45 protein-coding genes and 7 pseudogenes (2 of these 52 cut by a window edge) are annotated in these 57671 nt (G+C 61.9%); 26 read left to right on the top strand and 26 right to left on the bottom strand.

Going from position 1 to position 57671, the window contains the following annotated elements; genetic code table 11:
• Positions 1-4 carry the 3' portion of an IucA/IucC family protein gene (locus CP557_RS20050; RefSeq protein ID WP_097381801.1) on the top strand. Its footprint begins 1796 nt before the window's first position, so 4 of the gene's 1800 nt are visible here — the last part of the coding sequence; its start codon lies beyond the left edge, outside the window; its stop codon occupies positions 2-4.
• Complete coding sequence (locus CP557_RS20045; RefSeq protein ID WP_097381800.1) at positions 1-630, top strand: GNAT family N-acetyltransferase; 630 nt, start codon at positions 1-3, stop codon at positions 628-630. Before CP557_RS20050 ends, CP557_RS20045 begins: the two co-directional genes overlap by 4 nt.
• The gene (locus CP557_RS20040; RefSeq protein WP_097381799.1) at positions 623-2068 is read left to right on the top strand and encodes a lysine N(6)-hydroxylase/L-ornithine N(5)-oxygenase family protein; all 1446 of its coding nucleotides are present in this window, start codon (positions 623-625) and stop codon (positions 2066-2068) included. The genes CP557_RS20045 and CP557_RS20040 overlap by 8 nt, the downstream gene beginning before the upstream one ends.
• Positions 2065-3396 carry a sulfatase-like hydrolase/transferase gene (locus tag CP557_RS20035; protein ID WP_097381798.1) on the top strand — a complete coding sequence of 444 codons (1332 nt, stop codon included), beginning with the start codon at positions 2065-2067 and terminating at the stop codon, positions 3394-3396. The genes CP557_RS20040 and CP557_RS20035 overlap by 4 nt, the downstream gene beginning before the upstream one ends.
• A 14-nt stretch (positions 3397-3410) precedes the next feature.
• Here the strand turns inward: CP557_RS20035 and glnA2 are convergent, their stop codons facing one another.
• Positions 3411-4748, bottom strand: a complete 1338-nt coding sequence (gene glnA2, locus CP557_RS20030) for a gamma-glutamylputrescine synthetase (protein ID WP_097381797.1) — start codon at positions 4746-4748, stop codon at positions 3411-3413.
• Positions 4749-4892: 144 nt separating this feature from the next.
• On the opposite strand from glnA2, the gene CP557_RS20025 reads away from it, so the two are divergent.
• Positions 4893-6182 carry an MFS transporter gene (locus CP557_RS20025; protein WP_097381796.1) on the top strand — a complete coding sequence of 430 codons (1290 nt, stop codon included), beginning with the start codon at positions 4893-4895 and terminating at the stop codon, positions 6180-6182.
• Positions 6183-6313: 131 nt separating this feature from the next.
• Positions 6314-7129: an HpcH/HpaI aldolase family protein gene (locus CP557_RS20020; RefSeq protein ID WP_097381795.1), complete on the top strand. Its 816-nt coding sequence runs from the start codon at positions 6314-6316 to the stop codon at positions 7127-7129.
• 62 nt (positions 7130-7191) lie between these two features.
• Here CP557_RS20020 and CP557_RS23515 read toward each other — a convergent pair.
• Positions 7192-7897 (bottom strand): annotated as a pseudogene (locus CP557_RS23515) (site-specific integrase); the annotation flags it as partial.
• A gap of 138 nt (positions 7898-8035) precedes the next feature.
• Between CP557_RS23515 and CP557_RS20010 the strand changes: the two are divergent.
• The 3 genes and pseudogenes from CP557_RS20010 to CP557_RS23165 form a co-directional block, all read left to right on the top strand.
• Positions 8036-8167, top strand: a pseudogene (locus CP557_RS20010) (IS6 family transposase); the annotation flags it as partial.
• A gap of 79 nt (positions 8168-8246) precedes the next feature.
• The gene (locus CP557_RS20005) at positions 8247-9077 is read left to right on the top strand and encodes an IS5 family transposase (RefSeq protein WP_097379168.1); all 831 of its coding nucleotides are present in this window, start codon (positions 8247-8249) and stop codon (positions 9075-9077) included.
• A 29-nt stretch (positions 9078-9106) separates the two neighbouring features.
• Positions 9107-9402 (top strand): annotated as a pseudogene (locus CP557_RS23165) (IS6 family transposase); the annotation flags it as partial.
• 66 nt (positions 9403-9468) lie between these two features.
• Here CP557_RS23165 and CP557_RS23510 read toward each other — a convergent pair.
• The 3 genes and pseudogenes from CP557_RS23510 to CP557_RS19990 form a co-directional block, all read right to left on the bottom strand.
• Positions 9469-9878, bottom strand: a pseudogene (locus CP557_RS23510) (IS6 family transposase); the annotation flags it as partial.
• A gap of 108 nt (positions 9879-9986) precedes the next feature.
• A pseudogene (locus tag CP557_RS23505) lies at positions 9987-10111 on the bottom strand (IS6 family transposase); the annotation flags it as partial.
• Between the two features lie 354 nt (positions 10112-10465).
• A complete protein-coding gene (locus CP557_RS19990; RefSeq protein WP_097381794.1) occupies positions 10466-12166 on the bottom strand; it encodes an acyl-CoA mutase large subunit family protein in 1701 nt (566 codons plus the stop codon).
• Between the two features lie 232 nt (positions 12167-12398).
• Here CP557_RS19990 and CP557_RS19985 point away from each other — a divergent pair, with 232 nt between their 5' ends.
• Entirely contained in the window at positions 12399-14033 is a 1635-nt protein-coding gene (locus CP557_RS19985) for an acyl-CoA synthetase (RefSeq protein ID WP_097381793.1), read from the top strand.
• 315 nt (positions 14034-14348) lie between these two features.
• Here the strand turns inward: CP557_RS19985 and CP557_RS19975 are convergent, their stop codons facing one another.
• Positions 14349-14747, bottom strand: coding sequence for a Zn-ribbon domain-containing OB-fold protein (locus CP557_RS19975; RefSeq protein WP_097382058.1), 399 nt, complete (start codon positions 14745-14747; stop codon positions 14349-14351).
• A 55-nt stretch (positions 14748-14802) separates the two neighbouring features.
• Positions 14803-15969, bottom strand: coding sequence for a thiolase C-terminal domain-containing protein (locus CP557_RS19970; RefSeq protein WP_097381791.1), 1167 nt, complete (start codon positions 15967-15969; stop codon positions 14803-14805).
• 116 nt (positions 15970-16085) lie between these two features.
• Between CP557_RS19970 and CP557_RS19965 the strand changes: the two genes are divergently transcribed.
• Positions 16086-16940 carry a 3-hydroxyacyl-CoA dehydrogenase family protein gene (locus CP557_RS19965; protein ID WP_097381790.1) on the top strand — a complete coding sequence of 285 codons (855 nt, stop codon included), beginning with the start codon at positions 16086-16088 and terminating at the stop codon, positions 16938-16940.
• 154 nt (positions 16941-17094) lie between these two features.
• Here the strand turns inward: CP557_RS19965 and CP557_RS19960 are convergent, their stop codons facing one another.
• Positions 17095-18219, bottom strand: coding sequence for an acyl-CoA dehydrogenase family protein (locus tag CP557_RS19960; RefSeq protein WP_097381789.1), 1125 nt, complete (start codon positions 18217-18219; stop codon positions 17095-17097).
• 88 nt (positions 18220-18307) lie between these two features.
• On the opposite strand from CP557_RS19960, the gene CP557_RS19955 reads away from it, so the two are divergent.
• The 3 genes from CP557_RS19955 (at position 18308) to CP557_RS19945 (ending at position 21798) form a co-directional block, all read left to right on the top strand.
• On the top strand, positions 18308-19882 hold the full coding sequence (locus tag CP557_RS19955; RefSeq protein ID WP_097381788.1) for an acyl CoA:acetate/3-ketoacid CoA transferase: 1575 nt from the start codon (positions 18308-18310) through the stop codon (positions 19880-19882).
• Positions 19883-19930: 48 nt separating this feature from the next.
• Positions 19931-20719, top strand: coding sequence for an enoyl-CoA hydratase/isomerase family protein (locus tag CP557_RS19950; protein WP_097381787.1), 789 nt, complete (start codon positions 19931-19933; stop codon positions 20717-20719).
• A 95-nt stretch (positions 20720-20814) separates the two neighbouring features.
• Positions 20815-21798, top strand: a complete 984-nt coding sequence (locus tag CP557_RS19945) for an LLM class flavin-dependent oxidoreductase (RefSeq protein ID WP_097381786.1) — start codon at positions 20815-20817, stop codon at positions 21796-21798.
• 25 nt (positions 21799-21823) lie between these two features.
• On the opposite strand, the gene CP557_RS19940 is transcribed toward CP557_RS19945, so the two are convergent.
• Positions 21824-22576 carry an IclR family transcriptional regulator gene (locus CP557_RS19940; RefSeq protein WP_097381785.1) on the bottom strand — a complete coding sequence of 251 codons (753 nt, stop codon included), beginning with the start codon at positions 22574-22576 and terminating at the stop codon, positions 21824-21826.
• A 977-nt stretch (positions 22577-23553) separates the two neighbouring features.
• On the opposite strand from CP557_RS19940, the gene CP557_RS19935 reads away from it, so the two are divergent.
• Positions 23554-24303, top strand: a complete 750-nt coding sequence (locus tag CP557_RS19935; RefSeq protein ID WP_342746482.1) for a transposase — start codon at positions 23554-23556, stop codon at positions 24301-24303.
• On the opposite strand, the gene CP557_RS22305 is transcribed toward CP557_RS19935, so the two are convergent.
• Positions 24267-24821, bottom strand: a complete 555-nt coding sequence (locus CP557_RS22305; RefSeq protein WP_143825106.1) for a hypothetical protein — start codon at positions 24819-24821, stop codon at positions 24267-24269. The two genes, CP557_RS19935 and CP557_RS22305, sit on opposite strands and share 37 nt — an antisense overlap.
• A gap of 1049 nt (positions 24822-25870) precedes the next feature.
• Between CP557_RS22305 and CP557_RS19925 the strand changes: the two genes are divergently transcribed.
• Positions 25871-26197: a TRAM domain-containing protein gene (locus CP557_RS19925; RefSeq protein WP_097381784.1), complete on the top strand. Its 327-nt coding sequence runs from the start codon at positions 25871-25873 to the stop codon at positions 26195-26197.
• 318 nt (positions 26198-26515) lie between these two features.
• Here CP557_RS19925 and CP557_RS22300 read toward each other — a convergent pair whose 3' ends face one another.
• Complete coding sequence (locus CP557_RS22300; protein WP_143825105.1) at positions 26516-27235, bottom strand: hypothetical protein; 720 nt, start codon at positions 27233-27235, stop codon at positions 26516-26518.
• Positions 27236-27368: 133 nt separating this feature from the next.
• Positions 27369-30614, bottom strand: a complete 3246-nt coding sequence (locus CP557_RS19920) for a nitric-oxide reductase large subunit (protein WP_097381783.1) — start codon at positions 30612-30614, stop codon at positions 27369-27371.
• A 272-nt stretch (positions 30615-30886) separates the two neighbouring features.
• On the opposite strand from CP557_RS19920, the gene CP557_RS19915 reads away from it, so the two are divergent.
• Complete coding sequence (locus tag CP557_RS19915; protein WP_097381782.1) at positions 30887-31081, top strand: hypothetical protein; 195 nt, start codon at positions 30887-30889, stop codon at positions 31079-31081.
• Positions 31082-31469: 388 nt separating this feature from the next.
• A complete protein-coding gene (locus tag CP557_RS19910) occupies positions 31470-31679 on the top strand; it encodes a CbaC protein (protein WP_097381781.1) in 210 nt (69 codons plus the stop codon).
• A 140-nt stretch (positions 31680-31819) separates the two neighbouring features.
• Here CP557_RS19910 and CP557_RS19905 read toward each other — a convergent pair whose 3' ends face one another.
• Positions 31820-32323, bottom strand: coding sequence for a metal-dependent transcriptional regulator (locus tag CP557_RS19905; RefSeq protein ID WP_245853121.1), 504 nt, complete (start codon positions 32321-32323; stop codon positions 31820-31822).
• Between the two features lie 184 nt (positions 32324-32507).
• On the opposite strand from CP557_RS19905, the gene CP557_RS19900 reads away from it, so the two are divergent.
• Positions 32508-32771, top strand: a complete 264-nt coding sequence (locus CP557_RS19900) for a hypothetical protein (protein ID WP_097381780.1) — start codon at positions 32508-32510, stop codon at positions 32769-32771.
• Positions 32772-32981: 210 nt separating this feature from the next.
• The gene (locus CP557_RS19895; RefSeq protein ID WP_097381779.1) at positions 32982-33779 is read left to right on the top strand and encodes a GNAT family N-acetyltransferase; all 798 of its coding nucleotides are present in this window, start codon (positions 32982-32984) and stop codon (positions 33777-33779) included.
• A 119-nt stretch (positions 33780-33898) separates the two neighbouring features.
• Here CP557_RS19895 and CP557_RS19890 read toward each other — a convergent pair whose 3' ends face one another.
• Entirely contained in the window at positions 33899-36859 is a 2961-nt protein-coding gene (locus CP557_RS19890) for a PAS domain S-box protein (RefSeq protein ID WP_097381778.1), read from the bottom strand.
• Between the two features lie 170 nt (positions 36860-37029).
• Between CP557_RS19890 and CP557_RS19885 the strand changes: the two genes are divergently transcribed.
• Positions 37030-37227: a hypothetical protein gene (locus CP557_RS19885; RefSeq protein ID WP_097381777.1), complete on the top strand. Its 198-nt coding sequence runs from the start codon at positions 37030-37032 to the stop codon at positions 37225-37227.
• Between the two features lie 119 nt (positions 37228-37346).
• Here the strand turns inward: CP557_RS19885 and fdhF are convergent, their stop codons facing one another.
• The 3 genes from fdhF to CP557_RS19870 form a co-directional block, all read right to left on the bottom strand.
• Positions 37347-40652, bottom strand: a complete 3306-nt coding sequence (gene fdhF / locus CP557_RS19880) for a formate dehydrogenase subunit alpha (protein ID WP_097381776.1) — start codon at positions 40650-40652, stop codon at positions 37347-37349.
• Positions 40649-42172 (bottom strand): NADH-ubiquinone oxidoreductase-F iron-sulfur binding region domain-containing protein, encoded by a 1524-nt coding sequence (locus CP557_RS19875; RefSeq protein ID WP_097382056.1) that lies wholly within the window; start codon positions 42170-42172, stop codon positions 40649-40651. The genes fdhF and CP557_RS19875 overlap by 4 nt, the downstream gene beginning before the upstream one ends.
• 484 nt (positions 42173-42656) lie before the next feature.
• On the bottom strand, positions 42657-43421 hold the full coding sequence (locus CP557_RS19870; protein WP_097381775.1) for a pirin family protein: 765 nt from the start codon (positions 43419-43421) through the stop codon (positions 42657-42659).
• Between the two features lie 155 nt (positions 43422-43576).
• On the opposite strand from CP557_RS19870, the gene CP557_RS19865 reads away from it, so the two are divergent.
• Positions 43577-44068, top strand: a complete 492-nt coding sequence (locus tag CP557_RS19865) for an MOSC domain-containing protein (protein ID WP_097381774.1) — start codon at positions 43577-43579, stop codon at positions 44066-44068.
• 425 nt (positions 44069-44493) lie between these two features.
• Here the strand turns inward: CP557_RS19865 and CP557_RS19860 are convergent, their stop codons facing one another.
• Positions 44494-45234: a DUF2270 domain-containing protein gene (locus tag CP557_RS19860; RefSeq protein ID WP_097381773.1), complete on the bottom strand. Its 741-nt coding sequence runs from the start codon at positions 45232-45234 to the stop codon at positions 44494-44496.
• A 184-nt stretch (positions 45235-45418) separates the two neighbouring features.
• Positions 45419-45717 (bottom strand): annotated as a pseudogene (locus tag CP557_RS23160) (AI-2E family transporter); the annotation flags it as partial.
• Between the two features lie 399 nt (positions 45718-46116).
• On the opposite strand from CP557_RS23160, the gene CP557_RS19850 reads away from it, so the two are divergent.
• Complete coding sequence (locus CP557_RS19850; RefSeq protein ID WP_097381772.1) at positions 46117-47094, top strand: M48 family metalloprotease; 978 nt, start codon at positions 46117-46119, stop codon at positions 47092-47094.
• A gap of 689 nt (positions 47095-47783) precedes the next feature.
• Here CP557_RS19850 and CP557_RS19845 read toward each other — a convergent pair.
• The 5 genes from CP557_RS19845 to CP557_RS19825 all read right to left on the bottom strand — a co-directional run bounded on the left by CP557_RS19845 (position 47784) and on the right by CP557_RS19825 (position 53231).
• Positions 47784-48590, bottom strand: coding sequence for an alpha/beta fold hydrolase (locus CP557_RS19845; RefSeq protein WP_097381771.1), 807 nt, complete (start codon positions 48588-48590; stop codon positions 47784-47786).
• Between the two features lie 204 nt (positions 48591-48794).
• The gene (locus CP557_RS19840; protein WP_097381770.1) at positions 48795-49712 is read right to left on the bottom strand and encodes an ABC transporter permease; all 918 of its coding nucleotides are present in this window, start codon (positions 49710-49712) and stop codon (positions 48795-48797) included.
• Positions 49709-50767, bottom strand: a complete 1059-nt coding sequence (locus tag CP557_RS19835; protein ID WP_097381769.1) for an ATP-binding cassette domain-containing protein — start codon at positions 50765-50767, stop codon at positions 49709-49711. Before CP557_RS19835 ends, CP557_RS19840 begins: the two co-directional genes overlap by 4 nt.
• Before the next feature lie 98 nt (positions 50768-50865).
• Positions 50866-51552, bottom strand: coding sequence for a helix-turn-helix domain-containing protein (locus CP557_RS19830; protein WP_097381768.1), 687 nt, complete (start codon positions 51550-51552; stop codon positions 50866-50868).
• A gap of 1379 nt (positions 51553-52931) precedes the next feature.
• Positions 52932-53231, bottom strand: coding sequence for a hypothetical protein (locus CP557_RS19825; protein ID WP_097381767.1), 300 nt, complete (start codon positions 53229-53231; stop codon positions 52932-52934).
• 499 nt (positions 53232-53730) lie between these two features.
• Here CP557_RS19825 and CP557_RS19820 point away from each other — a divergent pair, with 499 nt between their 5' ends.
• Complete coding sequence (locus CP557_RS19820; RefSeq protein WP_097381766.1) at positions 53731-54738, top strand: DMT family transporter; 1008 nt, start codon at positions 53731-53733, stop codon at positions 54736-54738.
• 859 nt (positions 54739-55597) lie between these two features.
• Positions 55598-56425 (top strand): HpcH/HpaI aldolase/citrate lyase family protein, encoded by an 828-nt coding sequence (locus CP557_RS19810; protein ID WP_097381764.1) that lies wholly within the window; start codon positions 55598-55600, stop codon positions 56423-56425.
• Between the two features lie 87 nt (positions 56426-56512).
• Here the strand turns inward: CP557_RS19810 and CP557_RS23335 are convergent, their stop codons facing one another.
• Positions 56513-56635 carry a hypothetical protein gene (locus tag CP557_RS23335; protein WP_281255582.1) on the bottom strand — a complete coding sequence of 41 codons (123 nt, stop codon included), beginning with the start codon at positions 56633-56635 and terminating at the stop codon, positions 56513-56515.
• Between the two features lie 93 nt (positions 56636-56728).
• A pseudogene (locus CP557_RS23420) lies at positions 56729-57222 on the bottom strand (RNA-guided endonuclease TnpB family protein); the annotation flags it as partial.
• A 351-nt stretch (positions 57223-57573) separates the two neighbouring features.
• Between CP557_RS23420 and CP557_RS19800 the strand changes: the two are divergent.
• Positions 57574-57671 carry the start of a class I SAM-dependent DNA methyltransferase gene (locus tag CP557_RS19800; RefSeq protein ID WP_097381763.1) on the top strand. Its footprint extends 625 nt past the window's final position, so the window shows 98 of its 723 coding nt (coding positions 1-98); its start codon is at positions 57574-57576; the stop codon falls past the right edge of the window.

The raw sequence follows: 57671 nt of genomic DNA, 5'->3' as shown, positions 1-57671 counted from the left end.
ATGACGGCGCCTGCGACGTCGGTGTCTCACGACTACGGTTTCCACGTCGACGACGAGACGATCGACCGGACGATCGCGTACCGGCCAGTCTCGCTGGCGGACGATCTCGGGCGGCTGCACGCGTGGTTCAACGCCGAGCACGTCCAGCCGTTCTGGGACATCGCCGAGCCGCTGTCGGTGGTCCGTGAGACGATCGCGGAGAAGTTGGCGACCGAGGAACTGGGCTGTTACGTCGGCTCGCTCGACCACGTCCCGATGAGTTACTGGGAGTGTTACTGGGCCGCGGACGACGAGGTCGGTGAGCACTTCGACGCGGTCCCAACCGACCAGGGGCTGCACCTCCTCATCGGCCCGCCGGAGTTCCTCGGGAACGGTTTGGCCGTCCCGCTCGTCAGGGCAATGCTCCGGTTCCAGTTCACACACGCCGAGACGGACCGGGTCGTCGTCGAACCGGACGTCCGAAACGACGTCGTCAGGCGTGTATTCAGACGCTGCGGGTTCGAACCGGTCCGTGAGATCGCCATGGACGAAAAAGACGCGATGCTCATGCTCTGCCACCGCGAGACCTTCGAAGAAACGATCTGGCCTGACGGTCGCGCGGACCTCGGGGAGGTGACAGCGAATGACTGACGGCGACGATCACCGAGTGTCCGGCGCGGCCGAAACCGGCCCGACGCACGCGGGAGATTCCGATGCCGGCACCGATCCGGTGGACTGTGGCCACGTCGACGTCCTCGGTGTGGGCCTCGGGCCGTTCAATCTCGGGCTGGCGGCTCTGCTCGCGGAGACGGACGTCGAGGCGGCGTTCCTAGAACAGGCGTCGACGTTTGCCTGGCACGAGGGGATGCTCATCGAGGGGGCAACCCTGGAGGTACCGTTCCTCGCGGACTTAGTTACGCTCGCCGATCCTACCAGTGAGTACAGCTACCTCAACTACCTGCGCGAGACCGACCGCATCTACGAGTTTTACTTCTACGAGACCTTCCAGGTGCCCCGACGGGAGTACGACGCCTACCTCGGGTGGGTCGCCGATCGACTCGAGAGTTGTCGGTTCAGCCGACGCGTCACGAGCGTCGCTGAGACCGACACGGGGTTCCGCGTCGAAGCTGTCGACCCGGAAACGGGCGACCGGTACGTGTTCACTGCCGACGACCTCGTCGTCGGCGTCGGATCGCGCCCCTACGTCCCCGACCAGTTCCGCAACTCCCTCGGCGAGTCTATCTTTCACACCGCCCGGTACCGGGACCGTCGCGACGGCGTCCTCGATAGCGACGCCATCGCTGTCGTCGGTTCCGGCCAGAGCGCCGCCGAGGTTGTGCTGGACCTGCTCGAACGACAGTCCGATCACGGCTACCGCCTCGACTGGCTCACTCGCTCGGACGGGTTCTTCTCGATGGAGTACTCGAAGCTCGGCCTGCAACATTTCACGCCGGAGTATACCCGGTACTTCTACGACCTCGATCGAGACACCAGAGACGAGGCCCTCTCCGGGCAGGACCTCCTGTACAAGGGGATCGACGTCCAGACGAGCGCGCGTATCTATGACACGCTGTATGAACGGTCCATCGGTTCGCGCGACCCCGACTTCGGCATGCTCGCGATGACTGCCGTCGAAGATATCGAGCCCGCCGGCGACGGGTATCGCTTGGCGTGTCACCAGACCCAGCAGGACGAGCGGTTCGTCCACGAAGCAGATGCGGTCGTTCTCGGGACCGGATATCACCGCCCGACCCCGTCGTTTCTGGGGCCGCTGGAAGCGGCGCTCGATCGTGATTCGAAGGAGCGACTCCGTATCACGGCGGATTACCGTGTCAAAAGCGACTGTGAGGGCCGGATATTCGTCCAGAACGCCGGAGTCTACACTCACGGCGTCGGAACCCCGGATCTCGGTCTCGGGTGTTACCGGAACGCTGTCGTCGTTGAGCAACTCGCCAGTCGCGAGGTGTATCCGATCGACAAAGACACCGTGTTCCAGGATTTCGACGTCGAGCAGTTCGTCACGACGGGCCAGCGAGACGGGGCCGCGAGCCCGCTCGCTTCGACGACTGACCGGAGTGATCTGACGTGACCAGGATCGCTCTGATCGTCCTCGACACGCTCCGGAAAGACACCTTCGGGCGACACTTCGATTGGGTGCCGGGCCGGACGTTCACGAACGCGTGGTCGACGAGTCACTGGACAGTCCCGGCCCACGCGTCGCTGTTCACCGGTCGGTACCCGTCGACCGTCGGCGTCCACGCCCGCTCAATCGCGCTCGATTGCGAACAGCCGGTTCTGGCCGAACGGCTCCGCGGTGCCGGCTACGAGACTGTCGCCTTCAGCGCGAACGGAAACGTCGTCCCGTCGTTCGACTACAACCGTGGTTTCGACGTCTTCGAACGGCACTCGCGGACGCGAGGGACTGACTGTGACGTGTTCCCGTGGGGGGATCACGCGGCCGAGCGCGATTTGTCACTCCCCCTCGCAGTGACGTCCGGACTCGTCGAGACCGTCCGTGGCTCCTACGACGTACGACCGTCGCTTCGGGCGGGGATCCGCCGTCTCCGACGCCGTCACGGGATCGGCCCCGGCGTCGTCGACGATGGAGCCAGTGACGCACTGTCGCTGCTGAGAGAGCGGTCCTTCGACGACGACGCGTTCGTCTTCCTCAACCTCATGGAGGCGCACACGCCGTACGTTCCGCCCGGTGGCTACGCGTCTCGATCCTACGACGCCGAGGAGACCGACCTGGACCTCGCGATGACACTCGGCGACGGCCCTGCCGATCCGGCACCCTACGAGCAGGCCTACGAGGACTGCGCACGTTATCTCGCCGACGTCTATCGGGACATCCACGACGAACTCGCCGATTTCGACTACGTGATCACGATGTCGGACCACGGCGAGGTGTTCGGAACTGACGGCGTCTGGGGGCACCCGCACGGACTGTATCCCGATCTCGTCGAAGTTCCAATCGTCGTCAGGGGCCCCGACGCTGACGACGGACACTGTGATGCCCTCGTCAGCGTCGCCGACGTCTACCGGACGGTCCTCGACGCGGCCGGGGTCGACGCCGACGGGCCGGGACAGTCGCTGCTGGGCGAGGTCGATGGCCGCGATCACTGTCGGACCGAGTATCACGGGCTCACGCACGCCGAGCAACGCTCGAGTCTGCTGGATCAGGGGTTCGACGAGACACTCGTCGAACGCTACGACTCCCCGCTCCGTGGCATGGTTTCCGCGGACAGCTACGGGTACGAGACCCGCGACGGGTTCACTTGCCGGGGTACGGACTGCGCAGAAACGCTACGACGCCGTCTTGAACGGGAGGGACCCTCCCTAGACGACCTCGACCGTGACGGGACGGATATCGACGATGCCGTCGAAAAAAGGCTCGAACATCTGGGATACGTGTGACGGTGGCGTTTAGATCAGAACGTGTCGCGGAGCCGTTCGCGTTCCCACGTCGCCGCGCTATCGGTAAATGCGTCCCACTCGCTGCGTTTGACCGTGAGATACGACTCGGTCAGTTCCTCTCCCAGCGCCGATCGCAGGACGTCGTCGTCGGCCAGCGCATCGAGGGCCTCCCCGAGCGTCGTCGGGAGTCGATCGATGTCGCGGTCGGTCAGCGTCGCCTCGTCGCAGTTGGCCGGGTCCGCTTCCAGCGGGGGGCCGGGATCGATTTCGTTCCGGATGCCGTCCAGGCCGGCTGCGAGCAGCCCGAGCACCGACAGGTACGGGTTGGCCGTGTTGTCCGCCGGGCGGTACTCGACGCGCGTCGCCGTGTCTCGCTCGCCGGGAGCGGCCGTCGGAATCCGCACGGCCGCCTCTCGGTTCTCCACACCCCAGCAGCCGTACGCGGCCGCTCCGGCCTGTGGCCTCAGCCGAGCATAGGAGTTGACAGTGGGCGAGGTGAGTGCGAGCAACGCCGGTACATGTGCCAGGATTCCACCGACGAAGTGCCGTCCCATCGGGCTCAGTGCCCGATCCCCGTCCGACGGCGCGAACCGGTTGTCCCCGTCCCACAGGGAGAGGTGGACGTGACAGCCGTTCGTCGCACCGTCGAACGGGTACGGAAGGAACGTGGTTCCGAGGCCGTGGGATTCGGCGACTGCGGCCACCGTCTCCCGGAGGAAGACGTAGTCGTCGACGGCCCCAATCCCGCGGCCGTACTTGGTCACGATCTCGTGTTTGCCGGCGGCGTACTCGGGATAGTACTTGTGGACGTTGATCCCCTGGGCCTGCAGTGCGTCGACGACGTCGAGGATCACGTCGTGTCCGTTGCGCATGCTTGCCGTCGAGTAGACGCCCTGATCGCCGTGTGGGGACGGTTCCTCCCCGTCGGTGACGAGGTGGAACTCGCTCTCGAGCGCGAGGGCCGCCTCGAGTCCCTCGTCCGCGAGGTCGGCGAGCTGTCGCGACAGCGCCGAGCGCGGGTCGGCGCTCCAGGGATGCCCCGACTCGCTGTCTCGGAGCGAGCACAGCACCGCCGCGACCCGGTCCTCGTGGTCGAGCACCCTGAACGACGAACAGTCGGGGAGGAGACGCACCTCGCCGACGGCATCGAATTGGGCGTCCTTGACGCGGTGGCCCAGCGCGTTGAACGACTGGACCAGTTCCGGCAGCGGGACCCCAGACTCGAGCGCGTCCGGTACGTGGTCCTGTTCGACCGCGTGGCCGCGGACGACGCCGTCGTTGCCGACGTACAGGAGTCGGATCAGTTCGACGTCTGCTTGTTCGCATCTATCCGCAATCGCCTGACTGTTCATGGAACGGTTTCGTATCGAACCCTCTCCCACATAGTTTTTAGGTCTACCTAAAATGTCGAAACACATGGGACCCGTGACGCTGAATCGCCCGCCAGTGGAGATCCTCCGCGAGCGTGACGACTGCCCGATCGAGGGGACACATCCGTGAGTGGGACGCTCGAAGTCGTCCGGCGTCGGCTCGCTGCTGCCGGCCTGTCCCGCAGCGTCGCGGGTCTGGGGATCGGTCAGGGGCTCTCGGCGGCCGGTGCGTCGATGGTCGTCCCGCTCATGGCGTCGCTGATCACCGGGTTGCACTCCCCACTCGTTCCGGCGACCGTCGTTGGCATCGCCGTCTCGAACGAACTCCTCGTCGGCGTCTTCTTCTCGACGCTTGGGGCCGTCCGGTCGATCTGTCAGATCCCCTTCGGACGGCTTTCGGACCGATTCGGCGTCCGGAACTCCCTGCTCGAGATCGGGTTCGCAGTCAGTAGCGCCACTGTCCTCGGGTACGGTTTCGTCGGCACTGTCGGGGGATTACTGTCCCTGCGTGTACTCCAAGGAATCGCACTGGCGGCAGCAACACCGGCGTTGATGGCGTTGGTCGATTCGCTCACGACGACAGACAACCGGGGCGGCGGGATGAGCGCGATCTCGACGCTCCGGACGCTGGGCTGGGGCGTCGGGCCAGTACTGGGCGGCGCACTGGCCGACCAGTTCGGGCTCAGGTCGGCGTTCGCCTGCGGCGCGCTCTTGGTTGGCGGCAGCGTTCTCCTGATCCGATTGGCCGTTCCAACAGTCAACCCCGGTCGAAGCAGCGGCAAGTCCGAGTCCGACGACGGCGGATTGCGCCCCCAGTTCACGAGCAGTCGGCAAGCGCGGACGCTCATCGGAGTTGCGGTCGCGGTCTCCGTACTCATGATGGGTATCTCGGCTATCGTCTCCCTCGAAGAGACAATCGTCGGTCGGCTCGGGGGCTCGAAGACCGGGTTCGGGATCGTGTTCGCGATTCCCACCATCACTCGACTCCTAGTCCAGTTCCCCGTCGGACGCTGGACCGATCGGTACAGTCGCCCGCCGATGATCCTGGGCGGCCTGCTGGCGAGCGTCCCGCTCGTGGCAGCGACCGGTCTCGTCCACACGCTTGGCGCGTTCGTCCTCGTCCGAGGACTCCAGGGTGCGACAGTCGCCGCCGTCGTCGCACCCGGCTACGCGCTCGCGGCAGACGTCGCGGACGAGGCACACTCCGGCGAACAGCTGGCGTTCGTGACGACAGCGTCGAGCGTCGGGTTCGCCCTCGGCCCGCTCGTATCCGGTGTGCTGGCGCCTGCCGGGTTCTTCGCCCCCTTCCTCGCCATCGCAGCGCTCTCCCTCGCCTCCGTCGTCGTGGTGTGGCGTCTCGTCGGAGCCGGTTCCATCCCGTCGTTGCGCGACTGCGTCGAGTTGCTCCATGGGTGACCATCCTCCCACGGAACCCACGTTCCGTGACGAACCACACCTATCTTTAGGCTTGCCTAAATACTGGGACACATGTCGACAAACGATCCTCGCAGCGCTTTCGGCCACTGGGACGAATCGGGGGAGCCGACGTGAGCGGAGCCGGTCCTCGAGAGAACCGTCTCTCAAGTCTGGGCGACAGTGAGACGGTATACGTCGGGGCGGCCGTCGAGACGGCGGCTGAGTCGTTGATCGAACTGTACGGGCTGGTCGGCCTCGACTGGGTCTGGATCGATCTCGAACACAAGAACGCCAGCCCGTTGGACGGAACCAATCTGGAGCGACTGAGCCGGGCCGGAGAGTGTGGAAACGTCGAACTCGTCGTCAGGCTCCCCGATAGTAACCCTGCGACGGTCAGGAAGGTACTGGACGCAGGCGTACGAAACGTCGTGATTCCGCGTATCGAGACGGCAACCGACCTCAGGCGCGCGGCCGAAGCCTGTTATTTCGAGTACGGCGACGAATCCGGCGCGCGTGGGCTCTCCCAAGGTCGTTCGAGCGGCTACGGCACAGCGTTCCTCGAGGATAGTGCATCATACTACCGGACCGAAGACGACGCCGTTCAGTTGGGAGCCCTCATCGAGGAAGAGCAGGCAGTCGAGAACCTCCCTGCAATCCTCGACGTGCCGGGATTGGACTTCGTGTTTCCCGGGCCCGGCGACCTCGGTGTATCGATGGGCCATCCGCTGGAGTACGACCACCCCGCGGTCAGTGATCGGATCGAGTACGTCGAGGAGACCTGCCGCGACCGGGGAATCCCCATGCTCGGGATGTATCACAGCAACTTCACCGGACGAGGGGGCATTCAGCAGGCTATCGAGCGAGGGTATCGACTGTTGAGCGTCGGGAACGAGTACGATTTCGCCGCCGAGATCCTCCGCGAACGTCTGTCGTGGTTCGCGGAGTGAGCGCGTAGAGCGGATCGGTCGCCCCAGAACGGACGTACGGGGCGGCAGTCGACCACCGACGGGTACGGGGCAGCAACGGTGTCGCCGGAGGCCCGAGCCAGGACCTCGCCTGTCCCGCGGCGACTGCCGTGGGGCGCGAGATAGTCATTTCGGATGGGCGATATCGATCGCCACGTCGTCCGAGTGCCATTTGCGGACCGTGCGGGCGCCGTCCATCGTAATCGATTGCGGCCGGATGCCCACCTCGAGGGCGAACAGGAGGTCTCTGACGTACGAGTTACGTCGCTCGTCGACTCTCTCCGGGCGTTCCCCTCGGTCGGCCAGTTCGTTCTGCACGAGCGTCGCGAACGCCCGTTGATCGAACGTCGGGAGCACTGGCCAGCGCTCGAGTAGTGGATCCATCAGCTTTCGATAGCTTCGAATCCCGTCGGCGAGCGAGATTCCCTCCAACCGGACCCCGCGCCGGCGCGGGTCGTTCCGGGTTCCAAAGGAGGTCGCCAACCCGGACAGCCGTGTACGCGAGGACGAACACGAGGGCACGGTCACGAGTTGCTTTCAGCGCCGTGTACGTGCTCGCTGCCTCTCGAGGGGAATCAGAATCCGCCGGGAGTATCGTATCCGTCTCGATGGCGTCGCGGGTCCGCTCGCCGACGTGACGAGGAAGGGCGTGACGCTGTTTGGCCGTCCAGGCCTGCTGGTCGCCAGGCTTACCGCCGTCAACCTCGGGGAGCGGCGCCATCGCACTGCCCGCTGGGCGTAATGCGTCTCGAATCGCTGGCAGAGGGTGCGCCAGCGGACGAGGTCACGGCTGCCCTCGTGCGGGCACGCTTTTTCGTCGCGTCCTGCAGAAATATCTATTCTAAATATAATCTCTACTATTGATAAATAGTATTGAACGGGACGTGTTCGACTGTTCACAACTGGAATAACAAAGCCGACCTACAGCCCGAAGATGGACGAAGCCCGGATCACGTTGCGATTGACGCGACCGTGATCCAATTCGGTGAGGAGCGATATTGGCTGTACGCTGCAGTCGATTCGGCTGCGTTGAATCACTAGATGGCGTCGGGGAAGGTCAGTAAATCGAAGGAGTTGAAGCGGGAAAATTTGGTTGTCCATGACACAAATCTCCCGCTTCACCGAGCGTTGCGTCTCGATTGCACAAAGAGTTACGGGTGAACGAGGCGAATCCGCCGCCCCGACTGGTGGCGGCGGATTCGCCGACTATGCCCTCATTTCGCTGCATTGCCTCCGGATTTACCTCGATACGTCCTACCGGATGACGATCGATCTGTTGAAGGAAATGCCGCAAATAACAGGGGATATCGGCCTTGACGTGGCCGATCTCCCCGCTCCATCTACGCTGTGTAAGGCGTTTGATCGGATCGAAATGAGTGTCTGTCGAGTGCTACTGCACCAGTCGGCGCAGTTGCACAACCCCTCTGAACACGCTGCTATCGACGCAACATTCTACGAACGTGATCGTGCGAGCCGCCACTACTGCCACCGAACCAATTACCGCGTTCAAACGCTCAAAGTTACAAAACTCGTCGATACAGCAACGCAAGCTGTTCTCGATCTTCACTGCTCAACGACGTTAGAAGGAAGCGACGCAGACCTCGCCGAGCAGATCGCCCGCCGGAACGCGGGCGATCTGCGATCCCTTGCCGCTGACAAGGGCTACGATAAGCAAGCGCTCCGCGACCAGCTCCGCAAACTCGACATTCGCCCGCTGATCAAACACCGGATCTTCGCTCCCTACGATCACGCTCACAACGCTCGTATTGACGAAGATCGGTACGCTCAGCGATCAATGACTGAAACCGTGAACTCCGCCATCAAGCGCTCGCTCGGCTACGCCGTGCGAGCGCGTACCTGGTATCGAGAGTTCCGTGAAATTACCCTGATGTGTGTCGTCTATAACATCAAGCGGGCTGTCAAACAGTGAAATCCACCGCTGTATGGCGATTCAACACAGCCGTCGATTCAGATTCAAACGATTTGCTCCATACAAAGCTTGAATCGGCGAGAACGAGCGTTTTTGCACATCCGTTCTTCGCCGAACTGTGCGAGAAAGATTATGTCGATGACGGCGTATTTCTCGTCGATGGGTCCACACCGCTCCAAGACGCCTGCTCTCGACATGGCCCCGATTTCAGATGCGATCACCACGGAAACCGGAACAGCGTAGAGCGTATTTTTCAAGAGGTGAAACGGCGGACTCACTCTTTATCGGCTGTTTTAGCAACGCCAAGGCAACCCGTGACGAGTAGTTGAGATCGTTCGCCTTCGTGAACTGTCTAGCTTAGAACCATTGTTTGTATCTATCTATTAAGTAATCAATATAGTCGTTGTGTGGTGTAGTAGTGTGCGAACTGCTCAAGTGACGTTCTGACGCTGGCCCGATTGCCAACCCAGGAATTATGGAAGCGGTCGGCCCGCTGTTTGAGCGTGTGGAACCGCTTTTCGATACGGGTTCGGTCGACATAGTCGAGCTGACCGCTCAATCTCACTCGAGTGAGGGCAATCAAATTCCCGTAGCCATCGACCAGAAACACAGCTTCAGAGGGATCGTGTTCCTGGTCAATTTCTGCAGGAACGTCGCGACTGGATCGGTACTTCGTCGTCCGAAAACCGCGACATCGAGAATCAGCCGTGAGCCACGGTCTGTTGCAGTATGTCCTCAAGACTATTCGCCATCGATCTCGACAGCAGTCCCATCAATAGCGACCCGCGACAGCTTCGCCGTCCTCAGAACGTTTCGCGTTCTGCTGTCGAGGCGAATCAACGATTCGCCGACCATTGGGGCGCAAATCGCTCCAAGAGGCCACACGAGAGCGAAGCTCTCGTGGACGTCAGCGGGTATGAGACGCTATCAGCCAGTCGATGTCCCCAGTACCAGATTACGTGGTGAGCGCGTTCGACGTCGAGCGAGCGAAAATCCGCTTGTGTCTCTCGAAGCGCGCAACCGTCCGCTCCCAAGGTCCATCGAATTCCGCCGCGTCGCACTCGCTGAACGGATCGACGAGTGACATCCCAAACTCCCATCCGACAGACCACTTCAACGAGGAATAGAGTCGCGTAAAGTGATGCATCGTCCTTACCCGCGACGCTTCCACAGCGGCAGCGTTGTTCGACCATCAATTCGCTTCCGAAGAGCGTGGGAATCGGCGAGCGGCTCGGGACTCGAGCGTCTGGGCGAAGGCGTTCATGGTAGTCGCCGAGCGAGGCAGTGGGTCACCAGGTTCGTTCGCTCGGCCCAGGGATCGACGTAAACGAAGGGACCATCCTCTGCGTGTACATCACACCTGCACACCACAGCGAGCGTATCGATCCTTAGACCGGCGTGATGTTCTCCTGGTAGGCGCCGTAGTGGTCCTCGAACACCTGCATGATCTCCCCCATCGACGCATAGGCCTTCACCGCGTCGATGATGGACGGCATGACGTTCTCGTCGTTCTCGACCGCGTCCGACAGCGCCTCGAGCGTCGCGTCGACTTCTTCGTCGTCGCGCTCGGCCTTGACCTCCTCGAGTCGCGTGAGTTGGCGGTCGCGAGTCGTCTCGTCGACCTCGAGGATGTCCGGCGAGGTGTCTTCCTCGATGGTGTACTCGTTGACGCCAACGACGACCTCCTCGCCGCGTTCGACCCGCTGCTGGTACTCGTAGCTCGCTTCACCGATCTCACGGTGGAAGTACCCCTGATCGATGCCTTCGAGGACACCATCACGAACCGAGCCGTCGCCCATCTCCCTGATCTCCTCGATGTAGGTCATGATCTCTTCCTCGAGTTCATTCGTCAGCGCCTCGATGGCGAAGCTGCCACCCATCGGGTCGACAATATCTGCCGCGCCGGACTCCTCGGCGATGATCTGCTGGGTTCGCAGGGCGACGCGGACGGCCTTCTCGCTCGGCAGCGCGAGCGCCTCGTCGAAGCTGTTGGTGTGCAGCGACTGCGTGCCGCCGAAGATGGCCGCCAGTGCCTGGATCGTCACGCGAGAAATGTTGTTCAGCGGCTGTTGGGCCGTTAGCGACTGACCCGCCGTCTGCGTGTGGAACTTCATCCGCTTCGACTCGGGGTTCTCGGCATCGTACCAGTCTTCCATCACGCGAGCGTAAATCCGGCGGGACGCGCGGAACTTCGCGATTTCCTCGAAGATGGAGTTGTGACAGTTGAAGAAAAAGGAAAGCAGTGGACCGAACTCGTCAACGTCAAGGCCGCGATCGAGGCAGTCCTCGACGTAGGCGAATCCGTCCGCGAGCGTGAACGCGGCCTCTTGGACGGCCGTCGAGCCGGCCTCCCGAATGTGATAGCCGGAGATGGAAACGGGATGAAACTTCGGCGTTTCCTCGACTGCGAACTCGATCGTGTCGGTGACGACATCGAGCGACGGCTCCGGGGAGACGACCCACTCGCGCTGGGCGATGAACTCCTTGAGCATATCGTTCTGGAGAGTTCCCCGGATCTCTTCGCGCGGAACGTCCTGCTGGTCGGCCAGCGCGATGTACATCGCGTAGATGACTGCTGCGGAGGGGTTGATGGTAAAGGACGTGGAGACCTCGCTGATGTCGATCCCGTCGAAGAGGATTTCCATGTCCCGTAGCGTGTCGACGGCGACACCCTCTTTCCCGACCTCTCCCTGACTCATCGGCGCGTCCGAGTCGAGCCCCATCAACGATGGCATGTCGAACGCCGTCGAGAGCCCGGTTTGGCCCTCCTCGATCAGGTAGTGGAAACGCTCGTTGGTCTCCTCGGCAGTACCGAATCCGGCGAATTGCCGCATCGTCCACGTCCGGCCGCGGTACATCGTCGGATACGGCCCACGCGTATACGGCGGCTCACCGGGGAAACCGAGGTCCTCGTCGAAGTCTACGTCGTCGATGTCTTCAGGGGTGTATAATCGGTCTACCTCGTGATTTGAAACCGTCGCGAAGCGTTCGTTTCGCTCTCCATGGGCCTCGAGTGCGGGCTCGAGAGTGTTTGTTTCCCATCGTTCTCGTTGCTGGCGAATGTCGTCCAACTCGTTCGAGTCGAACATTACTGCGATTATCATCGGTCGGTGTCTAAAATCTTGTTATTGATCAGTCGAAACACACGTTCGTGTGCTCGCGCACGCTCGTTTGGACACTGGCAGCCGGACCGTTCGATAGACTACCCACTACGTGACACAGGACGGATTCTCGAATCTATCTTGGTCCACTGGTCGGCTTTCCGTGTAAATCGGCACGGACAACAAAACATTAATACGAAGATCGTATGATTATCCACACATGAGTGTGGAATACGATGCCACAGTCGAGGCGTTCGAATGGGATATTCCGGAATCGTACACGGTTATGTCGACCGTCGAGTCGCACGCTGTGGAGTTCGGCGATCGGGTCGCCGTCCACTTCATGAACGAGGAGGGCTATCGGACCGAACGGACCTACGCTGACGTACGCGACGACAAGAATCGTTTCGCCAACGGTCTCGAGGAACTCGGCGTCGGTGAGGGCGACCGGGTCATGCACCTGCTCCCGCGCCACCCTGAGACGTTCGCCATCCAGCTCGGGGCGCTGTCGACCGGCGGGTTGCTGGTTCCGTGTTCCTCGATGCTGCGCTCAAAGGACATCGAGTTTCGCGCCAACGACTGCGAGGCGACCACGATCGTCGTCCACGAGAGCCTCACCGACATGGTCGAACCCGTTCTGGACGACACTCCCCTCGAGCGCGTGATCGTCCTCGACGGCAATGACGACGATCTCGTCGACGATCGCTGGACGACCTACGAATCGGTCGTCGACGGCCAGTCGACCGACTACGAGGGACCCGACCTCGGTGCCGACGATCCGATGTCGATCAACTACACCAGTGGGACGACCGGCCAGCCAAAGCCCGTTCTCCATAAACACCGCTGGCAGTACTGTTTCAATCGGGTCAATGCGCCGTACTGGTGGGGTATCGACGAGGACACCGACCTCGAGGAGGAACTGCTCTGGGCGACGACCGGCACCGGCTGGGCGAAATGGTTCTGGAGCCCCGTCGGCGTCGGCCTGACCACCGGCGCGACGCAACTGATCTACGATGGCGAGTTCGAGGTGGAGACGTTCCTCGAGATCCTCGAGGCGGAAGGCGTCACCAAGCTCTGTGCCGTGCCCACCCAGTATCGGATGTTCGCCAACGCCGATCTCGAGTCCTACGACGTCCAACTCGACGATACGCTCTCGGCCGGTGAACCCCTCAATCGGGAGCCGATGGAGCGCATCGAGGAAGCCTGGGGCGTCACCCCGCGCGACGGCTATGGGCAGACCGAAACGGTCGCGCTCGTGACTAACTACCCCGGGATCGACGTCAAGCCCGGCAGCATGGGCAAGCCGACGCCCGGTGTCGGCGCCACGATCATCGAGATGAATGCCGACGAAGAGGTCGAAACGGGCGAGATCGGTGAGATTGCGGTCCCCGTCGACTCACCTGCGATCTTCGATGGGTACTACGGGAAGCCCGAACTCGACGAGGAGAAACTCTCGGGCGACTACTATCGCACCGGCGACCTCGCCTCACGTGACGAGGACGGCTACGTCTTCTTCGAGGGGCGGGCCGACGATGTCATCATCTCCTCGGGCTACCGAATCGGTCCGTTCGAGGTCGAGGACGCGCTCGTGAGCCACGACGCGGTCGCAGAGGCCGCCGCAGTCGATAGCCCACACGAGGAACGCGGCAGCGTCGTCAAGACCTACGTCATCCTCGACGACGGCTACGAGGGAAGCGAGGGGCTGAAAGACGAACTGCAGGAGTACATGAAAGCGGAGACGGCCCCGTACAAGTACCCCCGACGAATCGAGTTCGTCGACGAACTCCCCAAGACCTCGAGCGGCAAGATCCGCCGCGTCGAACTCCGCGAGCAGGAACAGCAAAAATACAGTTGAACGGCTGGTCGACCGTGTGCCGTTTTGCTCGCTTCACTCCTTCTATCAGTCCCGAAATCGCACCCCCAAGGGCGATGTTCCCGTCGCCGGTCGGACACTCGATCGACGTCTCGATTTCGTCCCGGTCGTCACGCTCGATCCCGACTCGTTTCGCCAGGCACAGACGATCCGCTCGCTCGTCGAGTGGTTCGAGAGAGCAAAGCTCGCTCGTTATCACGGGAGAGCGAAGGGGTTCCGTCCGACCCCGAGGCACTCGGCCCGTTTCTTCTGTCGGTGAACCCGTCCGCGTCGGTATCGCCCCAGTCGGCGGTAATTTCAGTTATGCGTGCCATCGTCGGGTCTGAACGTGATCGTTCGCTCGTCGGTCGTCTCTCGCGGTTCGACGGTCGCCGCGACGGGAGTGCCGATCTCGACGTCGGTCGGATCGGACCCGCGGACGATCCCGGTTAGCCTGACGGGGCCGAACGACGCGATAGCGGTGACGTACGGCGCGTCATCGTCGAACGCCGGCGTCGGCACGTTGACGGTCGAGTACGTGCGAATTTCGCCCGTCTCCGGCAATGGAATCCGTTCGAGGTCGCGGTCGCCACAGTGGGGGCAGACCCGCCGCGGCGGCACCGTCCCGTGACCGTTCGAGCACGCGTAGTAGTAGCCGCGACCGTCCGCGAGCGAGTCGAGGAACACGTCGTACTCGCCGTCGCTAGCGTCGGTCATGCGACCACCTCCAGCGAACGCGCCGGCGTAGTTGCGATCGCGCCACTGCGTTCGCTCACGCAACCACCTCCAGTACGTGGACGGTCGCACTGGCGACAGTGCCGCCCGCATTGTGTGCGAGGCCGACGGTCGCGTCCTCGAGCGCGTCCGAACGAGGATGCGTTCCCTCGAGCAGCGAACTGACGGCCGCGATCTGGGCCGCGCCGGTCGCTCCGACCGGGTGGCCCTTGGCCTTCAGGCCGCCCGAGAGGTTGACCGGAAGCGAACCGTCCCGTCGTGTCTCGCCGTTTGCGGCCGCATCGATCGCCTCACCGTCGCCGTACAGACCGAGCGCCTCGAGCGCGAGAACCTCGGCGATCGTGAAGCAGTCGTGGACCTCGGCCAGGTCGATGTCGTCCGGGTCGATCCCCGCCTCGTCGTACGCCATCTCCGCCGCTTCGCGGGTCGCCGGCGTCTTCGCCAGGGAGTCACGGTCCTGCAGCGCCATCGTGTCGCCGCCGTGTCCGGACCCGGTGATAGCGACGGCCGCGTCGAGTCCGTGGTCGGCGGCGTACGACGGCGACGCCAGCACGACCGCGGCCGCGCCGTCGCTGATCGGACAGGCGTCGTACAGTCCGAGCGGGGCCGCGATCTCTTGTGCCTCGAGCACGTCGTCGACCACGATCGACTCCTGGAGGTGCGCGTGATCGTTGCCGAGGGCGTTGTCGTGGTTCTTGACGGCGATCGCCGCGAGATCCTCGCGGTCGCCGCCGAACGTCTCGAAGTACGCCCGCGCCAGCAGCGCGTAGGCCGCGGGGAAGGTGACACCGGCCCGAATCTCGAAGAGGTCGTCGGCGGCACGGGACAACCCGTCGGTCGCGCCGGCAGTGCCCATGTTGCTCATCCGTTCCATTCCGCCGGCGACGACGAGGTCCGCCTCGCCGCTGCGAACGGCCCGAACGGCGTCTCGCACGGCCAGTCCGCTCGAGGCGCAGGCGCTCTCGATCCGCCGTGACGGGGCAGTCGTGCCGAGCGCCTCCGCGGCGAGCGGGCCCTGGTGGCCCTGGTTCTCCGCCAGCGTTCCGACGAAGTTGCCGTAGTAGACCTCGTCGACGGCATCGGGCGGGAGCCCGGCGTCGTCGAGGGCGGCGCGGCCGGCCTCGGCGAACAGGTCTCGCCCGGTTCGATCGGGAAACGATCCGAACGCAGTCGTCTCTGATCCGGCGATGAAGGCTTTCGACATCTGCTACCATGCCGATCTTTCGGGGCCGGCGTGATATGTGTATCGTCCCCGTTCGGCCGGTGACGCCAGTCGTGGAGTCGGCACACTTATAATCGCCGTTGGACCACCATTTCACGATGGCTGTCGAAACAATCGATCGAATCGGCGTCGTTGGCGCCGGGACGATGGGCAGTGGTATCGCACAGGTCGCCGCCACCCACGGCTACGATGTCGTGATTCGCGACATCGAGACCGAGTTCGTCGAGGACGGCTTCGAAACCATTGACGATAGTCTCGGCCGCCTCGAGAGCCGGGACGCACTCGAGGACGACCCCGAAACGATTCGCGGCCGAATCGAGGGAACGACATCACTCGACGATCTCGCGGATTGCGACCTCGTCGTCGAAGCGGCGCTCGAGGACCTCACGGTCAAGCGGGATATCTTCGCGGACCTCGAGGACGTTTGCGACGAGGACGCGGTGCTCGCGACGAACACGAGCACGCTGTCGATCACGTCGATCGCGTCCGACCTCGAGCGCCCCGAGCGCGTGGTTGGCCTCCACTTCATGAACCCCGTTCCGGTGATGGAGGGCGTCGAGGTCGTCGTCGGTGAGAAAACGACTGACGAGATCGTCGCTCTGGCACACGAGATCGCCGACGACCTCGAGAAAACGACCTGGGAGTCCGACGACAAGCCGGGATTCGTCACCAACCGCATCCTGATGCCGTGGATCAACGAGGGGATCCGCGCCTACGACGAGGGTGTCGCTACCAAGGCGGACATCGACGCCGGAATGGAACTCGGGACGAACGTTCCGATGGGGCCGCTGACGCTCGCCGACCACATCGGACTCGACGTCTGTCTGCACGCCACCGAGACGCTGCACGAGGAACTCGGCGATCGCTACAAACCGGCCTATCTGCTCAAGCGCAAGGTCGAAGCCGGCGACCTCGGGAAGAAGACGGGCGAAGGGTTCTACGAGTACGACTAGACGGCCAGCGGCCGATCGTCGCACCGGCCTCGCTTCCTGCGGTCCGGATTCCCTGACGCAGGCGGTTCGAGGCGGCGCGAACTGGTTTGTCCGAGACCGTCGGTACTCGAGGGGAGCGACTCCCGGTGTCGGAAGAGGGTGGAGGTCAGTCGGATTAATCCGTGAGGTGGCGCGCGATGATTTTCTTCTGAATCTCGGAGGTTCCCTCGTAAATCGTCGTGATCTTGGCGTCCCGGTAGTAGCGCTCGACGTCGAAGTCCTTGGTGTAGCCGTAGCCGCCGTGGACCTGGACGGCCTCGTTGGCGACGTCGACGGCCGTCTCGCTGGCGAAGTATTTCGCCATGGCCGCCGACATCGGATCGACGCCGTCCTCGTTCTTGCGGGCCGCGTCGCGGGTGAGCAGCCGGGCCGCCTGAACGTTCGTCTGCATGTCCGCGAGCTTCTGGCCGATCGCCTGGTGTTCGACGATCGGCTGGCCGAACTGTTCGCGCTCGTTGGCGTACGCGACGGCCGCGTCGAGCGCCGCCTGGGCGACGCCGACGGCCTGGCTCGCGATCGCGATTCGCCCGCCGGTCAGGATCGAGAAGGCGGCTTTGAGCCCGGCACCGACCTCTGTCAGGCGGTTCTCGGCCGGAATACGGACGTCGTCGAAAATGAGCGTCGTCGTATCGCTCGCGCGGAGCCCGAGTTTGTCCTCCTTCTTTCCGACCTCGAGCCCGTCGACGTCTTTGGGGACGAGGAACTGCGTGACGGTATCGGGATCGTCGGCGTCGGTCTTGGCGAAGAGGACGACGACCCCGGCGCGTTCGCCGTTGGTGATCCACTGTTTCTTCCCATTGATGACGTACTCGTCGCCGTCCTTTCGGGCCTCAGTGCTCATCTGGGCCGGGTTCGATCCCGCGTCGGGTTCCGAGAGGGCGAACGCGCCGACGGGGCGGCCGTCGACCATCTCCGGTAGCCACCGTTCCTTGTGGGCCTCGGAGCCGAATTGTCGGATACACGAGGTCGCGAGACAGTGAACCGACAGCGCCGTCGCGACCGCGAGGTGGCCGTAGGCCAGTTCCTCGTTGATGAGACTGTAGGTCACCTCGTCGACGTCGAGCCCGCCGTACTCCTCCGGGACGGTCATCCCTGTGAAGTCCAACTCCGCGAGTCCGTCCCAGACGTCTTCCGGGAACGTCTGTTCCTCGTCGAGTTCGCGGACGTTCTCGCCGACTTCGTTCTCGACGAAGTCGCGGATCGTGTCTCGAATGAGCTCCTGTTCACTAGTCAGCTCCATACGGGCACATTCGCGAGCGGGGTACTAAAGCGTGCGATCCGTCCGCAATAGATAGGTAGAAATGGGCGTCGTCCCCAGACACGGACGTATGACAGTCTTGCAGCCCAGAGACGCAGCCATCGGACGGATCGAGGACGGGGACACCATCGGCGTCGGCGGGTTCGTCGCGGTCGGTATTCCGGAGTACCTGCTCGAGGGACTGGGCGAACGCTACGCCGAGACCGGCTCGCCCGGCGACCTCACGCTCTACCACCCTGCGGCCGAGGGGGACCGCCAGGGGCGGGGTATTTCCCACCTGGTCCAGGACGGGATGATCGAGCGCACCATCGCCAGCCACTGGGGATTCACACCGGACCTGATGGAACGGATCGTCGAGAACGAGGTCGAAGCGTACAACTTCCCGTTCGGCGCAATGGATCACCTCCTCCGCGACACCGCGGCAGGGAAACCCGGCACGTTCACCCACGTCGGTCTCGGCACGTTCGTCGATCCGCGACAGGACGGCGGGAAGGCAAACGACGTTACGAACGAGGATCTCGTCGACCTCGTTACGGTCGACGGCGAGGAGTACCTCTTCTACGAGTCGGTGCCGATCGACGTCGCGATCCTCCGCGGGACGACCGCCGACGAGAACGGCAACGTGACGATGGAGCGGGAAGCTCTCGAGTCGAACGTGCTGGCGATGGCCCAGGCGGCACACAACTCCGACGGGACCGTTCTGGTCCAGGTCGAACGCATCACCGAGACGGGTACGCTCGACCCGACGGACGTGGTTATCCCGGGCGTGCTCGTCGACGCGGTCGTCGAAGCGCCTGCCTCCCATCACCCACAGACCTACGCTGAGCCGTACAACCCCGCCTACAGCGGCGAGATCCGCCCGCCAGCCGGGGGCGCTGGCGATAGCGACAACGACTCGGTCGACGATCTCGACGAGCGTACAATCATCGCTCGCCGAGCCGCGATGGAGCTGTCGGCCGACTCCGTGATCAACCTCGGCGTCGGCGTTCCCGAACGCATCCCCGAGGTCGCCACTGCGGGCGGCATTGCCGACGAGATCACTCAGACCGTCGAATCGGGGCCGATCGGGGGCTCAGCCTCCGGCGGGATCAGCTTCGGAACCGCCAGCGGCCACGAGGCGCGGGTCAGTTCGACCCAGCAGTTCGACTTCTACGACGGCGGCGGGCTGGACTACGGCTTCCTCGGGATGGCCCAAGTCGACGGCGACGGCAACATCAACGTGAGTCGCTTTGGCTCTCAACTGCCCGGCTGTGGCGGGTTCATCAACATCACGCAGAACGCGAACCAAGTCGTCTTCTGTGGCACGCTCACGACGGGCGGCCTCGAGATCAGCGCAGGCGACGGCGAACTCTCGATCGAACGCGAAGGCGACCAGCCGAAGTTCCTCGAGGCCGTCGAGCAGATCACGTTCAGTGGGGAGTACGCACGCGAGATCGACCAGTCGATCGTCTACGTCACCGAACGCGCCGTCTTTGAACTCCGCGAAGACGGGCTCACCCTCGTCGAGGTGGCCCCAGGCGTCGACCGCGAGGCGGATGTGCTCGACCGACTCGAGTGCACCCCGGTCGTCGCGGACGACATCGCTGAGATGGATCCGCGGTTGTTCCGCGCCGAGCCGATGGATCTGACCGACGCGATCGAGTAAGCGCGGTCGAAAACAGTTAACTTCCGACACGCCGAATCGTCGATCGACATGCCGGATTACGAGAACCTTACCGTCGATCGCGACGACGGCGTCGCGACGGTAACGCTTGCGAGCACCGCCGGTCGGAACGCGCTGACCCTCGAGATGGCCGACGAACTGATCTCGGTCGCGTCGACACTCGGAGCCGACGAGTCGGTGCGATGTATCGTTCTGACCCACGAGGGCGACTTCTTCGGTGCCGGGGCCGATCTCTCTCAGCTCTCGGGTGACGCGTCCGACGCGGCGACACTCCGCACACTGGCCGGCCGTGCTCACGAGGCGATCGTCGCGTTCCACCGCACGGAGACGCCGGTGATCGGCGGGATCAATGGCATCGCCGCCGGAATCGGGTTCAGTCTCGCCCTGTTGCCGGACCTCGTCGTGCTCGGGGAAGACGCGACGCTGAAGTTCGCCTACACGGGGATCGGTCTGACGGGCGACGGCGGGGCCACGTTCCTCCTCCCGCGGCTCGTCGGCCTGCGAACCGCGACGGAAATCGTCCTCAAAGACGAACCGATCGGCCCCGAGGAGGCTGTCGAACTCGGACTCGCAACCGAGGTCGCGCCCGCAGACGAGTTCGACGACCGCCTCGACTCACTCGCGAGCGAACTCGCGTCGGGACCGACGACGGCGCTCGGGACGACCACTCGACTACTGACCGACAGCTACGAGCGCTCCCTCGAGTCACACCTCTCCGCGGAGACCGACGCCATCGCCGCAGCGGCCCGGACGGAGGACTACGAACGCGGACTCGAGGCATTCCTCGCCGACGAGGAGCCCGACTTCGTCGGCCGGTAGGTCCAACACCCACGAACCGGGTGGGTGATTCCGGTGTTCCGAGATCATATCGTCACTAGAGAATGATTTATCAGACCGACCATCGAAGGGGACGCATGCATCTCGGGCTAGTACTGCCACGGACTGCGTCGCACGATCCAACCGACCTCGCCGTCGACGCCGAAGCGCAGGGGTACGATTCCGTCTGGATGGGCGAACTCTGGGGAACGAGTTCCGTGATCAAGCTCTCGGAGATCGCCGCCCGAACTAACGGAGTCGAGATCGGAACCGCAATCGTGAACGTCTTTTCGCGGACGCCCGCTGTTCTAGCGATGACCGCGGCGACGCTCGATCAGGTCGCTGACGGCCGCACGTCTTTCGGTGTCGGTACGAGTACCCCGACCGCCGTTGAGAACGTCCATGGGATGCCGTTCGAACGCCCCGTCCGCCGTTCTCACGAGACCATCGAGGTGATGCAGGAGATTCTGGGGGGCAACGAACCCATCGACTACGACGGGGAACTGATTGCAGTCAACGGTGTGCCACCGATTGATCGAGACGTCCCGATCTATCACGCGGCGCTCGGACCGGCGAACCGTCGCGTCGTCGGTCGCCTCTGCGACGGCTGGATGCCGCATAACATTCCCTTCTCCGGTCTTGAGGACGCGTTCGAAACCATCGAGGAGACGGCGCGCAAGGCAGAGCGCGATCCCGACGAGATCACGATCGCCCCGTACGTCCCGGCGGCGGTGAGCAACGACGGGACAGAAGCCTACGACGCCGTTCGCGGTCACGTCGCTTACTACGCCGGCAGCGCAGACGGATATCGGAACGCGATTTCGACGGCGTTCCCTGACCGCGCCGAGCGCGTCGCAGATGCCTGGCGAAACGGTGATCGGGATGCGGCTGCCGATCTCGTCACCGACGAGATGGTCCACGAACTCGGCGTTGCGGGAACGCCCGAGGACGCGCGCCAGCGACTTCGCGATCTCGTCGCCGAGACCCCGGTCGATCGACCGCTGTTGACGATTCCCGAGCAAGCGGCCGACGATCTGGCCGAGGGGACGATGCAAGCGCTCGCTCCGGTCGCGAACGAATAGCAGCCGAAAGGGGGTCGCTCGGTTCTCAGACGTAGTCTAGGTTCACCTGCGTCACGTTCGCCGCTCGCTTCGCGACGTCGGCGATCTCGGTCCGTCGGTCCTCGTCGAGTCGGCTCCGCGGGCCACAGACGCATATCGCCCCACGGATCCGATCTTCCTTGTCACGGATCGGTGCCGCGATACACACCATCCCCGCGATACGCTCTCCAACATCGATCGCGTACCCCTTGCCGTGGACCTCCTCGAGTTGCTCGAACAGCACGTCTGGATCCGTGACGGTCCGAGGCGTCACTTCGACCAGCCCGTGACGGTCGATAATCTCCGTGACGCGCTCCCTCGGCATGTGCGCGAGCATTGCCTTTCCCGGTGCCGTTGCGTGTAGCGGCATCCGAGCCCCCGGATACGCGAACAGATTGATTGCGTCCGGACCCTCCTGAACAGCGACGATTACCGCTTGATCGTCCTCTTCGATCAACAACGTGGCGTGTTCGCCGGTTTCTTCGGCGACGGTCTCGAGTTCGTCGCTGACCGCCTTATACACCTCCAGCCGGTGACATTGTCGGTGTCCGACCTCCAGAAACCGCGTCGTCGTCCTGTAGTCGGTGTCGTCCTTCGTGACGTACCCCGTCGTAATGAGTGCCTGGAGGTAGTCGTGAACGGTACTGACCGGCATGTCGAGGTCGTTCGCCAGCTCTGAAACCCCCCGCGGGCCGTTCTCCGCTAGCTCATCCACGAGTGTGAAGGCCCGCCGGACCGATTGATTCGATTGGTTCGTCATTGGCGTATCCAACGACCGATTCCCATAGAAAGCTTTCGACTATCTCGGAAGACTCTCCGAAGATAGTTTCGTGCGCTCGGTATCGATTGAGACCGATCTTCGGCGCTTCTGGCCGCAGAATATGACGATTTCGCTCTTCGGTTCGTGGGACAGTGCGAATTACGAGCGAGGTGTACAACCCTAACAGAAGAGCAGCAACGGCAGCTGATTCGAAATAGTTGAATCGGCATTGGGCAGTATCTTGCTGGCCTCGTTTTCCAATATCGCGTAACGTTCGTTAGTCTGGGTCGGTGATCGAGTAATCACGTACGCCGTCATCGAACCGACGTGATCGTCAGGAGCGTTCAGAGAACGTTTTCGACCAGCGCGGACAGAGTTTCGGATTCGATTGGGAGGTCAAATCGATATACAGGTTCGGTAGCCCTCGAGCACGAGTAATTCCGGAAATTCCGGCTTTCGAAATCGTCGGAAAGTGTCCAGAGAGCTACTAACTGGCTGTCCCGGAGAGCGATTACAAAAGTACATATGTAAAACAATGGTGGCCTGTTCGAATCCCCGGTCACATTTCCGGTGGTCTTCTGAAGCGGAGATGGTGTCTTCGACTCAGGAAATCCCTCATCGACGTGAAATCCCCTCAAACGTTTGTCGGTGTACCACTCAACGCCACCACCGGTCCGACAGATAGGTAGGAATAGTGCCTTTTACAACCACACTGTTGTAATTTGTTGAAAAACTTCTCGTAGGGCGGCAGTGTTCTAGTTGGGCGAGTTCGAGAAGCGAGCGGGTCGTAGAGTGCGTTTGAACCAACGCCCACAAACCTGCCTAGCGAGAGCTACGCGGCGGAATTTGATCAATGTTGGGAGCTGAGTGGGTTGTGTATCGGTGCGCACTCCTCGAAATTCTCGAAACACCGCTACACGCTCGATCGACACATCGTTCTCCTGTATCTCAAAATTCGGAAGAACGGGGCGTATCGAATGCTCCTCGACGGACTCGTCGAGATGCCCCGCATTCGGAACGCGATCAACCTCACCGAACTTCCTGCGCCGTCAACGCTGTGCAGAGCGTTCGATAGGCTCGATCTGGCTGTCTGGCGAGTGCTGCTCGATCTCTCTGTGTCACTGCTCCCGACTACCGGTGTTGCAGGGATCGGCGCCTTGGGTTTCGACCGAAGTTGGGCCTCGAAACACTACACGAAACGCTCAAAATTGACGAGTCAGCAGTTAAAAGCCACGCCATTCGTCGAGACGAGAGCAGACGTGATCGTTGACCTCTCCGTCACAACGACCCGAAAACGCGATACGCAAATCGCACCATCACTCATCAACCGCACTGCAGCTGAAGCCGGTGTTTTGCTTGGAGACAAGGGATACGATGAGCAGCAGATTCGAGCAATGGCCCGAGAGGGCGGGATTCGTCCACTCAAACACCGTGAGTTCTCCTCACTGCAGAAAGCGTGGAATGCTCGGTTGAACGCCGAACTCCACGTAACGGAGCCAGACCGAAACGGTGAACTCTCGACCCAAGCGAAAATACGGTGCATTCGTCCGTTCACGACGCTGGTGGACATCGTGGACTCGCCCTCGCCCGTATCGTCCACAATCTCGACCGAATTATCTAATGAGCAGTACAGAGGAAACACATGCCGTTCGGTGCAGTCCGTATTTCATACAATAATCGAACGGATTCCTCATTTCAGTTTTACTTTGAACCCCCACTTTCCGTAATCCCCAAAACCGTGCTTCATTCGATACGAGCCCGGTTCCGGGCAGACTCCCTTGTAATTTCCAGCAATTCCGACTATCGCATATCGGTTTGTAATAGTCTCGGCGGGTTCGAGACTGGTCTTTTGGAACCCGTTAGCAGCGGAAAAATGCTTCAGGCGTGCACAGCCACGTGATGTGTCCAGTAATTGAGACTGTATATGCTCTTCTAGTCCAATTACAAGGTTATCGTCCTCCGAATATACCCTTTCTGGGAACGGCAACTCGCCGAAGCCGCCACCATACGTCCATCCCACAGGCTTTTTCCCCAAATTTGTGACTGTAATATCTAACTTCGGAACGTCAGTCTCCGTCAACTTCTCATCAAGGAGGGTGATCTCGAAGGATAACGGCTCGGGGTCGCAGTCCACAGAGGCAAGAGACAGGACCTGAGGGGTCCTACCAACATCAGTCGCAAAACAGCCACTCATAGCTGTGAGACAGGAACCACCGACGCCAGCAAGGAACCCACGACGATTCATAGTGCATCATATGTGATACTAGTTACAAATATTTACCGCCAAAACAAAACCGTTTGCCTCGCTCGTCTCTGTTCAGTTCGCACGTAGAGTGCGCAGTATTCTCACGAGATTAGACGTCTACAGAAGAGGATTCTAACAGAGCCGGATCGTTCAATGGTAACTGTCAGTGTTGCGACTCGCCACTTGGGCATCGTTCAGATGAGCTGGTTCCAGCAGTATGTGTCGCTCTGCAACCATCTTTCAGCGGCTGCTGGATCGGCGTTTCCGAATAGTTTCCAAACTGGGAGGAATATCGTTTTATCTCTTTGAATATACATTCGACAGCCTTCCGATCACCATGTGTTTCGTCTCGAAATCGGCGTCCAAGATGACGGAGTGCAGCTTCGAGTCACGGAGTTGAGTCGACGAGAAGTACGACATCGAAGACGCCGTGTTTCTCTTTGAACTCACTCAAAAACATCTCGGTAAGTGGTGTCGAACGTGCTGAATCGGGCTGGAAAAGGGGAAATTCGTTAGTGATCGGATCGACAACAACGTACCGCCAGTAGCGCTGCTCGTCGAGTTGGATCACGGTTCCGTCGAGCGTGACGTGATTCGGATTCTCATCAACTGCCGGCTGTCGATCACGCTTGCGAACCCGATCACGAACTGCCTTTCGACCGTGTTCGACACCGGACTTGTATAATTCCCGAACAGCATTCAAAATCGATAAGAGAGCGAGGTGGAGTCGAATACCGAGATCTATCAGCCGACGGGGTGTCTACTCACGTTCCACAAAACCCGAATCGATCCAAGCGCTACTACTGCAGAGGTATGCGATTGCTGTCATGCATCTGCTGACAATCGGCACGCCTCACTTTTCACGCTTCACGAAACACCACCATTGTGAGTACCGTCGATGGGGTGATTTGTACCGAGTTCAACGAGATTCGAAATTAGAGAAGGTCCGGCAGCTGTCGTGTGTTTTCGAGAAGGGCAGCCGCTCCGGTCATCTGTTGGGTCACCAAACGAGCGCCACGTTTTTATCAGGCGGTAGCGTCGATGCCAGCGTGGGACGCTATCATCCGGGAAAACACGACTCGTTTATCAAGTGTGACGTGCCTCGATGCGGGGCGAACAACGCTCCAGAGGGGTCCGCGGAGTACGATACGGATTGTTGGCGCTGTGGGGAATCCCTCGGTGGGAAACCCGAGCCGGGTGACGAAGTTACCGTCGACATCGTCGACGAGAAAGCCGATGGGACTCTCGTCTGCAAAACCGAGAGCGGATTCGTCCTCTTCCTCGAGGCGGATATCGTCGCGATCGAGGCTACGGTTCGAGTCACCGCCGTCGACGACACGCACGGGGAAGCGGAACTCGTCGACACGGAGTCGTAGCGATACGGGTGCCGTCGATCATCCGGCCCAGTCCTCCGAGTCGAAACAGGACGCCGGTCGGCTGTCGATTCCGCCGACTGGCTGGAACGGGGTTCCGTGAGAAAGCGGAGCTATAATTCACTTACTCGCGTCTTTCGGACGCCGCCGCGGATACGTTTGAAGTACCATTACCGGAAGGTGTCATAGAACAGTTCTCATAACTACCCGCGAACGGTAAGCGCAGGTGGAGTACTTAGCGCCTGAACTGACACTGGGTGCAAAAGGAAACCATCCTCGGACGCAGGGAATTGCTTCAACTTTACTATTCGCAGATGTAACTTAGTTTTGATTAATTTTGTTCCGATCCCGATAAACCTCCGCAAGTATCACACTCCATGTTACTATAGCTAAGAACGGGAGGTGCCATGACGGGAGAGAGATCTCTGTGAACATCAGGATATACGGATACGCGAATACTATCGTTAAGAGGGTAGCACCATATCCTACTGAGAGGAACGTTGGTTCAGGTGAGCGGTCGGACCATCCACGATATGCAAGAAAGAGCGCATATGGGCCGAGGACGAACACCTTTGTGATGAACATAACCACCTGCTCTATTCCCCCAATTGGGTCTGCCTGGCCTATTTTGACTATGAACTGATCTCCGGTAGAGTCTTCTACAGCAATATATCCATGATCATGACTTCCATCATTGGCTGGATGTGGAAACTCCTCATACTCATCGCACAGGAGTAGTGTGGGAGAGCAAACAGGTGGCTTCCCTAATGATTGTCTCCCAGAGCTGCTTGGTTCCTGTTTTTTCGCTTCTTCGAAGGCTCTTCGCTGGTTCTCAGAAAAATCCTCTACAGGAATACCACCATCACTTCCATGAGAGGCGTGGTCGATATATTCGTTATATGCCGCTGACGATTCGTGTGCAATAGCATAGTATTCGCTATCCCCACTATACGGTTTCGTGAGCGCACCGGAATAGAAGATAGTGCCTGTAAGGAGAATTGCGATAATGAGTGACCTCGACAGAATGGATCGCACTTTCATCTAAACAACAATCATCTAATTGATGGTAAGTGTTTTCTGGTACTTCGGTGTTCGGTCCGCACATACGGCGAACGGATAGTTCGGTCCAAACGGGGCGAAATGAACGCATTTCGAATTGTTCTACGACGCCCTCTTACCGATCTGTCCGTACGTGCCGGCGAGCCGCGTAGAGATGTCGCACCGCCCCCACGGTAAAGGCGAGCGCGCCGAGGATCATCGGCGTATCGCCGAGCGTTCGCGCCCACAGCAACGTCTGAATGCGGTCTCGCTCGTAGAACTCGAGGCTGCGGGCGGCGTCGTACCCGTCCCGATAGGCGGTTCGGAGCTGGGCGAACCCCACCGGGAGCAGGGACGCGACGGTCATGATCACGAGTCCGACGTTGGTCAGCCAGAACGCGCCACGGAACCAGGCCGGATCCCACGCGGCTTCGGGCGTGACGACGCGCAGGATGTACGCGCCGAGACCGAGCGCGAGGAGCCCGAACGCGCCGAACAGCGACGTATGAGCGTGAGCGACGGTCAGGTAGGTGCCATGTTCGTAGTAGTTGATGACCGGCAGGTTGATGAAGAACCCGAGGACGCCGCCGCCGACGAAGTTCCAGACGCTGCTCCCGAGGATGAACAGGAGCGGGAGCGTGTAGGGGAAGGATTCGCCCTGCGCCCGCAGGGATCGATATTCGCCGAGGCTCCGGTAGAGGACGAACACGAGCGGGACGAACTCCAGCGTCGAGAACGTCGTCCCGAGCGGGACCCAGAAGTCGGGGAGGCCGACCCACCAGTAGTGGTGGGAGACGCCGACGATGCCCGCCGCCATGATCGCGAACACTTCGAAGAGGATCGCCGTTTCGGCGTCCCCTTTCTCGATGAGTTCCATCGAGACCAGAGCGGCGGAGATCACGGCGGTGACGAAGAACTCGAAGACGCCTTCGACCCACATGTGGACGACCCACCACCGCCAGAACTCCGTGACCGCCATGTTCGTTTCGGGGGTGTAGAGCATGCTCGCGGCGAACATGAGCGCGATCGAGCCGCCCGCGTAGGTCATGAAGTGGCCCAACCCGGTCGCCGGTTCGTCCAGCTGGCGGACGCCACGCAGGACCAGCCCCGTCCAGCCGGCGAAGGCACCGAGCAGTCCCAGCTTCCAGAAGCGGCCGACCTCGAGGTACTCGAGACCCTCGGAGCCAAACCACCACCAGCGGTCGCCGTCCTCGGGCGACCCGAGTTTCCCGCGGGTTCCGAGCCAGACGCCCGCGAACGCGCCGACCGTCGCGAGGACGAGGACGGCGAGCAGTGCGGTCGTGCCCGCGGCCTGCCAGGGCGGATCGCGGTCGCTGAACAGCCCCGGGAGGAAGAGACCGCCCGCGAGCCACAGCAACGTGATCCAGAGGATGCCGAGGTTGACGTGCCAGGCGCGGCCGACCGAGAACGGGAGCAGCGAGACGACGTCGATCCCGAGCGCGTCCCCGATGCGATAGAAGCCGGTCCGTTCGACGTAGTAGTGTGCGAGCAACGCGCCGACGAGCGTCTGTGCGACGAACAACGCCCCGGCGACGGGAACGTACCACGCCGCGGCGTACTGAGTCGGCGTGATCGAGACCGCGTCGGGGGCGGGGACGTCGACGAGTTCGGTCGTCGGTTCGGCGAAGTCGAACGAGTGGTAGGCCCAGACGCCGGCACCGCCGCCGGCGATGAGCAAGACGACACTGATCGTGCTCCAGACCAGGACCTGCCCGGTGGGTCGTCGGTTCCCGGTCGCGGGCACGTACGGCCAGTCGTTCGTGTAGGAGTGATCCGAGCCGGGCCGGTTCGTGTGGGCCATCCACGCCGTCCAGCACGCGAAGTCGGCGATCCGCTCGGCGTGGTCGGCCGAGCCGACGAACCCCGACGGAATCCCGCGCTCGGGTGCGCCATCGTGGTAGCGATCGACGTACCGATCCCGAATACGGCGGTGCGCGTGGACTTCCGCCGCGGAGTACCGGGCGACCGATCCGTCGGGCGCATCCGCGTCGAGTTCCCGTTCGACGCGTTCCGCGACCGCTGCCCGCTCGTCGTCGGCGAGCCCCTCGAAGGTGTCCGCGCCTCGCTGGCGGGCGTAGTATTCGCGCATGAACTCGGCTTTCAACGCCAGGGCGTCCGCGGTGAGATCGACACCGAAGTACGAGCCGTTGCCGAGGATCGAGCCGAGGTTCATGAGCCCGTTGGCCTGAAACGCCTTCTTGCCGAGTTGGACGTGCTCGGCCGTGACGATCGCCTCTCCGTCCGGTCCCCGGATCTCGTCGGGGATCGGCGGTGCGCGCTCGTGGGATATCCACGCACCGAGTCCCATCGCGACGAGATTGGCGACGAACAACGCGACGAGCGCCACCGAGCCGGTCGACTCGGACCGAAGCGCGTCGAGGTCGACGCCGCCCCCAGTCTCGAGTAGCGGACTCGAGCATGCCTCGAGGAGGGCGCGTTCGAGCAGGGTGGTTTCGCTCCCCCCGTCAGTCAGCGTCGGCGAGATCGGGAGCAGACGGGCGAGGGATCGATCGCCCGCCACGGCGTCCGAGAGGAAGATCGTTGCCGCGAGCGCCAGTGCGGTCGCTGGTCGATCGGCCCCCTGTGCCGCTCCGATTTCGGTTGCGTCGCGCGACCGATCTCCCCGTCTCCGTGACTGGTCCTCGATTCCGGCGGCGTCGACCGACTGCTCACCGAGCAGTTGTGGCAGCTCCGCCCTCAGGGTTCGTTCGATCGCGTGGCCGACGACGACGGCGTCTCGCTGGAGGAGGTCCCCGACGACGGACTCGAGGGGCTGGTCGGTCTCGACGTCCAACTCCGCACAGAGGTGCGAGCAGGCGTCCGCCAGCGCGTGGTCGGCGGCGATCCCCTTCTCCAAGGGCGAGCCCGTATCCGAGTTCGACGCTGCCGACGCCTCTTCCAGTCCGTCGGCGACGAGCCGTTGGAACACTTCGTCCGGGGAAGTCTCCGCGGCGATCCGGTCTCGGATCGCGCTCAGGGTCTCGTCGTCCAGTCGAGTCTCGTCCAGGTCGTAGCGACGCAGGAACGAGTCGAGCCCACGCGCGAGCGGATCGTCGACGGCCGACTCGAGGTCGGCCGGCTTACCGCGTTCGTCGAGGCGACGATCCGAAACCCGGTCGCATAATTCGGTGGCGGCCCGTTCGACGAGTCGATCTCCCAACTCGCGCCAGGACCGCCGTTCGTTTCCGCCCCGACCGAGGACACCAGCGATACGTTCGCCGGCACTGGTCCGGACCCTCCTCGAGAACTCGGTGTTGCGTTCCGTCGCGGTCTCGAGGCGATCCGTCAGGTGATCGGTCGGCCGTTCTCGATCGGTACCACCGGTGGGAAGCCGCTCTGACAACACGTTCGTGAGGTCCATAGTCGATTCTGTTCACGTTCAGCATCGCTAGTGGGCTCGAAGCTGTGAAATAGTAGTATACCCGTCAGCTGCAGGCAGTCTCTCTCGCACGTCGGTGTTGATTGCCCGACGAGTGGGGAACATATTCGGCGGTAATAGATTGTGTTTGCGACGGGACCGTTCAGTATGGATTGTGGCGATCGGTCGAGACTCCCCGCTTTCACGCGGCGGCTGAACGATGGGCTGCTGTGCCGTTCGATCCGACGGACCCAGCTTCGGTCGGTGATGTATCGATGACCGCGGTCGAACGCGACTTCAGCGGCGGTCAGTGGCTGTATCGTCGTGCGGCGATCCTGTTGGGCCTGATCGGGGCGCTGGCAGGGTTGGCCGGTGGTACCGTCGAAACGGCTAGCGTACTGGCGCTCGTCGGCTATTTTACCGGAAAAACGATCCACAGTTTGGGCTGGACCCTCGCGGGGTCTAGCTGACTCCGTCTCGAGGGTACCCGCTGGGGTTCTACCGCATCGGAACGTCGCAGGTCCCCGAGACGAGATGTGCTCTCACCCCGAGCGACCCGCTCGCGCGCCTGAACGGCCGTCCCGATCGCCACGTCGTTCGAGGCGGGGTGGAGTAGCGTTCGTGACCGGGCGAATCGCCGCCACGAGGCGCGAACGTATTCCCGAACGGGACGCCGACAGCCCCGGCGTCCCGTCGCCGATCGACCACCGGATGGAACCGGCAACGCCTTCCTGAACAGGCGCTCGGCCGGAGAGGGGACGGGTTGCCGAACGGACCGGCCCGAATGAAGGCGGGCGAACATATTCGCCACCATCTTTTGGCGTACTCGCGGCTTCTCTCCGAGCAGTGATCCAACAGATGCGCATCTCGAAGGGGGCGCTGCTGGTCGTCATCGCCGTCCTCATCCCGTTCGTGGTCGAGTTCCGGACGGCCCTCTCGTGGTTCGGGATCACGCTCTCCGCCCTCGAGACTGCCGTCCTCGGAATCGCAGTCGTCCTCGCCGTACTGCTCTGGGCAGTGTGGCCCCCGTCCGAGACCACCGAGTCGGAGTCGGTTCGATCCGGCTAACTTCCCTTGACCTCGGCGGCCGGTACCCACGGGAGGGCCGGGGGATGAAGCCGTCCACCTCGAGCACGTCTCGGACCGGTGACGACGCAGCCGTCGGCGGTGTGAGGGCTCGCAGACTCCAATCGGGCCTCGGGACCGAATTAACTCTCTACACGGGTCGCCACGAGACACTCGTCGTCGTCCCCTCGAAGACGCTGACAGGCTTCGATGCGTGGCTCGTCGATCCGCTCTTGGAGCCGGTGAATGCCGTCTTCGGGCACTGTGTATCCGATTCGGTACGCAGTACGAGCGTCGATCTCGTACGCCAGGAGACGATCGAAAAAGGACGTGACGACGCACTGTCGCCACGCGAGCGACTCGGCGATCTCCGTTCCTCGAGCGGTCGTCTCGAGGCCGGCGTACTTCTCGTACTCGAGGAGTCCGTCGTCGGCTAGCGTCCCCGCCATCTCGGTCGCACTCGCGGGACTGATAGCCAGCCGGTCGGCGAGTTCGCCGGTTCGAACCTGCCGGTCACCTCGCGAGGAAAGCCGGGAGACGGTAAGCAGATACCACCCCGCTGTCGGGCTGAGCGAATCACGCGGTATGACCGTGTCGGGGATATCGGCCGGCGACGCTGCGGAAGTCATCGTTCGGTACGTACTCATATGAGACGTCGTGAAAGTCGTTTGCCGAATCCGTTCGTCTTCATTCGTTCCGATGCCGTCACCGATCCCTGCGTGGTTGCTATGGAAACCGATCCGCTTCGTCTCGCGTTACATCGGGCCCCACCCACAATCGGGGGATATTCTTAAGCAGCTAGATACTGAAGAATGCGATTAGGAAGCGGCAATGAACGATTTCACCGATCCGCGATCACCACTTCCCGAGTGGATCTTGGACGCGTACGATATCCTCTGTACGCACAGTCTCACGTCGGCCGATGGTGAAGACGTGCCGTCGGTCCCCCGGGAACGAGCGTTCGAGGTCCTCTGTAGTACCGATGAACTGACTCTCGAACCCGAGGACGCGGACTACGCACTCACCCGATTGCTCGAGCGGGGCTACCTCTACGAGGTCGACGGTGAACTCCGAGTCACGATCCCGGACCACTGAGACGGTCTCCTGTCCGTCAGTGCCGGTGGGATCGGGACCGCCCTGCGGCCCCACCGGGACATCGGGACAGCAAACCGTATGAGCGTCCTCGTCGTGACGGTCGGGTCCCAGTCGACGCCGCCTCCGAGGGAACACCTGATACATCACGGTCGTATACTACCCAGCGATCCAATACGAACGATTATGTGCGGATGTGAATAACTGACGCCCATGGGAACCCGACATCGGTTCACTGACGACCGACGGCGTCGGATCTACGAGTACGTAGAGCGCAACGGTGCCGTCGAACCCGAGTCAGTACGCCGAAACGTCCTGATACGACCGGAGACGGAATCCAAACCCGCACGGTCGGGATCGGATCTCGACCCGTCAGTGACGATGTCGACCGAGGAGTTCACCCACCACGTCTCCGTTCTCGAGCGCGACGGGTATCTGGACGAACGAAACGGCAAACTTCGCGTCGCCCTCCCGATGAACGCGGACGAGACGACTATCGAGTTCGACGATCTCGAAGCGATCGTTCGACCCGCCCAGCAGGAAGACATCACCGGTATCGTCGGCGCGATCGAGATGATCGCGACCGGGGAAACGCACGTCGTCGCCGCCAAACTGGCCGACGAAATCAGCCGCAATGAAGTGCTCCTGCGCCACAACGAGAGCGAAGATCGGGTGTTCTTCGTCGCGACCGTCGATGACGACACCGTCGGTTGGCTTCACGTCGAGGGGATGCGATTTCCGAATCTGGCACACACGGCCGAACTGACGGTCGGCGTTCTCGAACGCTATCGCGGAAACGGGCTCGGTTCGACGCTCATGGATCGCGGGCTCGAATGGGCCCAGAGTCAGGATTACCGAAAAATCCACCAGAGCCTTCCGGCGACGAACGAGCGCGCGATCTCGTTTCTCGAGGACCAGGGGTGGGCAGTCGAGTCGACCCGGGACGGTCACTACCACATCGACGGCGACCTCGTCGACGAGGTCCAGCTCGCCGTCTGGCCGAACGATTGACATCCTCCCCCGCACTAAATCGCGAGGTCAGTGAGACGACTGACCGCGTCGTGATGTTCACGGGAGATCGACCGCGGGTTCCGGGACGAGACGGTATCGCAAGCAGGAGCGACAACCCACTACTCCGTCGGAAGGTCGATCGCGATCGTCGTCCCGTCCACGCCGGCCGATACGAGACGGAGGGTCCCTCCGTGCCTATCGGCGACCCACTTCGCGAGCCAGAGGCCGAGTCCCGAGCCGTGCCGGAGTTGCGTGATCTCGCCGTCGCCGGCAACGACGGACCACTCCTCCTCGGGGATTCCGTGGCCGTCGTCGCTGACGGCGATCCGAACCGACGCGTCGGATCGGTCGGTCACGCTGATCCCGATCGTCGACCCATCGTCGGGCGTTCCGTACTCGATGGCGTTCTCGAGCAGTTCGCTGACGGCGTTCCCGATCGAGTCGTCGTACGGGACGCTGCTGGTGGTGGAGACGTCGATCTCTACAGCGACGTCCGATACGACCGACTCGACGACCCCCCTGAGTTGCTCCGCGAGTTCGGTTGGCGACAGCGAATCGGGGTCGACGTGGTCGGTCTGGAGGATCCGCTGTATCGACTGTGCCGTCTCGCTGGCGTCGACCAGCGATCGACCGGCCGCTTCGATGACCGCCGCGTGTGACTCGATCTCCTCGTCGTCGGTCGCTGCTCGGACGAGTTCTGCTCGGCCGAGGATGACGGTCGTCTGATTGCGCAGGTTGTGCCGCAGGAGGCGATGAAGTACCCGCAGATGGGTGCCCTGCTGTCTGACTTCGGTAATGTCGGTCAACACGACGAACGCCCGCTCGCCGTCGTCGTGCTGGTAGGGGACGCTCCGGAGGAGATAGAACCGAACGCCGCTGTCCGTCTGGACGCGAACTTCCCGCTCCACCGCCGCTCTCGTCTCGTGGATCTCGTCGAGTGCGTCCCCGACGGCGGCTGGGATCGCGTCGCTGATCGCGTCCAGGCGCGCGTCCCGCAGTTCGTCCTCGTCGACGGCGACGAGGTCGAGGAACCGATCGTTCGCCGTGGTGATTTCGGTGCCGGTGTCCTCGAACGCCAGCTCGACGAGCGGGTCGGTCAACGTCCCGAACAACTCGGTGAACCGGCGGCGCTGTCGCGACGCCTCCTGTTTGGCCATCCGGAGTTCGCGGATATCCTGCACGGTTACGACGACGCCGTCGCCGTCGGGGTCCTCGAGCGGGGCGACGGAAATCCGGGTCGGGATCTCGAGCCCCTCGCGAGCCACGAAGTCGGTTTCGGTGGCGTAGGAGCCATCGGTTCCTGCCGCGAGGTGCTCGGCGACCGTCTCGTCCGCGAGGACGTCGGCGATCCGTGTCCCGACGAGCGCCGAGCGCGTCGTTCCGAGCATGGCGGCGAACGATTCGGTGACGAGCGTCACTGCGCCGTCGGCGTCGAGGGTGAAGAGGAGGTCGTTGGCGTTCTCGACGACGGCCTCGTATCGGCGTCGCTCCTGGTCCCGTTCGACGCGTTCGAACACGGACTCGGCAGTCGTCGTCAGTAACTCGAGGAACTGCCGCTCGTCTCTCGTGAACCCGTCGCCGTCGTCGTGCCCGACGCTGAGCGTTCGGTTCTCCCCGATGGGGAGATACGTTCCCGCATCGATCGACGTGGTGTCGATGTGGTCGAGGGCGTCGACCTTGACGACCCGATTCTCGGTGAACGCCGTTCCGACGGGGCCTTCGTCGGCGTCGTACCGCGGTCGGTCGCCTAGCTGCTCGCGGACGGTCTCGGGAACCGCGATCGGGACGAGCTCGTCGGTCGCCGGATCGTACTCGCGGACGACCGCGCCGGTGGTTTCGATCGTGTTCATCGCGACGTCGACGACGCGTTCGGCGACGTCCGTCGGCGTCTCCGCGGCGACCATGTCCTGTGTCGCTCGCAGGAGATTGTTCAGGATTCGTTCTCGACGCCGCTGGCGGCTGATGTCTCGGAGCGTCCCGACGGTCCCCGCAAACGAGCCGTTCTCGAGGGGGCGCAGCGTCATCCGATCCGTACACGGGACTCGCTGGCCGTCCTTCGTGACGAGATCCACGTCGAGCTTTGCGATCGGCATCTCGCCCGTTTTCGGTCCGTCGTACTCCCTGCGGAGTTCCCTGAGAGCGTCCTCGGCTCGCTCGACGGTTTCGTCGTCCTTGATGTGGTGTACTGACGAGCCCAGTAGCTCTTCCCTGTCGTACCCGGCCATCTCGCAGAGTGCATCGTTGACGAACGTGAACCGCCCCTCGTCGTCGAGGATGTAGACCGCGTCCCCGACGGTCTCGATGAGATACTCGTACATCGCCTGGTCGGTTTCGGACTCGCGGCGGGCGGTGATCTCGCGGACGTAGACGGAGAGCCGTCCGTCGTGGGGGTACAGCGTCACGTCGAACCAGCGCCCGTCCCTCGTCGAAACCTCCGTGCTGAGGACCTCCGTAGCGGTTCGTGCCCGTTCGACGGCCTCGCGAACGTCGTCGGTCGTCCACTCCGAGAGCACGCGCCACACGGGGACGGTCAGCAGCGTCTCTCGAGTGCGATCGAAGAGGTCCGCGGCCGCGCTGTTGAGATACGTGATGCGGTCGTCGGTGTCGAGTTCGAGGATGGCGTCGTCGATTTGCTCGACCGCTCGCACCGCCGCATCGCCGTCGCCGACGTCGGCGTCTTCAGACGCGTTTGTCCCCGATTTGGCTGGCGTCGACAGGAGACGCGATAGTTTCGCGACGAGCAGATCGAGTGCCGCGCCGGGCCGCCAGGTGATCGCATCGAGGGCACCTGCCCGAATAGCGTCCCCGGCCGCCTGTGGATCCGGTGTCACCCAGACGGTCGCCTGCTCGAGCCGTGTTGGAACCGCGTCGACCGTCGTTGCGAACACGACGGCACTGGATCCATCGGTGGCGGTCGTGTCGGAGGAGAACGCCTCGATATGGCGCAGACTATCGAACGTAATGTCCGTCTCCGAAGACAGGTGGTCGAGCGCCGCTTCGATCTCGTCACGCTGGTCTTCGTACCCGCTGTCGTAGTACGGACTGCTAGTGGGGGAATCAGTCTGTGGGAACTGCGACATTCATCTCTGAAAGGGATTCGTCCACATCGTCTAATACTATTTGGTAAATTCCGTCCCCTCTCGTCCCCGAGAGTCACATGACGGCCCCAGCTCGAGTGTCTCACCGAGCTCTTCCGCTTGGTCCCCCAACCGTGAGGTGGCTGCGCGGCTATACGCCAACCAGGAGACCGATGAGTGATCCCGACCTCCTGAAAGAGCGGATCGTCGAAGAACTCGAGCGGGAGCGACAGACCCACAAGTCACTCAGGCTCACGCTGTCGGAGAAGTACGATTACAGCGAGGAGGCCGTCAGTCGGGGAATCTCGACGCTCCACGATGCGGGCGTGATCACGCACGACCAGGGATTCTTCGAACTGACGAATAACTAAGAGCGCAGTTCCCACCGACAACTGCGTCCGCGGCAGCGACGACGGCGTAGTGATCCCACACACCGGCCAGTTGCTCTCGAATCGAAGCTCACAACAGCGAGTTCAGTATCGCAGCGTCCTCAGCCGTCGCTGGCGACGTCCGGCGTTCGTAACACCGCTTCGTCGGTCTCCGGGCCGAGTGCCTCGAGCCGGACGCTCGAGATCTTGTACTCGGGGATGCCGGCCTGTGGGTCGAACGTCTCCTGGGTGAGTTTGTTGACCGCGCCGGTCGCGAAGTGCATCGGGATGAACAGCGTTCCCTCGCCCACGCGTTCGGTGACCTGGGCCTTGACGACGATTTCGCCGCGCCGGGATTCGACGCGGACGTACTCGCCGTCTTCGACGCCGAGTTCGGCGGCCGTCTCGGGGTGGATCTCGACGAAGCTCTGGCCGACGTGGCTCATCAGCCCCTCGACGCGGCGGGTGATCTGGCCAGTGTGCCAGTGATAGAGGACCCGCCCGGAAGTGAGCGTAAGGGGATACTCCTCGTCGGGGAGTTCCCCGGGGTGGCCACCGTCTGCGGGGACGAACCGCGCTTTCCCGTCCTCGAAGTTGAAGTTCCCCTCCTCGTAGTCGTAGAGGTAGGGGGTGCCGGGATGGTCCGCGTCGGGGACCGGCCACTGAAGGCCGTGTTCCTCGCCCGACTCGAGGCGCTCGTAGCTCACGCCGCCGTAGATGGGGACGAGATCGCTGATCTCGACCATGATCTCGCGTGGGTGGTCGTACCCCCACTCGTAGCCGAGTCGTGCGGCCAGCGCCTGGGTAATCTCCCAGTCCTGTCTGGCCGTCCCCGGCGGCTCGGTGCTGGGCCGAACCCGCTGGATCCGTCGCTCGGTGTTGGTGAACGTCCCGTGTTTCTCCGGCGAGGTCGCCGCCGGCAGGACGACGTCGGCGTGCTCGGCGGTCTCGGTCACGAAGATGTCCTGGACGACGAGGAACTCGAGGGCCGCGAGGGCCTCCCCGGCGTGATCGACGTCGGGTTCGGAGAGCGCCGGGTTCTCGCCGACGATGTACATGCCCTCCAGGTTGCCCTCGCGGGCCTCCGCGAGCATCTCCGGTACTTTGAGGCCGGGCTCCTCGGGCGGGCGCTCGCCCCAGACCTCGGCGAACTTCTCGCCGACTTCGTCGTCGGCCGGGTCCTGGTAGCCGGGGAGGCTTCCGGGGAGCGTTCCCATGTCCCCGCCGCCGCCCTGGACGTTGTTCTGGCCGCGGAACGGCGAGAGGCCGGCCCCGGGCTTGCCGAGCTGGCCCAGCACGAGCGCGAGGTCGGCCATCGCGAGCAGGTTCTCGGTGCCCGTGCTCTGTTGGGTCATTCCCATGGCCCAGCCGAAGACGACGGAGTCGGCTTCGGCGAGCGTCTCGGCGGCCGCGGCCAACTCCTCGGGGGAGACGCCGGCCAGTTCCTCGACTTTCTCCGGGGTGAACGCCTGTACCTTCTCTTTGAGTTCCTCGAAGTGCTTCGTGTTGCGCTCGATGAAGGCCTCGTCGTGGAGGTCGTGCTCGACGATGTACCGGATCATCCCGTTGAGCCACGTCACGTCGTAGCCGGGGGTCGTCCGGGTGTACTGATCCGCGTGCTCGGCGATGCCGATCTTCCGCGGATCGAAGACGACGAGGTCCGCGCCGTCCCTGACGTTCCGTTTGATGCGAGTCGCCAACACGGGGTGGGACTCGGTGGTGTTCGAGCCGCTGATGAGGTAGGCGTCGGCCTCGCCGATGTCCTCGTTGATGCGGTTTGTCATCGCGCCGTAGCCGACCGTCTGCTGGAGCGCGGCGACCGTCGAGGAGTGACAGAGCCGCGCACAGTTGTCGATGTTCTTGGAGCCGAGTACCTGCCGGGCGAACTTCTGGACGAGGTAGGCTTCCTCGTTGCTCCCCTTCGAGGACGCGAGGCAGCCGACCGCGTCGACGCCGTGGTCGTTCTGAACGTCGGTGAGCCGTTCGGCCACCAGCTCCAACGCGTCGTCCCAGGATGCTTCCTCGAGGTCGCCGTCGTCGTTGCGCACGAGCGGTGTCGTAACCCGGTTCTCGCTGTTGGCGAACTCGTGGCCGAACTTCCCTTTCACGCAGGTCGAGAAGTTGTTCGCGGGCGCGTCGTCGGGATCGTCGACGGGGACGACGCCGAGGGAGTCGTCGTCCTTGCCCCACATCTCGAAGCGACAGCCGACGGCACAGAACCCACAGGTCGTCTCCGCTTTGTCGATCTTGCCCAGCCGGTAGTCGCTGATCGCCTCGGCGATGTCGAACAGGTATCCCTCCGGGAGCGTGGTCGCCGCGATCGATTCGGCCGTGTGTTCGCCTGCGAGGAACGCGTTCCGTCCAACCGTTGCCGCCGTCGTCTCGAGTCTCCGCTTCGCTCGCTCCATGACCCCGGCGACGCTGCGTTGGTCGCTGTTCATGGTCCCAGCGGACCCAACCGTGGCGTCGCCGCCCGGCGCGGGCGACCGGTTGGGGGACGTCGTGTCGTCGAGGGTCTCGGCGTCTACGTGTTCGATGACGTCCCCGATCGAGTTCCGCTGGGTGAAGCCGGGGAACGGGAGCGTCCCGGCACCGCCGATCCCCTTCTCGGTCAGCGCCCCGGTTGGACAGACCGTCGCGCAGTGACCACAGGAGACGCACTCGGAGTCGGCCATCGTCTCGGCGTCGGACTGGAAGCCGATGCGGGTGTCCTCGCCGTGGCCCTCGATCCGGAGGACGCCCTCGGCCTGTACGTCGTTGCAGCCGTCGACACACCGGTTACAGAGGATACACTTGTTGCGGTCGATCTGGATGAACGACGAGGTGTCGTCGAGGGGGTCGTACTGGTCGCGCTCGTCGAAGACGCCGTAGCGCGGGTGGTCGACGTCCTCGCTGATCGCCGCGCTCTGGAGTTCACAGCGACCGGTGCCGTTACAGGTCGTACACCGAAGGTTGTGGTTCGAGAGGACGAGATCGAGGTTGACGCTCCGGCTCTCCGCGGCGTCGGGCGTGTCCGTCTCGACGGCGAGGCCCTCTTCCGCCGGGAACGAACAGGAGGGGACGAGCCCGTGTGCGTCGGTCTCGACTATGCAGGTCCGACACTCGCTTCGCGGGCCGATCTCGTCGCTACAGTCGCCGCCGCGGTCGTAGTAACAGAGGGCGGGTACGTCGGCGTCTTCCTCGAGGGCGTCCGTCCCGGGGTCGACGCTGACGACGTCGTCGTCGAGGGCCTGCATCGCGTCGATGATCGTCGACCCAGGCGGGACGGTCACCGGTTCGCCGTTGACCGTCACGGTCGTCGGGTCGGTGCCGCGCGTCCCGACGTCCGGATCGTTCGCGCTCCCGGTCTCGAATTCAGCCGTGACCGGGGTTTCTGTACGCGGGTCATCGAGGTCTGGAACGCCTGGAAGGGGATCGTTCGTACTCATAGGTTCTCGGAACAGGTACCGCTCGGACAGCGACCGTCGGCGTGTGCGCGGAACACCGGTTCGAACTCGTCGATCGCCGTCGTCACCGGACGCGGCGCGCGTGCGCCGATCCGGCAGTTGCTCGTCCGCTCCATCGTGCGACCGAGTTCGCGGATCTTCGCGAGGTCGAACGATCCGTGATAGATCTCACGCAGGAGCTCCGCGAGCTGTTTCGTTCCCTCGCGTCCGGGGACACACCGGCCGCTGTTCTCGGTCGCGGCGAACGTCGCGCGCTCGCCGGCGGTCGCGACCGCACACCGATCCTCGTTCAGCAACTCGACCACCCCTTCGGTTCCGAGGGCAGCCGCCGCAAGCGCGTCTCGAGTTGCACTCACGTCGAGCCCCCGGGTGATGCCGCCGAGAACATCGCCCACGCAGGCCATCTTGACGGCTCCCTGGAGCTCGACCGCATCGAGGGCGGCTTCGAGGCTGTCGTCGGACCCGAGTTCGACGGTTGCCGGTGCCGCCACGTCGCCGGTGACGGTAAACAGCCGGGTGCCGGGATCGCGGTCGGTCGCGTCGGACGGCGCGTCGTTCCCCAGCAGCCGTCGAACGTGTGCCACTGTCCGCACGGAATGGACCGCCGTCGGCCGGCCGTAGAGCCCGTGGACCGCCGGCGAGGGCGGTTGAATCCGGGGCTCGATCCGGTCGTTCCCTTCGAGTGCCTCGAGGGCGGCGGTCGGTGCGCCGGCGCGGTACTCGTCCGGACCGGCGACCAGTTGCGGAACGACCGGGAGCTCGGCGGCGGCCGCGTCGATCGCCGCCTCGAGGTGGCGATGGAGTCCGGTCTCGCTCCCGTTTAGGTAAAGGACTGCGTCCGTCGTGCCGAGGTACTCGGCGATCGCCGCGATTCCGTCGAGGACGGCGATCGGGACGCTCGCGAGCAGCGTCCGATCGATCCGCTGTCGGTCGTCGGTGTCGTTGGCGTTGACGACGACGACCGGATCGCCGTCGGTCTCCCGGATCGTGGCCCACGTCGCTCCGACGTCCTCGTCCGCGGCAGCGTCGCCGCGACCGCGCCCGAGCAGTCCGCGGTCCCGGACCGGCCCTGCATCCCGTTCCGGCGAGACGAGGTCGTAGTCCTCCGGTACGAGCGGTGTGACCCAGCCACACGATCCGAGGACCTCCCGACAGCCGACGGACAACGGACCGGTTTCGGGAGCGGGAAGCGAACGCGTCCCCGGATCGTGTTCGACGACTGCGGCGGCAACCTCGGGCAGCAACTCGCCGCGCTCGAGCGCACCGACGATCCCCTCGATCCGCTCGTGGTCCGGACGCGGATGGAACGCCGTTCGTCCGCCGGCGGTCGCGAGAAACAGCGGTTCGAACGCGGCAATGCCGGTCGGTCCCGTCCGGACGACCGGGACGGCGGTGGCTGTCCGACGCGCTGTTTCGGAGCCAGTGTCACGGCGGGACGCGGTCGGGTCAGTCGCGACCCTGAGGACCGGCGACCGCGACATTGCGGCTGTGGGTTCAGTCATCGATCCCATTTCGTATGCAGAGTAGAACGGCCGTGGTGATCAAATAAGTACGTGAGGATCCACCACTCGGGGAGACGAATCATACCGTCGATCGTAGGGGGACGATGGAGAACGCTCGAGGGCGTCGGTCGTCGCGGACAGCCACGGCTGGTGAGTCGTGATGTCGCACGAAGACGCTGAATGAGCGCCTTCGAGGTATCACGATCCTAGTGATACCACTCCCGAGTAACGCCGCTGGCGATAAGACCGTTACGGTCGACGACCGCAGACACTCGAGGGACGGTGCGAGAAGCGGGACTCGAGGATCAGTACTGATCCGTCGCCTTATCATGCAGCCTCTCGAGCGTCCGCTCGCATGTGCTCGTAGCGGATCTCACAGCTGTCCGAACAGAACTGACCAGCGTAGCTCGATCGATTGACCGAGCTCCCCGCCCACTCAACGGGTGTCAAAAGTAGCTCCCCACAGTCCGGTCCTCGACTCCTGTCACCGGCCGATCGTACCCTGCCGAGTGATCGGGGCGTCGGGATTGATGGAAAACCCAACGACGGTCGAGTCCTCGGTTGCGGTGACGAATACGTCGCTATCGTCGGTCACCAGTGCACTTTCGGTGTCCCCGACCGCTTTCTCGCCGATTTCGACCGCCCCCTCGAACACGTAGCAGTAGGTATCCCAGCCCGCCCGGGACGGGAGCGTGGTCGTGGCACCGGCGTTGAGTCGGCAGTCGTAGAAATGGACATCGTTGCGGACGTCTAGCGGGGCGTCGCTCCCTTCGGGACCGAACAGGTGCCGCCACTCGTTGGGGACCGGGTCTGGAATCGGCTCGTGTTGGATGTCCGACTCGAGATCGAGGCTGTACGGCCGGACGAAAATCTGGAGCATCCGCAGCGGCGGGTCGTCCGCGAGCGTCTCTTCGGAATGCCAGAAGCCGCTGCCGGCGTTCATCACCATCAGGTGCTCGGGGTCAGTGACGAGGGAGTTTCCCTGCCGGTCGTCGTGGCGCATCACGCCGTCGGGCACCCAAGAGATGATCTCCTCGTTGCGGTGCTGGTGCATCCGAATCAGCGTTCCGGGGTCCATGAACGACTCGACGACGGTGGCGAGCGGGCCGTAGCCGTGGTCGTCGTGGTCCGGGACAGCGCGACCGGGGAAGTTGAGATGGATCCGGAATTTGCCCTGATGCTGCGAGACGTCAGTTCGTGGCGCCGTGTGGATGCGAGGCTGCGTCTGTGCTGAGGGGGAATCGTCCATTACCAAGTCATCGTCTCTCAGCCGCTATATGGGTTCTGCGCGAGGCCCCTCTATTGGCACTCTCCGTGAGTCAGTCGTTCAGTCCAGCAGCGCTCACGCTGGCGGAACACCGAGTACAGCAAAGATATTTTTCGGTGGAATTAGACACAATAAGTATGAAGGGTATGGGGACTGCCGAACGCATCTTCACTGCGCCTGACGCCGGCGTCGAGATGGACGAACGCAGCAAAATCGAAGCCGTCGCGGGCCGTGGCCTTCGGGGTGACAGATATTTCCGCGAAATCGAAACCGGGACGTTCGTCACTTGGGAGTCGGAAGAAGACCGCCACGACGGCTACGACCTGACGCTCATCGAGGAGGAAGCCATCGACGCGATCGAACGCGACGCCGATATCGAACTCGGGTCCGGCGAACACCGGCGGAACGTCGTCACTCGGGACGTTGCACTCAACCATCTCGTCGGCACGCGATTCCGCGTCGGCGACGCTATCTGTAGGGGTGACCGTCTCTGCGAACCTTGCAGCTATCTGCAAGACCTCACCGGTGAGGATCTCCTCGATGCGCTGGCCCACCGTGGCGGGCTTCGAGCAGACGTTCTGGAAAGCGGGACTATTCGACCGGGCGACACGATCGAACCGCTCGAATAACGACCTGTACTGATCGATTCGGGGACCTCGAACACGGGATATGTGAACCGCTATATGGCTCCCTCATCAGGGGCTGTAGGGCTAGAAGAACTGAACCCATAGGCACGTGATTTAATGACGAAACCGTTAAAGCCTCCAAGAAGGCCAAGAACCACCTCGAGAAGTCGGAGAAATCGTGGCGGAGGGCGACTGGCAGAACACCTTTGACACAACCGAAAGACGTGTTCGACACCGGTCAAGAGAACCGGACAAGATCCGATCCCTTGACCGCATAGAGTCCCTCACTCTACGACGAAGACGCCGGCGGCTGGGTTTCCGATCGAAACCCTTCAGGACGATGACGGACGAGTTCGTCAGTCAGCTAAACGTGCCCGTAGTCTAGTTGCGGGCGGTTGGACTCGAATCGGTTTTGTGTGGTCGATCGGTCATCCGTTCCGCGACTCGTCCTTCGCGTCCGGATCCTTCCAGTCACCCTCCTTTCCTTTGCGGAATTCGCCCTTCGCCTGGCGTTCTCGTGGCCACAGCGAGATTGCGAGCAGCGCGACGTAGAACACGACGACGACCACGATCGCGACCAGTCCCTGGATTCGAGCGATCGCGGCGGTTTCGATCCAGTCTTCACGCGCCGCGAACGCGGTCACTCTGAAGACCCATGCGACGAGGAGGACGCCAAGCAACGCGAGATACACGCGCCGAAGGCGATTCGCGAGGGCCTCTTGCATCGATACTTTCACCGTAGGCTCACGGTAGTCCTGACTCAATTTGACTCGCCAGTCGGTGTGTTCGACGTCCCGTGACGGGTCCAGGGCAGTTGCGAGCAGATTCTCCTGAAGCATCCGAACACACGCCCGAAAGACATCGTAATCCCGGTACCGCCGCGCCTCGATGCCGAGGAAGACCGTGACGACCACGATTCCGATCAACAGGATATAGTGAGGGTTGTCGGGACTTGAGAACGCCCACGTCAGGATCGCCGCCATCAGAGTCACCGCCCACGTTGTCGTCTGATCGAGTCGCTGTCGCCACGTATCCACCCGGCCAAGTTCGCCCCGGTACGCGTGGGCCATCACCGAGCCGAGGCCTGTGCTCTCTTCGACCATTTCGCGGCCGATCTCCCGTTGTCCGGGCGTCGTCGGGTCGGCCGTATCGTCGTTCGAATCTGCCATGTGCAACGGACACCGCCCCATCTCATAAGCGAATGCCGCGCCAGCGTGAAACGTACCACGGGACGAGCACAATCTCGGATAGCCGCTCCCGGACCCGTGTTTCAGCGACTCGAGAACATATTCGAAGCACGCGTCGGAACGCGATTCGGGGATATGTCTCGAGGGCGCGGGCGGCGACCGCGAATCCTCCGAGGATGCCGAGGTGGATGACGGCAGGGTTGAGCGTGGCGTACCTGTCGACGGCGAATGGACGGAGAGAGTCGTCGATGAGTCCGACCACGATGATGCTGTAGACGAATAACCCGACGGCGGGCAGCGGTTCGTCCGTGAGAGACAGGGAGGCCACTGCCCACCCCAGACGGGAATCGCGCCGACGAGCGGAACCATCGCGAGAACGATCATGACGGCCGTCCACAACAGCGCAGTGGGAACGCCAGTGGCGACGAGGGCGACTCCAGCGACGACCCCCTGGACGATGGCGACTCGAGCAATTCTGGACGGTATCTCACAGATCGCGGTGTTGTTCGATCGAACGTTGAGCAGACGTTCGAATATCAATACAACAACTATTTCAGCAACTGTTGAAAAAGTCAGATATGGTCCTCGCGTTGGCTGCATACGTCTATGCATCGGTTCAAACGACTGAACACGAGTTCAATGGAGGGTTTGCCGTACTCCTGTTATTTGCCGACGTATGGGTTGCTGCAGCGTTCAGTCCGGGTTTGTAGTTACCGGACGGCGGATGACTGTGTTCAGTGTGCAACTGTCGTTGCCGAATCGACCTCCTCAGCTTCGACGCCAATTTTGAATGAAAAACGTCGCTCGTCATTATCAGCTACTGATACAATAAACGCTTTGAACACTCACTCGAATTTTGCTACCATGCCCTCCAGACCAACCACTCTTCAATTACGGATGATCGCTGCCCTTCTTGGACTTGCCCTCGTCTCAGTTGGCTTTCTCGTGGGAGTTTGGGTTGTCTTCTACGGTGTACTCGTACTTTTTGAGATTGCGCGTGCGACTCAGATCGCGCTCATTATTACTGTTGCAACGCTTTTGACGATCGGCTATCTCGAGTACAGGCAACTCGAAACGATCGAACGGCTTGCAGATGCCTATCCAGTGAATCAGGAGACAGCACCGGAATTGCATCAAACAGCGACGCGAGTTGCTGCCCAACTCGATGTCCCTGTCCCAACGATTGCGATCTCGGAACGAGATGCACCCGAAGCATTAGCTATTGGGTTCCGACCGGAAAATATCCACCTCGTGCTCTCTCTCGGGACGATCGAGGCACTCGACGGACAGGATGAACTCGAGGCAGTGATTGCACACGAACTCGCTCACGTCAGAAACCGAGACGCGATGATCATGACGGTTGTTTCACTTCCTGTTGTTCTCGCCGATGGACTGCGATCACGAGTCACACGGATAGAAAATCCCGGGGCAGTCGGTATCGTGACCGTACCGCTTGGGTTCTTGTCAGCCGGCATTTGGGTTGTCGGGAGGTCGATCACGGCTCGTCTGTCCCGTGCCAGAGAACGAGCGGCAGATCGGGCAGCGGCGGAGGTTACCGGATCACCTGCTGTCCTCGCTCTCGCACTGCAGCGACTCGATGAAGAAATCGCAGACACACCGACTCGTGATTTGCGTGAAGCGTCGAGTGTCTCTTCGTTATCCGTTCTCCCACTCGAATCGAACGAACCCGAAAAAGTCATGCTCGGACCTGACGGAGACACTGAACCGTCGTATTGGTGGCTCGTAACGTGGACACACCGAATCAAACGCTATCTCTTTGGAACACACCCGCCAACCGACGAACGGATCGAGACGCTCTTAGAACTCGAGCGCGAACGATAGAGAGGGTGCAGAGAGCAGTTGAGTCAGTTACGTATTAGGTGCAGTGGTATTCGATCGCAAGCGAGTCGATTTCGTCACGCTGGTGGTTTTCAGCGAGCAATTTGAGATGCCCGTTGTGTGGTGGTGAGCCGATAGTGATACGATACTCACGAGCCTCGGTTGTGGGGATTTCGTTGAGGAGGTCGCCTTCAAAGTTCTTGAGAAGAATCGACTCGATAGGAGGGCGTCACCTGATTCCTGCAATGAGACCAGTAGCACAACTGACTCATCGGATACCACGGCGCTTGCTGTAGGACATCCCCGTCACTGTGTTCGAGAGCTGTTGTCGTACAGTCAGCGGATTCAGAACTGGCATCAGCTGAACACCCTGCAAGCCCGGTTGCACCGATGACTGCACTGGACGCAAGGACTGTGCGGCAAGACAACGCTTCGCTGGAGGGAATCTGGTCGGAGACCATACTGAGTCGGTGATTGTTCTGAGTGAGAACTATACTGACCCACTTATAGTGTGACGTTGCCTGGAAACGTGGCTCCGACGAAATCCCTCGCGAAACGACCGTTCGAGATAGTGGCAACGAAGCGGGCTGTTCGAAAAGTACTGCTGCAGATCATCTGCGAAAGCAGCGGCACAGCTTGTGAGAGTTTACAAGGACCTATCTGCGACAAGATAGTACAGGACCGATTCGGATTTAGTTGCAGCCCTCCGGAACTGGCGTCTCCTTCTCGTTGATGAAAGCGCCCACCGTAGCTATGACCCGATCAGGTGCTTCTGTCGGACCGCCGTGACCGACGCCCTCGAACTCGGTGCACCGGCTGTCTGAAAGAGCCGCATCTACTGCACGGATACCGTCTCGGAGGTGAGGCGGGCCCTCAGTCCCGGTCAGCAAAAGCACTGGCGCGTCGATCTCGAGTGAGTCCGGGAGACGGTACTGCTCGATAGCACGATTGATTCGAGCGACATTCTCCGTCAGATCGACGATGTCGGGCCATGGCGGCCACTCGGCGAGCCAGCCATCGAGGTCATCGATTTCGCCACCGTGCATGACCTCACTGATGTAGAACTTCATCGCCTCGCGTCGTTCTCCGTCGTTGATTCGTTCCTGCATCTGTGCCGCGAGATCGGCATGCTCTCGATATTCCCCAACAAGAACAGCCGGTTCATACGCGATGACCTTCTTTACTGAAGTAGTTCGTGCGGTCTCGATCGCCAACAGACCGCCGAACGAATGCCCGAACAGAACCGGAGTTCCATCCGCCGCATCGATGACTGCACGAACGTCCTCGACTCCACGATCGAGGGAATACTCGTCAGCGTCGCCGCTTTCCCCAACACCACGTCGATGGGGAATAATGACCGTGTAGTCTTCGGCGAAGAGCGGAACGATCGGCTGCCAGTACTGGGGCGAAGACCCTCCATGAAGGAGGACGAGCGGAGGCCCCTCTCCGTGCTGTTCGAATGCGATACTGGTTCCATCTGCCGAAGTGACTGTCTGCATTAGTGCTTCTTATCGTTATTGTGGAAACGGAGAATGCCTGTCTCTCAGTCGTTCGGTGCTTTATAAGTGGAAGGGGGATTTCGGAACGGAGGTCAACTCGGGGAGGAGTAGTCGCACAGCCCTTCGATCAGTTGGGTCTGCACCCGCCGCAGTCTCCACGGGACACTGGCGATTCAGTAGTGGCAAAGAACGAGAGAGACGCCGTTACTGAACGTCAGCCCTGGAGGCCCGCTTTAGAAGGCCGATAGCAATGCCGCCCAGAACGACGTTGAACGCCAGGAGAACAGCAATAGCAGGAACGACTGTGTTCCAGAATCCAGCGAACGCCGTTACCTCGAAAACCGACAGTACGTCCCGTCCAAGCATGAGCGCTCGGATGCCGTCGACACCGTAAGTGATGGGATTCGCGACTGCGACTGCTTGAATCCAGCCAGGGAGGACGTCGAGTGGAAGGAACGCGCTCGAGATGAATAGTAACGGGAACGTCAGGAGGTTCGCAATCATCACGGTGGCTTCTCGGTCGCGAGTAACGAGCGCAACGATATTCGAGTACGCCATGAAGACACCACCGAATATGACGGTCACGACGAATACGCCGAGCACACCGAACAGTCCCGTCTGGAGATATCGAGTTACAGACGCCCCCGACTCGAGAGTCAAAAGGAGGTACCCGAGACCGAGTATGATCCCCGTTTGGACGGTGATTCGGACGACCTCGGACGACACTTTCCCGACGAACAGTGCGCCTCGATTCATCGGGGAGATGAGGGTCTTGTCGAACATCCCGGTCTCCATATCGTCGACCAGTCCGATGCCGGAAACAGCAGCAGCGGCCAGCGTTGACTGAATAATGATTGCGGGTGTGAGATAGGTCACGTACGTAACGTCACCTGTTACCGACTGAGAAACGGCACCTCCCGCGATCGCGCCGAGGACTTCGGCCATGAGGACGAAGAAAATGATCGGCTGAACCAGTGACGTGAACGTCACGTAGGGATTGCGGGAGGTCTTGACGAGCCACCGCTTGAAGCTGATCCGCGCGTCTGTTGTGGAACTGTTCCCCGACGCTCTCTTTGCCGAGTCACTATCGATGGGGCCCGCTCCGTCGGTAACGCCGCTCATCGACTCACCTCCTGTACCCTCGTCGTTTCAGTAGCTATCCCGTTCCCTCCGACATCCTCCTCTCCAGCCAGCGTAAGGAAGACGTCATCGAGCGTCGGTGATCGAATGTCGAAACCAGTGATTGTGATGTCTGCCGCGGACAGCTCGGTGAAGAGTTCGCTCGTGGCCGAGCGAGCGTTGTCGGCTTCGATGGCCAACCCGTCGGCGGTTCTTTCGATAGTCGCCGCGTCGAGTGCGGTGAGTTGCCGGACGGTGTTCATCGCACGGCGGCGGTTCTGGTCCGACGGGTCTTTCAGTGCTAGCGTGATGGTCTTCGTCCCAACGGCTGACTTGAGTGCAGCAGGTGTCCCAGTGTGGCTGATTTCCCCCTCTTGAAGGATGGCGAGGCGATCACACAGTTCGTTCGCTTCCTCGAGGTACTGCGTCGTGAGGAATACCGTCGTTCCTCGGTCGTTGATCTCCTCGAAGTAATTCCAGACCCGGAGCCGTGCCTCGGGATCGAAACCTGTCGTTGGTTCGTCAAGAAAGACCACTGGGGGACGATGGACGAGGACGGTCGCGGTATCGAGACGCTTTTGCATGCCGCCCGAAAACGTCTCTGCTCGCTTGTCCGCAACGCCTCGCAAGTCAACGAGGTCGAGCAATTCCTCGATACGTTCCTCCCGTTCTTCGCTCGGAACGCCGTACATCCGACAGGCGATACGTAGGTTTTCACGGGGTGTGAGCTCGAAGTCGATGCTCGTTTCTTGGGCCATGTAGCCGATGGATTCGCGCACAGCCTGCGGGTTGTTCTTCGTATCGTAGCCGTTGATTCGTACTGACCCCTGTGTCGGGTACAACAGCGTGACGAGAGTCCTGATAGTGGTCGTCTTCCCGGCCCCGTTGGGACCGAGAAAGCCGAAGAACTCGCCTTCTTTGACGTTCAGAGAGACGCCTTGGACGGCCTCGGTTCCATCGTCATACGTTACGTGGACGTCCTCTGCGTCGATAGCAGTTTGACGCTGCGAGGTGTGCGTCTCGTTCTCGGATCGTTGTCGTGCTTGTTCCAATGGCATAAACGATTAAGACATCAAGACGAAGTCAGGTAGGAGATTCTCGAATTCATGGGGGCCTTTAAATTCCCCATTTCGTCAAAGAGCAAGTGGTTCCCCCTTCAATTGGGGAGTGGCGGCCAGGTCGTGGCTACGGTTTCCTCGATGAGTTGCGTTTGTGCCCGGCGCAGTCGTTCAGAGACTGACGACGGAGAAATATCTAGTTCCGCCGCGATGTCTTTCAGGGTTGCCTGCCGAGGAATGTCGAAATAGCCTCGTTCGTAAGCGATTCGGAGCGCCTCGTGTTGGCGGTCGGTCAATCCGTCACCCGCCGGTTCAGACTCCCTGTCCTGAGTGAGGCGGTGTAACCGAAAGTCAGCGTTCCGCTGCCAGAACGAAGAGAACGTACTGAATGCCTCCCGGTCAGCGAACCAGCCGGTCTGTCGCCACCCGTCCGGTACCACATCTATCCGCTCGATAATCGCGTCGGCCGTCGCGAGGGCTTCAAGGCCCTCGAGATCGTCGAGATGTTCACCGAGTTGGCCCTCAAGACTGAGCGCTGGGAGCGCTTGGTATCGACGTGTGTCGCCAGCCTGCCCAATGAGCGCCCACTCCTCGACGTCGTATGCCTCCGTGAAAGCGCTTTCAATGTCCAACCGAGAGCCATTCTGTACGGTAACGATGAACAATGGTCCGTCCCCGTGATTGAACTGCAGATCGAGCGTCAGTGTCGCTTCGGGGACGCTTGCTGCCATTCCGGCGAGCGGTAACGCCTTACAGTCGATATCGAACTCAGCGATGAGACCCATATGTCGTTGTTTTTACCGGTTGTATTGGGGGTGTCGAAACAGTCGAGCAACCCAGGACAGCTGCCCAATTGGCCCTACCGAAGCTTGGGTCTATTCTGTCGGGCTGCCCTGCTGAAAATCCTTCGCCGCTCACAGGTTCTGACCGTCACTCGCTCAGCACAGTGAGGCTACGTATCGATGAATTTCGGAGCGAGACGCGGCCACTGCGTGAAACACCGTGGATACACTCGCTTCAACTGCCGTTCGCGAAAATCTCGATAGGGCGGCCTCGATCGGCTGATGGAATACGTCGAAGATCTGTGCATTGAGGAGGTCAGTGAGAGCAGCCTTACCGAGGTCGAAGGGCTGTAGATCATGGAGAACACGGAACGGGACCGGTAGTAGGAGACCGTCAGTCACTGTACTCCGACAATTGTACCCTATACGATTAGGCGCAACGAAAAGCGCCGGCCAGAGGCCAGCGTTGGAGCCCCCTTCCCACAATGTGTCAATCGTAGGGAGGGCCGAGATCAAAGACACCGTTTGGATCAGGCGGTGCCGTAGCGATCTCGGGATGGCGAGGACCGTCTGTCTCGGACGGACAGGTTCGATCAGAGGCAACGACTGAGTCAGTTTCCTCGCCATCTCCGGCTTGGGATTGATACACCATCAATTTGTTGGCCGTCTGAAACTATACGAAAGTATTAATGGTGATGTCCAAAAACAATAGCATGTCTCCGGCTCCCTTCCCCCCCCTATCCGGAGACTATTCCACCCCACTTACCGTTTTGAGGGCATCAAAAGGTCCGTCGGCGGTCTCGCGAGGCCGCTGTTGCAATCAACAAGGTTCCCGAGATCGTCAGGCTTCTCGCAGTGAAGCATCCTCGAGAGAAAACGCCAGCCAAAGGCCAGCGTTGAAGCTTCCCAACCTGATAGTGGGAATCCGATCTGGGTGGTCCCGAGATCGTGTGACAATAGGGCTATTGACCCCCTGTTGGGACGATCTCGAAGGCAGGATTGGCCTGTCGTGGTGGACAGGTCGGGTTAGTGGAACGACTGAACCTTTCCCCGCCGTCTGAGTAAGAGGTACCGTATCGCATGAATGTAGTGGCCATCTGAGAACGAACCCAACGAACAATGCCACAGAATGCAGCGGAACGCCTCCACGTCTCGTCCGTCGTGGCGGCTCAGTCATTCACCAGCCTTCCTTCTTTCATCCCGGTTCGTCGGTCGGGGATTGGAACAGTGTCCTTCGTATTGGCAGTGGCATGTGAGGTCCCTTGGTTGAACGGACTGGACGATTTCGAGCGACTGGGAATCGGGCAGGAATTGATACTAGTCGGACCGGACATCTTTGTTGTCGCGCACCCCCGCCGTGCGTGACACCCCGATCGATCCAATCAGCGCCTGTTGGCATACCTACCGTGGTGTCCGGCAGATGTCGTCGCTCCGACTATGCCGGGCATTTTTGTCATCGATTCGCAGGTCTTGAACTGATGGTCGGTTACTTTCCCGCAGTTCTGACGGTCGAGATGCTTCGTCGTCGGGACCACTGGACGCTGGCTATCCGAATCCCTCTCGCCAGTCGTTTCGGCGAGGCCCATCGGTGAGACTGACCACACCTCGTCGCCGATGCCGTTCCCACGCTGGTCATAGAGGCTCGTTGGGGCCGGCTGGTGGTGTTCGACGTCGCTCGTCACCTCCGCCTCGTTCGGTTGCAAGCTGCTGCGAGAAGTTGTTTTCCCGTTACTGCGGCAACTTGTACCGCGGCGGGGAGCGAGGGGCCAGTGGTCGGCCGGATGGGGCGACGGCGTCTCGTCGAGATCGTAGAGCAGTGTGGAGTCATCGCCGGCCGGTTCCGCCTCGTTAGAGACGAAAAGGTTCGCGGCGGCAGCGTCTCGAGCGTCCGCCTGCAGGTGGTCTGGACCTCACAACTGTCCGCACAGAGTCGGCCAGCGTATTCCCCCGGAGACGAAAACAATTCTGGTGTTCTTCACGTACTTTTGCCCACTAGATCGAGCCGTCTGTTGGGAGAAACCATCCCCCACTCGTTCGTGCCAGAGAGACATGTCTTGTGAATTATTAACATTGCTACGTTGCCGTTGAACTGTGTTATCATAGTCCCCGCAAATCGTTTAGTTCAGCCACTCATAGACGCTACATCGACTATGAAGCAGTCACATAGTATGCAATGATAACATGACAAAGGTAGAAGACGTGCTGTTGTTTGGCGCGCTTGCGCTCGTCTGGGGAACAGCCTTCACAGCGATCGAGATCGGGCTAGAAACTCTGCCACCGCTCCTCTTCGCAGCGGCCCGGCTAGATATTGCCGCGGTCATTTTTATCGGAGCGGTGCTGCTCAGCCGGCTCCGGTGGCGTCCCCGGACGAAGGCAGACCTCGCTCTCATCCTCTCGAACGGCATTCTCGTCATTGGAGCGCACTTTGCGTTCTCTTTCATCGGCCAGAGCTATGTCACAAGTGGTGTCGCTGCGATCGTCCTCAGTTTCACACCGATTATCACACCGGTCATCGCCATCCGTGTCCTCTCAACGGAACGAATCTACAGTACGGATGTCATTGGGCTCTGTGCTGGACTCGCTGGCGTCATCGCTATCGCAGTTGCCGGTGGGTCCTTCGATGGACAACTCCTCGGAATTGGGCTTCTCTTGGCGTCCGCAGTCGTCTTTGCGCTCGGGTCCGTTCTGACAGAACGCTGGGAAGCGGGTCTCCCAACGATGGCACTCCACGCGTGGTCGATGGTTACCGGTGCGGTGTTCCTACACGCGACAGCGTACGCCTATTCGGGAGCGACGCTCCGAGACGTGACGTGGACTCCGTCCGCGGTCGCCGCGCTCACATACCTCGGGATTTTCGCGACAGCAGGCGGTTTCCTCCTTTATTTCAGGTTGTTGAACAGAACGGGTGCAACGAATATTAGCCTCATCAACTACGCAACACCCGTCGTCGCGACGATCTTCGGTGCAGTCCTGCTCGGGGAGCAAATCACTACGGCGACCGTCGCTGGGTTCGCGCTCATCGTCGTCGGATTCGTGCTTTGCAATATCCGACCGCTCTGGCAGCTGACCCAGTCTACTTGGAACGAAGCCGAACGTGAGCGGTTGCTTGAACGCGATGAAGTCCGCATCCGAGGGAACGTGTACAAGACAGAAACCGACTCACAGCACTCTTTACAGCCAGGTGATTAACTGCCTCTACGTAACCATTGGCAGCACCGCTGCTTTTCAGAACGGTTTGCAAGGGTTCGGCCGGTGACACTATAATACTTGACACATAACGGAAACTGGAAAAGGGGCATGAGCGTCCCTCAGCCGGCACTTCGTTGACGTGAACCCTGCCCTGTTGTGAAATCGGACGGATGTACGTACTTGGTGGGCGAACGGTTCCAGTCGGGGTCGGCGAGACGCGGACCGTTGAGTTTCTGCAATTTCGGACGTATCCGGTACGCGTCGATGAGACGTTCCCGGTCCGGCTCGAAACCGAGAGCGGTGGAGTCGAGACGATGGTTGACATCGCCGGTGTGGACCCGTGTGACCCCCAGTGCGTTTATCCTGACCGGAATCAAGAGCGAACGGTTCAACCAGGGAGACGGTTCTCTTCGAGATTGATGCCGAGATGTTGGATCAACAGGGCTCCACGCACTGGGATGGTGACGGCGAGTACGTCACGACACCAGTCGGGCCGCGGTCTGCAACGTATTTCGCCGCTGTCGGCCGTGACCTCCGTCTGTAGCGAGTTCTTCGCGCACACGTTCGACGACTGCAGGCACGTCTCTCGTGGACGCGGCCGTTACCAGCGACGACGGGAACACTGCTTCACGCTGGGAGGCGACGGTGACGGATGACGGGCAAAAACCGCCGACCGTCGAGATTGTCCGACCAGCCACCAGTGAACTTGCCGCCCGCGAAACGACCGCGCCCGAACGTGACGTTTCGAGCGATGCGACCGAACTAGATCAGGCGTAGTTGTCCGTACTGGCTGCTCCGTTGAAGCGGACGTATCATGGAGACCAGTACGACTTAATCGAAATGCGTACTAGCTACTGATATGGTTCGTCGAAGCGTTCTGTTCGCCCCTGGCGACAAACCCGAACTGATGCGGAAAGCGGCAGAGAGCGACGCCGATGTCGTCGTCTTCGACCTCGAGGACGCGGTCGCCCCGGCCGACAAGCAAGACGCACGCGAGGCCGTCCGCGAGGTGCTCGACGACCTTGAGTCCGAGTGCGAAGTCTGCGTTCGCGTGAACCCGATCGGTATCTCGGCCGCGACCGACATCGAGACGGTCCTTGGGGGGCCTCGCCCGGACAGCGTGATGCTCCCGAAGACGGAGGCGGCCGAGGACGTCCGAACGGTTGACCGACTGCTCGCGGAACGGAACGCCGAACTCCCCGTGCTGTCCCTCATCGAGTCCGCGGCGGGCGTCCTCCGGGCCGACGAAATCGCGGCGACGGACGCGACCGACGCGCTCCTGTTCGGGGCCGAGGACCTCGCGGCAGACATCGGCGCGACCCGCACGAGCGAGGGGACGGAGGTGTTGTACGCCCGCGAGCGGACCGTGATCGCGGCAAGCGCCGCCGGCGTCGACGCGATCGACATCGTCTACACCGACTACACGGACATGGACGGCCTCCGCGAGGAAACGACGGTCGCCGCAGGGCTCGGCTACGACGGGAAGATGGCGATCCATCCCGATCAGGTCCCGGTCATCAACGACGCGTTCACGCCCGACGTCGAGGACATCGAGTGGGCCGAACGCGTGCTGGACGCCCGCGATCGGACGGACGCGGGCGTGTTCGAGGTCGACGGCGAGATGATCGACGCTCCGCTCATCGCACAGGCCGAACGCATCGTAGAACGCGCCCGACAGGCGGATTGACCTCCTCCCACCCCTAAAGGCGTGGGATTCCCCGAAGGGGATATTCAGGTTGCGCGTTTCCTCGGCATTCGCAAGACGCTCCGCGTCTTACGTGTCGATCAGAACGCTGCGCGTTCTGATGACGGTGAGGTACGCTTTCGCGTCCCGCGTCAGCGGTCGCCGCTCGGTTACGACCCCGAGCGTGCTTTCCAGCACGTACAGCCGGGTCAAAGCGGCCTTCCTCCCCGGTCACGCCGGGCGTCTGCGAAGCAGCCGGTGGAGTGTTCAGTCCACGAGGCTGCACGGTTCGCCTCAGCCGAACTGTTAGGCCGTGCATGGTTCACCCTCCCGTTGACGAATGTTCTCGGCGGCGTTCAGGTCGGCGTGACGGCCACGGTCGCACTCGGGACACGAAAAGTGGTCGCCGTCTCGTGTGCCCTTCGCACCACAGGCCGAACAGCGTTGGCTCGTCTCGAACGGGTCAACTTCTTCGACGCGAATCCCGGATTGCTCGGCTTTGTAGACGATGAACTCCTGCAACTGGTGGAAGTGCCACGAGTGGACGCCACGCCAGTCACTCCCCCTCTCTGATACCTTCCAAGTCTTCGATTTTCAGCACGGGATTCTCGAACTGTTGTGCCCAGTCGATGAGGCGACGGGAGGCCTTGTGGTTGAGGTCCCGAATCCGGCGCTTTTCTTTGTTACCCACGCGGTTGCGTGCGCGAAGCGCAACCCGCTTCTTGGAGCGAATCGCGCAGGGAACGATATTTGCGCCGGACGTATTTCGCCTCACGACCGGCCACCAGCATCGACTCGCCGTTCTCGGGATGGGTTGTGGAACGTCGTGGTGACGGTCGTCGTGACCACGATTACAAGTGTAAAATATGTCTCTGGAACGTCTTAAAACGTGGGAATATCTGGCCGGTCGTCGCCCGTGGTTTGGTTCCCAGTTGTCGGCTTCATCCCCCCTGAAGGGGTGGGCTTTCGCCTCGTTACCGCTGTAACGGCCGGCACTGCAGGGCCGGGCTCGAGCGGAAGCGAAGCCTCGTGCCCGATGTGTGCGCTCGTCGGCTGCGCCATGATCGTCCGTCGGCTCGAGTGCGAGACGGACGAACGTGCCCGACTGTTCGATGGGAACGCCTATTTCGCCACCGGTCGTTTCGGGGCGTATGAAGGCCGTCGTCCGGACCAACTTCGACGACAGCGTCTCCGCCTACGACGCCTACGAGCGCCAAACCGGCCGATTCACGGCGCTCGCGCGGCTGCT

Source organism: Natrinema ejinorense, assembly GCF_002494345.1.
In the GTDB taxonomy this organism is placed as follows: Archaea; Halobacteriota; Halobacteria; order Halobacteriales; family Natrialbaceae; genus Natrinema; species Natrinema longum.
The sequence above is the reverse complement of the archived record's forward strand: the minus strand, read 5'-3'. Positions and strand labels throughout refer to the sequence as shown.

Bases quoted from the DNA above. Each gene is read 5' to 3' on its own strand.
- CP557_RS20045 (WP_097381800.1), top strand. From the start codon at position 1: ATGACGGCGCCTGCGACGTCGGTGTCTCACGACTACGGTTTCCACGTC.
- CP557_RS20040 (WP_097381799.1), top strand. From the start codon at position 623: ATGACTGACGGCGACGATCACCGAGTGTCCGGCGCGGCCGAAACCGGC.
- glnA2 (WP_097381797.1), bottom strand. From the start codon at position 4,748: ATGAACAGTCAGGCGATTGCGGATAGATGCGAACAAGCAGACGTCGAA.
- CP557_RS20005 (WP_097379168.1), top strand. From the start codon at position 8,247: ATGACACAAATCTCCCGCTTCACCGAGCGTTGCGTCTCGATTGCACAA.
- CP557_RS19990 (WP_097381794.1), bottom strand. From the start codon at position 12,166: ATGTTCGACTCGAACGAGTTGGACGACATTCGCCAGCAACGAGAACGA.
- CP557_RS19985 (WP_097381793.1), top strand. From the start codon at position 12,399: ATGAGTGTGGAATACGATGCCACAGTCGAGGCGTTCGAATGGGATATT.
- CP557_RS19975 (WP_097382058.1), bottom strand. From the start codon at position 14,747: ATGACCGACGCTAGCGACGGCGAGTACGACGTGTTCCTCGACTCGCTC.
- CP557_RS19970 (WP_097381791.1), bottom strand. From the start codon at position 15,969: ATGTCGAAAGCCTTCATCGCCGGATCAGAGACGACTGCGTTCGGATCG.
- CP557_RS19965 (WP_097381790.1), top strand. From the start codon at position 16,086: ATGGCTGTCGAAACAATCGATCGAATCGGCGTCGTTGGCGCCGGGACG.
- CP557_RS19960 (WP_097381789.1), bottom strand. From the start codon at position 18,219: ATGGAGCTGACTAGTGAACAGGAGCTCATTCGAGACACGATCCGCGAC.
- CP557_RS19955 (WP_097381788.1), top strand. From the start codon at position 18,308: ATGACAGTCTTGCAGCCCAGAGACGCAGCCATCGGACGGATCGAGGAC.
- CP557_RS19950 (WP_097381787.1), top strand. From the start codon at position 19,931: ATGCCGGATTACGAGAACCTTACCGTCGATCGCGACGACGGCGTCGCG.
- CP557_RS19945 (WP_097381786.1), top strand. From the start codon at position 20,815: ATGCATCTCGGGCTAGTACTGCCACGGACTGCGTCGCACGATCCAACC.
- CP557_RS19940 (WP_097381785.1), bottom strand. From the start codon at position 22,576: ATGACGAACCAATCGAATCAATCGGTCCGGCGGGCCTTCACACTCGTG.
- CP557_RS19935 (WP_342746482.1), top strand. From the start codon at position 23,554: ATGCTCCTCGACGGACTCGTCGAGATGCCCCGCATTCGGAACGCGATC.
- CP557_RS22305 (WP_143825106.1), bottom strand. From the start codon at position 24,821: ATGAATCGTCGTGGGTTCCTTGCTGGCGTCGGTGGTTCCTGTCTCACA.
- CP557_RS22300 (WP_143825105.1), bottom strand. From the start codon at position 27,235: ATGAAAGTGCGATCCATTCTGTCGAGGTCACTCATTATCGCAATTCTC.
- CP557_RS19920 (WP_097381783.1), bottom strand. From the start codon at position 30,614: ATGGACCTCACGAACGTGTTGTCAGAGCGGCTTCCCACCGGTGGTACC.
- CP557_RS19915 (WP_097381782.1), top strand. From the start codon at position 30,887: ATGACCGCGGTCGAACGCGACTTCAGCGGCGGTCAGTGGCTGTATCGT.
- CP557_RS19910 (WP_097381781.1), top strand. From the start codon at position 31,470: ATGCGCATCTCGAAGGGGGCGCTGCTGGTCGTCATCGCCGTCCTCATC.
- CP557_RS19905 (WP_245853121.1), bottom strand. From the start codon at position 32,323: ATGAGTACGTACCGAACGATGACTTCCGCAGCGTCGCCGGCCGATATC.
- CP557_RS19900 (WP_097381780.1), top strand. From the start codon at position 32,508: ATGAACGATTTCACCGATCCGCGATCACCACTTCCCGAGTGGATCTTG.
- CP557_RS19895 (WP_097381779.1), top strand. From the start codon at position 32,982: ATGGGAACCCGACATCGGTTCACTGACGACCGACGGCGTCGGATCTAC.
- CP557_RS19890 (WP_097381778.1), bottom strand. From the start codon at position 36,859: ATGTCGCAGTTCCCACAGACTGATTCCCCCACTAGCAGTCCGTACTAC.
- CP557_RS19885 (WP_097381777.1), top strand. From the start codon at position 37,030: ATGAGTGATCCCGACCTCCTGAAAGAGCGGATCGTCGAAGAACTCGAG.
- fdhF (WP_097381776.1), bottom strand. From the start codon at position 40,652: ATGAGTACGAACGATCCCCTTCCAGGCGTTCCAGACCTCGATGACCCG.
- CP557_RS19875 (WP_097382056.1), bottom strand. From the start codon at position 42,172: ATGACTGAACCCACAGCCGCAATGTCGCGGTCGCCGGTCCTCAGGGTC.
- CP557_RS19870 (WP_097381775.1), bottom strand. From the start codon at position 43,421: ATGGACGATTCCCCCTCAGCACAGACGCAGCCTCGCATCCACACGGCG.
- CP557_RS19865 (WP_097381774.1), top strand. From the start codon at position 43,577: ATGAAGGGTATGGGGACTGCCGAACGCATCTTCACTGCGCCTGACGCC.
- CP557_RS19860 (WP_097381773.1), bottom strand. From the start codon at position 45,234: ATGGCAGATTCGAACGACGATACGGCCGACCCGACGACGCCCGGACAA.
- CP557_RS19850 (WP_097381772.1), top strand. From the start codon at position 46,117: ATGCCCTCCAGACCAACCACTCTTCAATTACGGATGATCGCTGCCCTT.
- CP557_RS19845 (WP_097381771.1), bottom strand. From the start codon at position 48,590: ATGCAGACAGTCACTTCGGCAGATGGAACCAGTATCGCATTCGAACAG.
- CP557_RS19840 (WP_097381770.1), bottom strand. From the start codon at position 49,712: ATGAGCGGCGTTACCGACGGAGCGGGCCCCATCGATAGTGACTCGGCA.
- CP557_RS19835 (WP_097381769.1), bottom strand. From the start codon at position 50,767: ATGCCATTGGAACAAGCACGACAACGATCCGAGAACGAGACGCACACC.
- CP557_RS19830 (WP_097381768.1), bottom strand. From the start codon at position 51,552: ATGGGTCTCATCGCTGAGTTCGATATCGACTGTAAGGCGTTACCGCTC.
- CP557_RS19820 (WP_097381766.1), top strand. From the start codon at position 53,731: ATGACAAAGGTAGAAGACGTGCTGTTGTTTGGCGCGCTTGCGCTCGTC.
- CP557_RS19810 (WP_097381764.1), top strand. From the start codon at position 55,598: ATGGTTCGTCGAAGCGTTCTGTTCGCCCCTGGCGACAAACCCGAACTG.